The organism is Leptolyngbya sp. CCY15150 (assembly GCF_016888135.1).
Taxonomy (GTDB): Bacteria; Cyanobacteriota; Cyanobacteriia; order RECH01; family RECH01; genus RECH01.
The window spans coordinates 173,015-230,685 of the sequence record NZ_JACSWB010000207.1 but is presented as its reverse complement, the minus strand read 5'-3'; the positions used below and the strand labels follow the sequence as shown (position 1 = coordinate 230,685).

The window sequence follows — 57,671 nt, the reverse complement described above, 5'->3', positions numbered from 1 at the left end:
CGATCGCCACCTCATAATCATTACGCGTATCAATCACTAGCACATCCGGATCGGTAATCAGGTCATTCCACTGATCGGGAGACACATAGGTACCGACTTGCTGCGCTGGCGACACGGCGGGCATACCGAGGGGCACAATTTCAGGACGAATGCGAACTTTCAGGCGCTCAAAGGGTAGCTCATTCCCATAGGATTCTTTCACCTCTAGGTCTGCCCAGTAAGGCGCTTGACGCAGAATCGCCAAAAATTGGTCGATGGCGGCGCGAGATCCGGCAATGGTGCCATTGATGCCCTCTTGGGCCAGTAAAATTGTGCCCTTAATGCCAAGCTGCTGACTATGGTCACGCAACCGCTGCTGTTCCGCAGCACAGTCAGCGATCGCCGCAAATTTATAAAAGGTGGCAATTACAATCATAAGCGAGTCTAGACTCATCGTCGGCGGGTGCTCAAGAGCTTAGGAGACTATATCAACTTTCTGATCATCCGCCACCCTTTTCCAAGCAACACCTGGGTATCTATAGTGAGGTGCCGCAGTGAGGTGCCGCGATCGCTGCCCATACTAGCTCGCCTTGGTCTAGGTGGCCTGGAGAGAGACTCCAGAGGCACTAGAGGCGGGAAGCTGGGGAACTTACCTAGGGATTCAGTCTCCTAATCAGTCTCCTAAACTGGAGATAAGCCTGAGCCTATCTCGACGGTTTGCGCAGCTTGAACACTTGCGCATCACGCATCCTCAGAGGCATGGATGTCACATAAAACCTCATAGAACTCGGTTTGCGGAACACCTACAAAGAGGGGAGCCATTTTTTTCAAGATAGCTTCATGTAAGGCCGTTTGGTTGGCCTGCATGTCTTCCACGCTTTTCCAAATAATAATAGAAATGCCGCGATCGCTTCCCGGTTCTTGCAGCAGATATGCCCCCTTGAAGCCCTCTGCATAGGTAGCGATCGCTTGTTCATACAGATCTCTGGCTTCCGCAAACTTCCCAGGTTTGAACTCGCCGATGGCTACATGGGCAAAGTCCCGGGTCAAAAAATCCTGGAAATCATTCATACTTTCTTCCACGCACTCCTCCTTCTTGGGCAAACAGGATGCTGCCCATCTCATTCTATGTTCACGCTATCACCCGTTTTGACGATCTACTTGTCTTGCTAACGCTTAATTTATAAAGTCCTGATTTGGGACGATGGGCAGGTCAATATATGGGGCGATCGCCCCTGAATAGCTTGACCCAACCCTGAGTTGGATGACGTTATGGGTAGAAATCTCCATAGATGGTGCGGCTTTGCCTAGCACCCTAGAACGATGGGCAGGCCAACGTAGGAGGCGATCGCCCCCTCACAGATGCCTCCCAGCGCTTGCCTACAGTCGTGCTGAGATGGATCGAACCGGCGATTAGTCTTCAGACCAATCTTCCCGTCCTAGTAAATCAATAATGCGATCGCGTAGCAGATAGTCGTTATCTTCTAATTCACACTCGATACAGACCCATTCGCGGTTGGGAAAATAGCGGCAGAGGGTATAGATGGGCTGATGGCGATCAATGGTTTTGGCGTCGGTTAGATGACGCACTTCGTCTCGAATGGCATCAATGGAATAATGGGTGGCTTGCAGCATGTCAATCGCTCCTCGACTGTAGATGGGTGGGATGCAACTGGACGCATTAGAAAGGCGTGATCATACTGAATGAGTGCAGGGTGAACGTTTAGGACGGAGTAGACGGGCTATCTATCCGAGCGATCGCTCGGGCAGGCTGTTGGTCATCAGTCCGGTCTAGACCTAGAACAACAGCGGCATTCATGGCCTTGGGTTACGCTAAAACCCAGGAGAGCGATCGATGGGCTACCTCAATCATGCATCGATGGATCAGGTGCTGAGCAGCAGCGATGCTCAAGCTGTCCTCTCTTCTCTCACTGTACGAGAGAACGGTTTAGAGGATGCAAATCAGTCTAAATACTTAACTCAACGTGAGTGTGACGCGGCTCGCAGAGAGTAAAGTCGTTGGACTCCCGATGCAGCAAGGACTCCCGTACTTTGAGGTCGGGGATGGTTCAGGAGTATGCGCCCGGTGAGACGGCGGCTTCGTTGCCTAACGGCACACGAGAGCTTACTTTGCACCAGGGGTGAGCATGATCAGGTGCTGATCGAGGAGCGATCGCACCCCGGCCACATCCAGATCGACCTCGGCCAGCAGATCTGCCACTGTACGCTTATTTGAATTGGCGTCGCAGGCCTGCAAAAACTGTAGGTCAGCATCTTGGATCTGCACAATCTGATAGTCAGCGTTGAACATGGTCAGGCTCGGCCAACCTTCAATGCAGGGATGGCGAGCGGGAATGGCGGCCAGCAGCGCCGCATTGGATGACCAATCAGCCTTGGGCAAGGGAGGCTGGCCGAGGAAAAATTCATAGTGGGTAATCGTGGACGGATCGAGCAGCTCAATCAAACGGTAGCGCTGGCGATCGCTTAAGGTTTGGGCGCGTTCCATCAGCTCTGGTGATTGACCCAACAACCGCTCAAGCTGCCAAACTTGGGGATTGGAAAAGCCGATGAACTCTAACCCAGAAGCATTGATCAGATCAAACAGCGTATCGATGGTGTAGTCAACTTCCTGGGGATGGACATACATGTCGGCAAAACATTCATCCCGCTGATTTTCTAGAGACCAGCGCTCTTGCTCCCGCTTCACCAATCGGTTGTCAGCCGGTAGAGATGCGAAAATTTGCCGCCCCACCGCCACGCCATCCCGATAGTCTCCCCGCTGCGATCCTTGCAAGAGAGCGATCGCCTGCTGCATGAGCTGAATTTCCCAGCGTCCATGGGCAGCGTAGACGAAAATGTGCATAATGCCGCCGGGGGCGAGCTTCTGGGAGAGGGCCTGGATGCCGCGAATGGGATCGGGTAAATGATGCAGCACGCCGACGCAGTTGATCAGGTCAAAGTCACCAGGGAGCTGATCCACATCGTAGAGGCTGAGGTTGATGAAGCTAGCCCGATCGGCTCCGGAGCGTTGGCAGCGCTCTTTGGCCACGGCGATCGCTCCAGAACTCAAGTCAATCCCCACCACGGACGCCTGAGCGTTGAGATGCACGAGATATTCTGTGCCAACGCCCGTACCGCAGCCGGCATCTAAAATCCGGACAGCATTGGTGCTGGGAGCCTGTCCGGTGCAAAAACTATAGGCAGCCTGCCAATTCCAACGCCAGTTATATCCCGGCGGCGGCTCATCTAGGAGGGGCTCGGGGGGAAAGGGGTAGGTGTTGTAGAGTCGGGCTACGGCCGCGCTGACCGCTTGAGCCTCAGGATTAGAATCCGTCATGGTTTTGTTATTACAGCAAGACGATTGTATTGAACTGATTCCTTGGCATGTCCAAGGGTATTCAATGTCCTGATTCAGTTTACGGAGATTACCATAGCATCCTGCGATCGCCTCTAACACCCCTAGATGGACAGACTAGGGGGAGGCCGTAGTCGCGACGGCAAAATCCGGCGCATCCGCATAGGAACACCAATCACTCCAACTACCGGCATAGAGCTTGCCAGATCTCAGTCCAGCTATCTCCAGGGATAGAAGATTGACGCAGGCCGTGACCCCAGACCCACAGTAAACCAGATGTTGATCGTGGTGGGCGATCGCCTGCCAGCGCTGCCGTTGCTCGGAGGGCGATCGCACCTGCCCCTGGGCATCGGTCACCTCTTGCCAAGGATAGTTCACCGCACCGGGGATATGACCGGCAATCGGATCAATGGGCTCCCGTTCTCCTCGGTAGCGATCGCTCTCCCGCGAGTCTACTAGGACTGCACCAGGCTGATTGAGAGCCGCCAGAACATCATCTCGGGTCACCAGCCAGTTGGTCTGGACTTGGGGCACAAACTGGGCAGGCGTTGGCTGGGGCATTGCTGTCGATAGCTCGTATCCTGCTGCCGTCCAAGCCGACAGTCCTCCATCTAAGACTCGGACGCGATCGTGGCCCAGGTAGCGCAACAGCCACCAGAGGCGGGAGGCAAAGGCTAGCCGGGAATCATCATAGACCACCACCAGGGTCGCTTCTCCTGCCTGCCCAGACTGAATTCCCGCAGCGCCCAAGGTCTGAGCTAACGCGTCTAGGTCTGGTAGGGGATGGCGGCCGCCGTGGGTGCCTACCGGCCCAGACAGATCCCGATCTAGGTCAACATACACCGCGCCGGGAATGTGGCCGGTTTCGTAATGCTGTTGTCCCAGGCTGGGATCTCCTAGGGCAAAGCGGCAATCAGCGATCGCCACCTGGGGATCCTCAAGATGGTCGGCAAGCCAATCGGTAGAAACTAGGGGAGAGGTGTCAGGCATGGTGAATGAAGTACAGGGGCTGGAGCCGTCAGGTTACAAGTCTGCTGGATCATGACCACCAGCGACTCCGATCGGGTCTCATCTCATCTCATCTAAGAGGATGGCGGCGTGGATACGGTTTCTGCTACCCAAGCCAGATAGGCAGATGAACCCGCCACAATCGGCAAGGCAATAATTTCTGGCAGGTCGTAGGAATGCAGCGCTTGAATAGCTTGCACCAAGTCTTCCCCTTGGGCCAAGTTGGTTTTAATCACCAGTTGCCATTCGGCATCCTTGCAAAGAGCGCCTTGCCAGCGATAAATCGATTGAATGGGCATCAGGCTCACGCAGGCCGCTAGGTTCCGTTCCACCAACGAACGGGCGATCGCTTCCCCCTCGCTCTGAGAGGATACTGTTACTAAAACGACGCCTAGGCGCGGTGTTTCAAGGGGTTGGGACTCTGAATTAGGCATCAATACCATAATGGGCGATCGCTAGAGGCGGATAGGCTGCCTAGTTGAGGAGCTGAAGCGCTTCTATAGGAAGCTGGAGCATAGCTAGGGGCGATCGCGCCCCAATCGTCTTGACGAGGGGAGGGTGGATCCATCGCGGCGGCGGGCGCATCCTGTTTGCCATTCTGGGTCTCAGACGACAGCAAGCTGAAATATTTCCGGGCTGCCTCGGTCAAAATCACCGCTTGAAACCTTGCTTCATCTAGCTTAATGCCCAGTAAATGGGCATGGCTCAAATCAGCCCGATCTAAATTGGCACGGCTGAGATCGCTCCAGCTCAGTTCGGCATGGCTGAGGTGAGCACCGGACAAGTCTGCGCCCATCAGGTTGGCCTGGGTCATACTAGCGCCCTGAAGCTGAGCTTCACTGAGGTTGCTGAGGGTCAAGTTGGCCTGGCTGAGGTCAGCTCCGTTCAGCTTGGCTTGACTAAGATTGACCCCCGTGAGGTCAACACCCTTCAGATCCAAGCCGTTCAGAAAGGCTTTTTCGAGATTCACTCCGGTGAGGAAGGCTCCGGTGAGGTTGGCCCCACTCAAGCGTGCGCCGTTGAGGTTGGCCCAGCTCAGGTTGGCTCCGGAAAGATCGGCATTGCGTAAATTGGCACCCTGTAGATTAGTGCCGCAGAGGTTGGCCCGGTGCAGGCAGGCTCCCCGCAAATTTGCCCCGTTTAGATCTGCACCGCTGAGCTTGGCTTTAGAGAGATCGGATTTCACCAAAAAGGCACCCACCAAGACTGCCTTGGTCAGGTCGGCATCAACCAACCGTCCTTCGCTGAGCTTGACGTAGCTCAAATCTGCCCAGTTTAGAAATGTTTCCGATAGATCCGACTGGGTGAGAAATGCACGGCTCAAATTTGCGCCCGTAAGGTTGGTACCCACCAAGCCCAACCCTAGGAGCGTTTGTCGGGAAAGGTCGATATTGCGCAGATCTAGCCCTGTAAAATCTCGCTGACCGGCTTCGTACTGCTCAAGAAGATGACGAATGTCCATACCGCAATCACTCCATGAATCCAAGCTGGCAGTGCAGATCAAGCCGCTCGGCTGGATTAGATATCGTTAGGTTGAAAGGGAATCGCATCAGAGTTGGCATAAGGGAGCTTTTGCAACCGAGATGGGGTGGGGGCTTCAGCTTAGACCCAGTTTGACAGCATGTCTGAGGATCTATCTGAGGATCTAAATGAGCATCTAAATGGATGTCTAAATGAGCGACCAGGCTCTCAGCAAGGTTCAGGATGTAAATGGGAATCTAAATAATGTCTCAATAGTCTTAAGTTATGCCAAAATTCTGCAAAACCGATCAACGGTTAAGATTGCTTGATGTATTGGCAAAAAACTATAACTCTTCTCCACGTCTAAATGCTCCTTGGGGCTGATTGCCCTCGTTTCTGCTGGCTCTGGCAATAGCGAGATGGTGAGGGCTGGAGGTTGCACCCCATAGTAGATGGAACTCTATCGTAAAGAAGACTATTAGGAGGACGATTCCACTGTGAAAACCTGGGTAGCTTGGGGACTGTGGCTAGGCTTTATTGTCTATGCCTTTGGATTTTCTCCCCCCGACCAAGCCGATACTGTCTCGCTTATTCAAGCCTTAGCTTCGGGGCAATGGCAGGGCATTAACCCGTTGATTGTGGCGCTGTTTAACATCATGGGCCTATGGCCGATGATCTACGCTAGCGTTTTGCTGATCGATGGATCCGGGCAGCGGTTTCCAGCCTGGCCCTTTGTGCTTGGCTCCTTTGCTGTAGGGGCGTTTGCCCTATTGCCCTATCTGGGGTTGCGCCGACCCAATCCCAGCTTTTCCGGGACGAAATCTAAGCTGCTGGCCCTGCTAGACTCGCGCTGGACTGGGGCAGCGATCGCCCTCGGTGTATTCATTCTCCTCGGCTATGGCTGCTTGACGGGAGACTGGGGTGATTTTGTCCAGCAATGGCAAACCAGTCGGTTTATCCATGTGATGAGCCTAGATTTTTGTCTGCTCTGTCTGCTCTGCCTGCTGTTTCCGGCTCTGTTGGGAGATGATATGGCCCGCCGGGGGCTCACCGCCCGCTGGATTGTTTGGGCTGTAACCCTCACGCCCTTGATCGGCCCATCTCTGTATCTAGCTTTGCGGCCACCGCTCCAGGCGTCTCCTCCAGAAGCTTCCTCGCAGCCTACGGTTGCTTCATCGTCCTGAACCATTCCTGAACCATGACAGAAAAACCAGGGAGCGATCGCCCCCTGGTCAACATGTTCGACGTGAATGGTTTGACGATCTCTGAGGAGATCAGTGCAACTCTTACTTGTCGGTTTCGGTGAAATCGGCGTCGATCACATCGTCGTCATCACCGCCGCTGGGAGGCGTGGGGCCGCCTTCGCCTCCAGGCACTGGGCCCTCACCGCCCGCTTGCTGGTAGAGGTTGTTGCTGACGCTGTAGAACGCTTCTTGCAGTTCCGTGGTCAGGGTTTTCATGGCCTCGTAGTTTTCGCTGGCGATCGCTTCCCGAAGGGACTTCACCAAACCATCGATTTTCTCCTTGTCGGCTGCTGGCACCTTGTCGCCCAGTTCGCCAAGCTGCTTCTCGGTTTGGTAGGCCAAGGAATCGGCTTGGTTCTTGAGGTCAATGTTCTCCCGCCGTTCGCGATCGGTTTCTGCATTGGCTTCCGCCTCCCGCACCATCCGATCCACTTCGTTGTCTGGCAGGGTGGAGGCACCGGTAATGCTAATGGATTGCTCTTTGCCCGTGCCCTTATCCTTGGCGCGCACATTGAGGATACCGTTGGCATCAATATCGAAGGTGACTTCAATTTGAGGCACACCACGAGAGGCTGGGGGGATGCCATCCAGACGGAAGGTTCCCAAGCTCTTGTTGTCGTTGGACATTTCCCGTTCCCCTTGGAGAACGTGGATTTCCACATTGGTTTGCCCATCGGCAGCGGTGGAGAACACCTCCGACTTCTTGGTAGGAATGGTGGTGTTGCGAGGAATAATCTTGGTCATCACACCGCCCAGGGTTTCCACACCCAAGGAAAGCGGCGTCACGTCGAGGAGCAAGATATCTTTGACTTCCCCAGCTAGCACACCGGCCTGAATCGCCGCGCCCACTGCCACCACTTCATCCGGGTTCACGGTTTGGTTAGGATCTTTGTCCAAAACCCGCTTCACCAGCGCCTGCACGGCGGGAATCCGGGTGGAACCACCCACCATCACCACTTCATCAATGGCTGACTTGTCGAGCTTGGCGTCACGCATGGCGTTTTCCACCGGCACGCGACAGCGATCGATCAAGTCGGAGCACAGTTCTTCAAACTTGGCGCGGGTCAAGGTGGTATCTAGGTGCTTCGGCCCATCTTGGGTTGCGGTGATGAAGGGCAGGTTGATTTCAGCCTGGGTAACGCTCGACAGCTCAATCTTGGCCTTCTCGGCGGCTTCTGTGAGGCGCTGTAGGGCTTGCTTGTCCTTGCGGAGGTCAATGCCTTCGACTTTTTGGAATTCTCCAGCCAAGAAGTCCACAATTTTCTTATCGAAGTCATCCCCACCCAAGTGGGTGTCGCCAGAGGTGGCTAGTACTTCAAACACGCCATCACCCACTTCTAGGATGGAGACATCGAAGGTACCACCACCCAAGTCAAACACCAGTACGGTTTCATTGCTCTTGCGATCGAGACCGTAGGACAGGGAAGCGGCGGTTGGCTCGTTGATAATCCGCAGCACTTCCACGCCGGCAATCTTACCCGCGTCCTTGGTGGCTTGCCGCTGGGAATCGTTGAAGTAAGCCGGGACGGTAATCACGGCTTGGGTGACCGTTTCACCGAGATATTTGCTGGCATCATCAATCAGCTTCCGCAGAACTTGAGCAGAAATTTCTTCCGGCGCAAACTGCTTGCCCACCGATGAACAGTCAATCTTCACGTTACCGTTGACGTTCAGCACCTGGTAGGACACTTCGGTGGTTTCGTGGGTGACTTCATCAAAGCGTCGGCCAATGAACCGCTTCACGGAATAGAAGGTATTCTCTGGGTTCATCACCGCTTGACGCTTTGCGATTTGCCCTACAAGGCGATCGCCATTTTTTGCATAGGCGACGACCGAGGGAGTTGTCCGAAATCCTTCTGCGTTGGCGATGACGGTTGGTTTCCCACCTTCCATGACCGCGACGCAGGAGTTTGTTGTTCCAAGGTCAATTCCAACAACTTTTGCCATAGTTTGCGTTGCTCCGGGTTACGACTGGGGTGACTGACGACTGGGGCAAATTGGTTAGGCGACGAGGGCATACAGGGCCCCCAGAAGACGCCGGGACTGGAATTCGGGATAGCCGAACTCCCTTGAAGACGCCCACGACTGCTCATCATCTCAAAGCTTGCGGGTCGTTCTACACCATCTCTATATAGGAATACTGCCGTACCTGAACTAGACTTGAGCGATCGCTGAGCCTGCGTGAAAACCGGATGTTGGCGGGATCGATGTAGATCCTTAGCCGGGCTCCGGTGGGGAACCTTGTCTCACCGATTGAGACCCTAGCTCACCCCACATGTCAGACTAGCCATGCACTGACTATCAGACGAAATTCATATAGCCCCGTCTTTGAGATCAGGCATTTCCATGCATTGAGCAGCGTTTGTCAACCAATTTGCATCATCGACGTCCTGTTTCGATGTTTTGACTTGCTTCTATATTGCTTGTCCGACCGCCTCCCCATGAAGGCGTGGTTACCGAACCATAGTGGACGGTTCACGGCTTTTTACCCAAGAAATCTAGGTCTTGTTGAGCCTAGGTAAATCGTCTTAGGCAGATTCTGGGAACGAACGAACAGGCCCTGGAAGCTCTAGCATTCTCCTGGTTCAACCGAAACCGATGGAACCCTGCCCGCCCCATCGAGGGAAGAAGCGTGCCTGGTGGAGCCTTGCCATGTCTTCAGTGTAGAAGTGAAGGCGATCGCTGGGGTTGGGGGGAACCGTAACCCCATAGGCGGGTTTGCCGCCAGTTGCCAACAATTTGAGGGAATCGACCCAGGAGACGTCCCAAACTTCCGTCTTGCGAGTTAATACATTTGCACTATTCTGTCTTGTGAATTAATACATGTGTACTATAATAGGTGCAGGACTCTTACCCCGACTGCCATGGACTCCCTGCGATCTGAACAGCAAGCCATTTACGCCGAGCTTCGCCATCTGCAGCAGCGCGTGCAGCTTTATTTCCAAGCCACTCAAGTATCGCCAGAGGGGGAGCGATCGCCCCAGGATCCCACCTCTAGCACTTCCGGAGCAGATGACTACCAACCCTTCCCGCCGCCTCGTCGAACGGGGCGATCGCCCCGGCCCTCGCTGCACCATGCCCCTCTCCCCGATCGGCTCACCGCCATCACCTACGCCCCACCGCGCAGCAAGCCTGCACCGGCAGACACCGCAGACACCTTTTCAGATCAAGATTGGCAATCTGCCCAGCTAGAAGAGGCCTGGCAGCGGTTTGAGACCCAGATCCGTCACGTCAACCACTTAGCGGATGAGCAAGAAACCGCCCTTGTAGACCTATGGACGGTGGCTGAGGAGGTGAGTGTGCTGTGGCATCAAGGGTCGGCAGGCGATCGCCCCCCCATGGTTCCTTTGGCAGTGGATCCAACGCTCGTGGGCATTCCTCAGGTGATGGCTGGGGGGGATGGGCTCTGGCAATTAACGCCGCGATCGCTGGATGAACGTTACCGATCCGCTATGGTTCAACCCCCATCCGATCGCGATGCTCCTCGGTTTTTCCAAGACGACGGCCAGAGCGATCGAGTCGTTGCTCCTCAGGCTGGGATGCCAGAGCGATCGCTGCTCCCCGATCCACGTTCATCATGGCGATCCCGTCCGACATCCCATTCATCGTCCCGCACTGCTCAGTCCACCGATCAGTCCGCCGGACTCGCCGATCATCCTGGATGGCGGATCTGGGCAGGGTTGATCAGGGTGGGGCGATCGCTGCAAGCAGGGCTTGTGCGACTGCATCAACAGCAGCGCCGCCGCAACCGATTCCGCACCACCACGCCCCAGCTACCGGTTCTTGATCTTCAGGGAGCGGCTCTGTGGATTGTCGGAGCTGCGATCGCCCGCGTCATCTTGGCAGCGGCGCAGGTAGCTTGGCCATCCCTACAGCCTCTGTGGTTGATGCTGATGGTGCTTCCAGCGGCGATCGCTGTCTATCGAGTCACCCTTGCTCCCCAAACGGGATTTGTCACCGCCTACCGGCTTACTCTGATTTTGATCGGGCTGCTCATCGGTGGACGCATCTAGACCCGTTGATGACCTCTAGGTTGAATATCCTCACGTCAAGGAGTTAGTACGTCATGGCAAAACGGCCGATGCCTGCCCGCACGGTTCAATTCACCATCCTATGCAGCATGATCCTGGTGCTGATTGGATTAGTCACCGGTTTAAATCCCCTCAGCCTCCTGGCTAAACATGACCAGGGCGATCGCTGCCAGGGAGAAACCAATGGCGATCGCACCCTCTCGCGCCGTCAACTTTCGCAATTGCTCGACATCCCAGACGGCCAGTCACGGCAAGAACTCCAAGCCGTGTTGCAAAGCCCCTACTGCCAGCTTGCCGCCCTAGAGGGTTCCGATCTGGACACCAGAGAAGATGCCTACCCCTTAGAATTCGATCCGCAAACGTGGCTTGTGGTGCAGTATGAGAGCGATCGCTACAGAGGCTATCGTTTCTACTTCCGTCGGTAGCGCTTTGGATGGACTTTGCCTAGAGAAGAGGCGTTCGGCAAACTTAGACCGAACTCGCGTTACGGCAGCAATCGCCCCTAGGTGATTGAGTGTGTATTGGTTGGCGATCGCCGACTCGTCTAAGCTGGTGCTGGATTTCACGGTGCTCAACTCAGCCTATGCCAAGAGATTTGTCCGTCAACCAGCTCGTGACCTAGCCTCAATCTTCCTCCGCCAGGGTTTCAATCAGCAAATCCATATGCTGCTGATGCTCCGACAAAAATGCCTCGCACTGTTGCAGGTAGTGAACGGCGGTGGCAAATTGTTCAAACACATCCGCCAGCTCCAGCTCCCCCAGTTCAATTTGCTCAATAATGGTCTCAACCTCTGCCACGGTCGTTTCATAATGCCAATCGTCGGGCAAAGGCTGGTTATGATCCGGTGGAACTGTCCCATCAGGGAAATCAATCATACAACTCCAAGATTAGGACGTAGGCGGCGGAATGGGCTCAACAGCAGTGACCTGCACCTGAATGGTTCCATCGGCGAAGGTAATCCTCAGGGGCTGTCCGGCGGGCAAGCCCTGCAGCGATCGCACGATCTGCCCCTGCTCGTTGCGCACCACCGCATACCCTCGCTGGAGGACAGCGGTGGGATCAATGGAAATCAGCGCTTGTTTCAGGGCGTAGCAGCGCTGCTGTTGAGTAGTTAGTTGGCGGCGAACAGACTGAATGAGCTGTTGCTGTAACCATTGCACGACTTGGGTTTCCTGCCGCAGGCGACGATCGAGACGTACCTGTTGGAGGCGCGATCGCGATCGCTGCAGGCGGGCTTCAACCTGATCGAGGTAGCTCCTAACCGCTTGCTTTAAGGACGCTACCCGTTCGTGATGTTGATTCAAAAGCGCTTGGAGATCGGGCACTGCCAATTCTGCGGCCGCCGTGGGCGTATGGGCACAAACATCAGCGGCTAGGTCTGATAAGGATTCATCTCGCTGGTGGCCAATGCCCGCCACGATGGGAATGGGACAGGCAGCGATCGCCCGCACCACCCGCTCATCATCAAAACAAACCATATCTTCCGCTGCCCCGCCGCCCCGCGACAGAATTAGCACCTCAGCCCGGCCGTCTTGCACCACCCGCTCGATGGCCGCCACGATGCTCTCGGGCGCTTGATCGCCCTGGACGAGAGCCGGGGAAAACAGCACATGCAGACCTGGGTAGCGGGAACGCAGGGTGCGCTGAACATCGCCCCAAGCGGCAGCCTGTGGTGAGGTGACCACCGCCACGGTTTGGGGATAGGCCGGCAGCGATCGCTTTTGGTGATCATCAAACAACCCTTCTACCTGGAGGCGATCGCGCAATTGCTGATAGCGAATAGCCCGCAGACCTGCCCCAGCAGGAATAGTTTGGGTCACAATCAGTTGATACTGTCCCCGCCGAGGGTAGACCCGCACCTGCCCCAGCACAATCAACTGCGCGCCAGGATTAGGAACCGTCGTCAACCGCGATAGCTGATGATTCCACACCACGCAATGTACCGACGCTAGGGCATCCGGGTCATGGAGCGTGAAAAATAATCCACTGCGGTAGCGGTTAGCACTCGACACCTCCCCCATCACCCACACCTGCTGCAACTGTGGATCTGCTTCCACAACAGACTGGATATGAGCATTCAGCCCCGCCACAGAGAGCATCGAGTCGGGCAATAGTGCGGTAAAACTCTGCATAGACGCTGTGATTAAACCCTTATATGCCTCTGCTCATTAGCATAGGCTGTGTTTTGATATAGTGGCACTCTGGACATCAATTCTGTTTACCCTTGAGACGTTCGAGCCTGACCCATGATCAATGGTCAAGAACCACCCCAACTGTTAAAACAAAAGCTGCTGTACCAAGGCCGCAAGTTTGCCTTTGAAGTTGCTCGCCTCCGCCTCCCCAATCGCGCTGAAATCGATGGTGAATGCATCCGCCATCCAGGTGGGGCATTAGCGATTCCGGTGACCCCAGACGGGCAACTGGTGCTAACCAAACAATATCGCTTTGCCGCCTGCGGGCGATTGCTAGAGTTTCCGGCTGGGACAGTCGAACCCCATGAGGATCCGGCTACCACCATCCAGCGTGAAATTCAGGAAGAGGTGGGCTATCGCGCCCAGCGCTGGCAAACCCTAGGGACATTTCTGCTTGCGCCTGGCTATTCTGATGAGAAAATTTATGCCTTTCTAGCCCAAGATCTAGAAAAGCTGGAGGTACCCCTGGCTCAGGATCTCGATGAAGACATCGATGTGGTACATATGACGGTGGCAGAGGTGGAGCAGGCTATCTTCGAGGGTCAGTTAGTTGATGCTAAATCCATTGCTAGCTTCTTCCTAGCCCGCCCCTTGTTGTCCTAGGGAGCGATCGCCTCTGTGACCCAGCAACTCGTGGCCCTGTGCGAGCGCGAACGTTAAAGGCAAATGCCACATGCGAATGTCACATCTCTGACATGATGAATCGGTTTTTGCTAGACAAATGTCATGATAAGCAGAAGTTTGCCGACCTGGATATGAGGTCAATAACCCATACCGGCAATCGGGGCTAACAGACCAAGATGGCTAACCGCTAACGTGACTTTCTTTGATGTTGAAGTTGAATGTGTCTGCGCCAACTGAGCTACTCTGGGCCTTAATTGGGCTAATTCTAACCATTGGTGGGACGTTTCTAGAGGCGTCCATCATGAATGTGCCGTGGCTATGGGAGCACCAGGGCACGATTACCCAGTCTCTCGGTGTTAGTTATCAAATTGCAGCGGTACTGTTGGTGGGATGCTTGGGGGGAAAAAATGCAGGCCTCATGTCTCAGTTGGCCTACCTAGCGCTGGGGCTCACCTGGCTGGATATTTTCACCCAAGGCGGCGGCTTTGGCTATGTGCAATCTCCCACCTTTGGCTATCTATTGGGGTTTGTGCCAGGGGCATGGGTTTGTGGATCCTTAGCTTTTCAAATGCCGCCTCGCCTAGAGTCGTTAGCGCTCAGTTGTGTCAGCGGTTTGTTGACCATTCATGCGGTAGGCATCAGCTATTTAGCGATCGCCCGTTGGGGTGGTTGGCTAACGGCGACCTCTGGATCATTGTTGCAACAGGTTTTGCTCTATTCCCTCCATCCTTTACCAGGACAGCTCGCGATCGCCTGTGCGGTCACGGTTCTAGCCTTTGGCTTACGTCGCCTGATGTTTTACTAAAGGGTTGATCGAGCAGAACTTCTATAAATGTTGAGTGGATGCTGAGGATGGGTTAGCGATCGCTCGCCGCATCCAAGCTTGACAGGGCAGCGCGTTACGGCTGCGCCTAGCAGCACCCTACTGAGATCGTTGACTCACAGACGAGCAAGCGTAACCGTTTGACCAGGGCGATCGCCTGCTAATTCTGCCCCGAGCGATCCATTGATCCCCATTTATCTTTAGCAATTCGGCGGGAAGCCCCGCACTCTACGCAAAGCGTAAGTGTCGGGATGAAAGCCAAGGCGATGGAGTGGAACGGAGTCGCCAAACTCTGTTAGCTATTTCTAGGGAGCATTACTGCCTTCCCTAAGTTATAGTAGAAATATGCTTGTATTGACCTACTCATACCGAATTTACCCAGATCTTGAACAAGAACTCCAGATGCTGAATTGGCTGGAGACTTGCCGCAGGGTCTATAACTACGCGGTCGGAGAGCGCAAAGACTGGATCAACAGTAGAAAGTGCCCGGTCAATGCCTGCAGTCTCCAGAAGGAGTACATCATCCCAGCCGACACTCCTTATCCCGATTACTACCGCCAGAAGAAGGCGTTAACTGAAGCTAAGAAGACGAACCCTGAACTCAAAGCGGTTTATTCTCAAGTGCTTCAAGATGTGATTGGAAGAGTTGACGCCGCCTTTGCCGCATTCCACCAAAAGCGAACTGGGTTCCCTCGGTTCAAGAAATTTGGTCAGATGCGGTCGTTTCTGTTTCCGCAGATGAAGGGTGAGGCGATTGATAGCAACACCATCAAACTACCGAAAATCGGTCTAGTGCTGATCAACCTACATCGCCCCATTCCCGAAGGTTTTACCCTAAAAGCCGTTCGGGTCGTGCGGAAACATTCCGGCTGGTACGTCATGCTGACGCTGAAGGCTGAGGTGGATGTACCTGACATTCCGCCAGAGGGTCATGCCTTGGGGTTGGATGTGGGTCTGGAGTATTTCCTATCCACCTCTGATGGTAAGCAGGTTTCTCGTCCTCGTTTCTTTAATAAGCTGCACCGCAAGCTGAAATCGCTGCAACGTAGACTGAACGGGAAACAGAAGGGGTCGAAAAACTGGCTCAAGCTCATTAAGCGGATCGGTCGAGTTCACGAAAATATTGCGAGTTACCGTCTGGATTGGCAGTTCAAGTTGGCTCATCATCTCTGCGACCAAGCCGGGATGATATCCGTTGAAGACTTGGACTTCAGGACACTCGCCAAGGGCTTCCTTGGCAAACATATGATGGATGCTGGCCTGGGTCAGTTCGTCAACATCGTGCTACCGTGGGTTTGCTGGAAACGTGGGGTCTACTACGGCAAGGTCAACCCTAGAGGCACCAGTCAAGAATGTCCTGACTGCGGTGCTGAAGTCCGCAAAGACCTGAAAGACCGCATCCACCGTTGCAGTGAATGCGGTTCTATCAAACCCAGAGATGTTGCCAGCGCTCAAGTCATTCGCAATCGTGGTCTCTCGGTCGTGGGTCTCACGGCTGATGAAATCGCCTGTGGACGGGTTCTGTCGGGGGCTTTGCCTAGACAAGACCGAACGAAGCAGGTAGTCGCTGGAGCGATCCAGTGAAGCCCGCGCTGTACCCGTAGGGTCAGCGTCGGGAGAACGTCACTATGAGCAAGGGTGATCGGGAACGATGAGTCTCCCATGGAGCGATCGCTCGTGATCCTCCCCACCCAAACCTAGCCCACAGACATGCATTGCCAGACCAACCCATGACGTTCAAAAATCATCTATTTTGGATTATCGCCTTCATTGGTTTGGTGGCGGATCAAATCACCAAGTACTGGACAGTGCAGGCCCTAGAGTTGGGGGAAACGATTCCCATCTGGGAGGGCGTCTTTCACTTCACCTTTGTCACCAACACTGGGGCAGCGTTTAGCCTATTTAGCGATAACGGTACCTGGCTGCGCTGGCTGTCGTTGCTGGTCAGCCTCGGGCTGATGGTGTTTGCCTGGCTCGGCCCCCGACTCAACCGCTTGGAGCAGGTGGGCTATGGATTTATTCTAGGGGGCGCGCTGGGGAATGGCATCGATCGCTTTGCCACCGGCGAGGTGGTTGATTTCCTCGACTTCCGGCTGATCCGCTTCCCTGTTTTCAACGTGGCGGACATCTGCATTAACATCGGTATTCTTTGCATCTTGATCGCTGCCTTTACCTTGCCCCCCGATCACCCTGGCGATCGCCGTCCATCTTGACATGGTCTTTGGACGGTGAATTGAGGAACGTGAACGATCACCGTAGTCCTACGGAAGATACTTGCTCTGATTCAGGTAAAACTTTATATCTTAGGGGGCGATCGCAAAGTTTTCGCTGGCTAGGCACAATTAGCCGGATTTTTCGATCGCGGTGAGATAGGTGGAGTAGCAACCACAACCTGGATCCGATCGACCCTAGAGGTGAGTCATGACGTCTCTCGTTCCCCAACCACCAGTCTGCAATCTCCCCCCTATCTCTATGCATCAGGGTAGCGATCGCTGTGGCATCCTGCGACGAACTGAGTACACAACCTGTCACGTCACCATTCCTGAGCAGGTTCGACCAGTGGCGGCGATCGCCGTGGCGGATCAGTTTTATAGCTTATTCAAAGCCCAACAGTCGCTGCAAGATGCCCAAGCGATCGCTCAACGATTGCAGGAGCAAGGCGATCCATCCCTGATCACGCTGTTGCCGACCGGCTATGCCATTTGGGTGTGGGAGCCAGATGCTCAAGTCTTGGTGCGTCGCAGACCATCCTTACCCCCGCGCCCGCCGCTGCAGGAGCGCTACCATCCCTGTCATATTCGTGTGCCCCACCATGGCGATCGCCTGGCGGCAATTCGCGTAGGCGATCACTACTACAGCCTGTTTCGTATTGTGAACCAGGCCCATCATGCTCAGCGGGCCTCGGCTAAGTTGAGCGATCGCGGCCATGGTGTGGTGATCACTCAAACCGTTCGTGGCTATGCGCTCTGGCTTCTAGAACCCGATGCTCAGCCCGATACCCCTACCCCGGAGACGAATCTTGACTAGCCACCACCTGATTGCGTCCCTGGGATTTGGCAGAGAGCAGATTGCGGTCAGCTCGGTTTAGCAGGCTCAGACCCCGATCGTCATCACTGGGCAGCAATGAGGCACTGCCAATACTAATGGTAATGGTGACATCTAGGGTATCGCTGAGGGCAAAAGGGCGTTCTGCCATGCGCCGCCGCAGGCGATGCCCCACGCGCAGCGCCTCTGCCCCATCCGTATCGCTGAGAATCACAATAAATTCTTCCCCACCGTAGCGAAAGGGGGTGTCACAAAACCGTAGATTGTGGCGCAGGCGGGCAGAAATCAGTTGTAGGGCGCGATCGCCCACTAAATGCCCGTAGTTGTCGTTGATGGACTTAAAGTAGTCAACATCCAGCACCAGGAGGCTAATCGGGGCTTTACGGGTGCGCGCATTTTGGATTTGCCGAGGCAGTTCCCATTCAAACGCTCGCCGGTTGTTTAATTCAGTGAGGGGATCCGAAAGGGCGATCGCTGAAAGCAGGTCATTGGTGCGCATCAGCTCCCGATGATTTTGTACCCGCCGCAAGCCTGATTTGATCTTGGCTCCTAGACTACGCAGCAGGAGCTGGCTGAAATGGTTGGCGTCGAAGGGGAGGGGCGGATCCGGCAAGGCTTCTGGTTGACAGGATGCATCACAGGTATCCTGAGGTATGGAGCCACCTAGCACCTTGATCGGTTGACTATTGATGTCATGGGCACACCAGGCAAAGGCGTCAGCGCCAGCTTCAACAGCCTCCTCCTCTTGGGCAATGTGTTGGGAGGTGGCGATCGCGCTAAACCAATCGACCCATTGAAGCTGCCCCACCAGAATGATATAAATCCACGACAGCCGCCCTTGGTCTTTGAAGGTGCGGCAGAGATCTAGGGCACCGGGATAGTCAGCCTGCAGCAACAGCACATCGGGCTGCTGAGCTTGCACAAGGGATATGGCCTCTGCGACGTCAGAGACGGATTCAATGGAGTGGAGTCCAAGATGTTCGATAAGGTCAGAGAACCTAGACATAAACTGAGGTTCTCCAACAAGGAGAATTGAGCCGTCCATTGTGCTGGGAGCTAACGATTAGGTGGCCAGTGCAGCAGAGAGGTGCTGAGCGCGCATCGGGGACTGAGCCGGCACAATGCAGGCTGAGTGACAAAGGCAACGATCGCTCAGGATGGCAGGTTGTGGAAAAGCTAAACGCGAATCAAGTCCATGAACAGAGATCACCATGATTATCGGATGTTGGGGGCATTCCACCAAGATCATGCAATAAATGCATGATGAACCTCACGCTGGCTCCATGCTGAAATAGCCACCTTTCCCAGGTTAATCGATGGATGGTGCTAGATTCACGCAACAGGACTTTATCGGAAAGCCTGCATTCAAACTAAGAATCCGTCAATTTATGGTAGCAAACGCTACAGTTTTTGATGTTGGCAATGATGAGTGTTCTGTCTAGCTAATTATCTGAAAATGGCTAGATCAATCGAGTGTTCTAAAGCTCTTTGATGGAAAAAGCGATCGCTTCTGAACGGTCTCCCCAAAACTAGAGTTGTGAACCATGACGGCATGAAGCGTAAACGAAGGGATTTAGACGCATGGGGGATTTGCGCTGATTGGAGGCGAGATATGTCTATCATCTGAGGGCATCTGCTATGAATCTACAAGACCCCTACCTATGGATTACGGTCTATCGTTATGAGTTCATCAACTCTTTACAGAAAACCTGCGGATGCTGGGACAAATGCTGGGACAAAGGGCAGAGCAGGACAGGCTGTGGGGTGGGATGCATTTTGTCTTGAGGAACTATCTGGGGCGATCGCGCTAAATTTTGTCGAATCTGTCCCCATGATTGACAATAGAATGCGAAGAGTTAAGCACATAGCTTGTATTGCGGAAGTCCCATGGTCACCTTTCTTAGCGGCGCTCAAATTCGACAAACGTTCCTAGAGTTCTATCAAGCCCGCGGGCATCGCATTTTGCCCAGCGCGTCGCTGGTACCGGAGGATCCGACGGTGCTGCTGACGATCGCGGGGATGTTGCCCTTCAAGCCGATTTTCCTAGGCCAGCGTCAGCCGGACTGTTTGCGCGCCACCAGTTCTCAAAAATGTATTCGCACCAACGATATTGAAAATGTGGGACGTACGGCACGCCACCACACCTTTTTTGAGATGCTGGGCAACTTCAGCTTCGGCGATTACTTCAAATCCGACGCGATCGCTTGGGCCTGGGAATTATCGACGCAGGTGTTTGGGCTGTCTCCCGAGCGATTGGTGGTGAGCGTCTTTCGTGACGATGATGAAGCCTTTGCCATCTGGCGCGACCAGATTGGCATTCCCGCCCACCGCATCCAGCGCATGGATGAAGCGGATAATTTCTGGGTGTCTGGCCCCACGGGCCCCTGCGGCCCTTGCTCTGAGATTTACTACGACTTCCACCCCGAGTTGGGCGATGCCACCCTCGACCTAGAAGACGACAGCCGGTTCATCGAGTTCTACAACTTGGTGTTCATGCAATACAACCGGGATGCGGAGGGGCAGCTCACGCCGCTGCAAAAGCAAAATATTGACACCGGGCTGGGTCTGGAGCGCATGGCGCAAATTTTGCAGCAGGTGCCCAATAACTATGAAACCGATCTGATTTTCCCCATCATCAAAACCGCAGCAGCGATCGCCAACATGGACTATGCCAAGGCGGATGAGTCTACCCAAGTTTCCCTGAAGGTTGTAGGTGATCACGTGCGATCGGTGGTGCATATGATTGCCGATGGCATTACGGCTTCTAACCTGGGGCGGGGCTATGTGCTGCGGCGCTTAATCCGGCGCGTGGTGCGCCATGGTCGCCTGTTAGGGATCGATCGCCCCTTTATCACCGAGGTAGCCGAAACGGCGATCGCTCTCTGTGAAGATGTTTATCCCCAAGTGCGGGAACGGGCGGCGCTGATTCAAGCCGAACTGCAGCTAGAGGAAGCTCGCTTTTTGGAAACCCTAGAGCGGGGCGAGAAATTGCTCAGCGAGATTTTATCGAAGGTGCCGGCGGGGGGGCAGATTACCGGCCGGGATGCCTTCGTGCTCTACGACACCTACGGTTTTCCGCTAGAACTCACCCAGGAAATTGCTGAAGAACAGGGGTTGACGGTCAATGTGGCCGAGTTTGAGACGGCCATGGAGCAGCAGCGCCAGCGCTCCCAAGCCGCCCATGAAACCATCGATCTGACGGTGCAAGGCGCGTTGGATCAACTGGCGGAACATATCCACGAAACCGAATTTTTGGGCTACACCGATGTGGCCGGCAGCGCCACGGTGCAAGTGTTGCTCGTAGATGGTCATCCGGTGGATCAGGCCCCGGCAGGGACAGCGGTGCGCCTAGTGCTCGACCAAACGCCCTTCTATGCCGAGTCGGGCGGTCAAATTGGCGATCGCGGCTACCTATCGGCGGACAGCACCCTGGTGCGCATTGAGGATGTGCAAAAAGAAGGATCGATCTTTATCCACATCGGCACCGTGGAGCGGGGCAGTCTCAGCGTTGGCGATCGGGTCACGGCCCAGATTGACCTGGCCTGTCGCCGTCGGGCCCAGGCTAACCACACGGCTACACACCTGCTGCAAGCGGCGCTCAAAACCTTGGTGAGTGACACCATTTCCCAAGCCGGTTCCTTGGTGTCCTTCGATCGCCTCCGGTTTGACTTCAACTATGCCAAACCCTTGACCCCTGAACAGATCCAGCAGATTGAGGCCCAGGTGAATACCTGGATTGCGGAAGCCCATGGAGCCACGATTACGGTCATGTCCCTGGCAGATGCGAAAGCGAAAGGGGCGATCGCCATGTTTGGGGAGAAATATGCCGATGATGTGCGGGTGATTGATTTTCCCGGCGTCTCCATGGAACTCTGCGGCGGCACCCATGTGAGCAATACGGCAGAAATTGGCCTGTTTAAGATTGTGTCTGAAACGGGCGTAGCGGCAGGCATTCGGCGCATTGAGGCGATCGCTGGCCCGGCGGTGCTGGAATATCTCAATCTCCGGGAGCAGGTGGTGCGGGAGTTGAGCGATCGCTTTAAGGTGAAACCGGAGGAGGTGGTCGAGCGGGTCACAACTCTCCAGGATGATCTGAAGCTGGCCCAAAAGCAGTTGACCGCCCTCAAGTCTGACCTAGCGATCGCCCAGAGTGACGGTCTCCTGAGCCAAGCGGAAACAGTGGGCGCGGTGCAAATTCTCGTGGCCCAACTGGGAGAAAGTGACCCCGAGTCGTTGAAAACCGCCGCGGAACGGTTGCTGCAAAAGCTGGGGGATGGAGCTGTGGTGCTGGGATCGGTGCCGGAAGCGGGTAAGGTCAGTTTGGTGGCAGCCTTCAGTCCGGCGGTGAATCAAGCGGGTCTCCAGGCTGGAAAATTCATCGGAGCGATCGCTAAACTCTGTGGCGGTGGCGGTGGTGGGCGACCCAACTTGGCCCAGGCGGGCGGGCGAGATCCTGAGCAACTGGATGCGGCCCTAGAACAGGCTCGTCAGACGCTGCAATCTACCCTGAAGGCTAGCTAGCAACCGGATTTTTCCAGGACGTGCCCTTGCCAGCGATCGCCTCCAGAACCTTGGGGATCGCGAGGTAACGTTGAGGGTCGCTAAACATTGCTTAGGGATCGCTAGAAATCCTATGGGGATCGCTAGGCAAGGGGATCCTCAGCGTTGCGGTATGCCGGATCGAAGCATGTCTATGGTTACCCTAAGCGATCGCTGATCCCGTTGACCTGGGGGCAATATCTTTGGGGATCAAGCTGATCCCCGAGGGAATTGGGCCCACTCAGGGGTTACGAAACCAAACAATCGCTTTAGAATATCTTTAGATTGAAGCGACGGAAGCGCATCGGTTGACTGCGGGTATCCGTGGATCAATGACCTGATTAAGGGCGATCGCTGTCTGCATATTCAGCCCACTGCCTAAACTAACTGCCATTCCAACGAAATGCTTGAAAAACATCGCATGGAGGCACTGAACAACTCGCAGGAGACTCTGCCGCAGACCGCTGCCGTATCGCTGCAACTCCTGTTATTTGTGGACAAGCGTCCCTACTCTGCCGAGAAAATTCGTCAAATTCGCAGCAAGCTGAAGGAATTGCCGACCCCACACCCTGTTGATCTTCATGTGGTGGATGTCAGCGAACAGCCCCACCTGGCTGAACATTTCAAACTGGTGGCAACACCAACGCTGATCAAGCTATTTCCCGAGCCGCGTCAGATGCTGGCCGGCACAAACCTGGTGGCTCAAATTGGCAACTGGTGGGAGCGCTGGCAGCGATCGCTGGATGATATAGCCGCTCAGACCGTACCGGAAGAGTCCAAGCCTTCCAACCCTGCCCATCCTACAGAGGCGATCGAGGCATCCCCCACATCGGCCACCCTGGCATCCGTCGCCCACTCGGCAGAGCTGATTCAGCTATCGGACGAAATCTTTCAACTGCGTCAGGAAAAAGAGGATCTTCAGGAACAGGTGCTGTTTAAAGATCGCCTGATTTCCATGCTGGCCCATGATTTACGTAATCCCATTACGGCGGTGTCGATTGCGTTGGAAACCTTAGAAATGGGGTTCAATACGGAAGCTAGTGAACTCCCCTCTCGGTTTACACCGGAATTGATGGCTCAATTGCTCAAACATGCCCGCACCCAGACCAAGGCCGTCGATCGCATGATTGCCGATGTGCTGCAAGTGGCCCGTGGCCAGGGGGCTGGCTTCCAGATTCAACCTCAGCGCCTTGACCTAGGCGATCTCTGCTACGACGTTCTCAGTCGCTTAAATGCTCAAGTGCAGCGCAAGTCTCAGCAGATCGAGGCCGATATTCCCAGCGATCTGCCTCGGGTCTATGCCGATCCGGAGCGGGTGGAACAGGTGCTCATGAATCTGCTCGACAATGCCATTAAGTACACACCGGTGTCTGGCAGTATTCGTCTGACTATTTTGCATCGCACCACCCAAAAGGTGCAGGTGAGTATCTGTGATGATGGCCCTGGCATTCCTGAAGAAAATTGCGATCGCATCTTCGAGGATCGATTTCGCCTAGAACGGGATGAAAGCAAAGATGGTTATGGTATCGGTCTCTCCCTTTGCCAGCGGGTCATTCGGGCCCACTATGGGCAGATCTGGGTCGATTCTGTTCCCAGCCAGGGCAGTTGCTTTCACTTCACCCTGCCGGTCTACCGTTCCTAGGCATGGAGCAAGCCATGTCTACGAGTCTAGATAAGCCATCCCTCCGTCGATCGCTCCTGGCCCATCGTCAAGCCATGACGGTGCACGACTGGCAGCAGGCCAGCGATCGCCTCTGTGCCCATCTCCAAGCCAGTGACCAACTGCATCAGGCCAAGACGGTACTCGCCTACTTCAGCATTCGCCAAGAGCCCGACCTACGTCCGTTGTTCACCGCCTGTTCCTGGATCCGTTGGGGGATGCCGCGCTGTCAGGGGCGATCGCTAATCTGGCACCAGATCGATCCCGGTGATCCCAGCCATTGGCAAGCGGGAGCCTACGGTATTCCAGAACCGCGATCCCAGCGACCGATCCTTGATCCCCAGGGGGTTGATCTGATGCTGATCCCCGCCGTGGCCTGCGATCGCCGAGGCTATCGACTGGGCTATGGTGGCGGCTTTTACGATCGCCTGCTCAGCCAACCGGATTGGCAAGCGATCCCCACCCTGGGCATTGTGTTCCACCACGGCTACCTACCCCAGCTTCCTGCCGATCCCTGGGATCGACCGCTACAGGCGGTTTGTACGGATCAGGCTCTCTACTCCATCAGCTCCATCGACTAACGCTGCCCCATCTGGATCCGCCATAGACCAGCATAGACCTGGTTCTTGCCTAGCAGGTCGTCGTGCAGCCCCTGCTCGATCAATCGCCCCTGTTCCATCACATAAATACAGTCCGCGTTGCGAATGGTAGACAGGCGGTGGGCGATGGCGATGGTGGTACGGTTTTGGGTAATCCGATCTAGGGATCGCTGGATCGCCGCTTCGGTTTCGTTGTCCACGGCTGACGTGGCTTCATCCAAGATTAAAATCGGTGGATTTTTCAACACGGCGCGGGCGATCGCCAACCGTTGCCGCTGCCCGCCCGATAGTTTTTGCCCCCGTTCCCCAACTATCGTGGCGTATCCCTGGGGGAGCTGTTGAATAAACTCGTGGGCCTCGGCGATCGCGGCCGCAGCAATCACATCGGCATCCGTCGTGTCGGGACTGCCATAGCGAATATTGTCCGCCACGCTGCCGTGGAACAGGAAGACGTCCTGGCTGACCAAGCCAATCGCCCGCCGCAGATCCTGGAGCTGGATATCTCGCAGCTCCGTTCCATCCAGGGTGATGCTGCCCGAGTCAATATCGTAGAACCGCAGCAGTAGTTTCACGAGGGTACTTTTGCCAGACCCCGTAGAGCCAACAATGGCAATGGTCTTACCCGCTGGGATATGCAGGGAGAGCTGGTTCAAGATCGGCGGGCGATCGGGATAGGCGAAGCTCACTTGGTCAAATATCACCTCCCCTTGAATGGCGGGAAGGGGACGCGCTAGGGTGCCCGACGGGATCGCCATGGGGGTATCCAGCAAGTTCATCACCCGCGTGGTGGAGGCCATGGCCCGCTGATACTGATCCAACGTTTCTCCCAAGCGGGTGAGCGGCCAAAGCAGACGCTGGGTGAGAAAGACGAGGACGCTGTAGGTACCCACGGATAGGCTGCCTGCCGCTGCCGCCAAGCCACCGTAGAGCAAGGTGGCAGTAAACCCCACCAAGATGATCAGGCGGATCAATGGGACAAACGCCGCACTGAAGGCGATCGCCCGCCGATTACTCTGCCGATAGGCCTCACTTTCTAGGGTAACCCGCTCAATTTCGTAGGCTTCGGTGGTAAAGCTCTTAATGGTTGTGATGCCGCTGAGATTGTTCGATAGACGGCTGTTGAGCACACTCACCTTTTCACGCACCTCGCTGTAGAGGGGCGCTAGGCGTTTTTGGAAGACAATCGATCCCCACAAAATGAACGGCATGGGCAGCATCGCCATCCAAGCCACGCCCGGTGCCAAGATGAAAAATGCCGCTCCAATGACGATGACCGTGGTGGCTACCTGGAGGAGATCATTGGCTCCCCGATCGAGAAATCGCTCAAGCTGGTTGACGTCATCATTCAAGATGGCCATGAGTTCGCCGGTGTTGCGGTTCTCGAAGTAGGCCAGCTCTAGATCCTGGAGGTGGCGGTAGGCATCAATGCGCAGATCATGCTGAATGGTTTGGGCTAGGTTGCGCCAGAGGCGATCGTAGGCATATTCAAAGGCAGACTCTAAGCCCCAAATCACCAGGGTTAAGCCTGACAACACCAGCAATTGCCCAAGAATGCTGCGCACCCCAAAGGAAGCGATGAGAGACTGCTCCTGCTCCACCACCACATCCACGGCGATCCCAATCAACGCGGGGGGGGCAAGGTCAAACAGCTTGTTGAGCACTGAGCAGGTTACCGACCACCACACCTGCCGCCGATAGGCTTTACCGTAGGTGAGCAGTCGTTTCAGGGGATGGGCTGGTTGAGCAGCTAAGGTGGATGACCGAGAGGGTAGACGATATTTTTGGGAAAGAGATGGCTGCTTCATGGTGAGTAGGCTAGGATAGGTGCGCGATCGCCTGGGTTTTGGCCACGCTTCGAGCCTTGCCATTGTATCGCGATCGCCCCAGACCATCGGCGGCATCTCTCCTGCCCTCGCCACGGTGGGATATTTGAGGTTCTGAGCCCCCTCGATCACCCTGCCTTTCTGTCTTGGGCACTAAGATCTAACTCATAAGAAATTCTAATCACGAGTAAATACGTAGCTTTTCTCCCATGCCGTCACAGGGGGTAAGACCCATCATGCGGGAGTTTCAGGGATTTTGTACGTAGGTTTGCGTAGCCACTCTGCCGCTTCACGAGATGGATTCCGTAATTTTTTTGAGAAAAAGATGATTTTGGTGATTACACCGAGAGTAAATTCACTTATAATGGGGTTAATGATGATGGTAGATGTTCACACGACCCGGTGGTTCGCCACTGGGTTTTTTTTTGTCTGAATTGGCGATCGCTCTCGGGACACTTCTCTCCGCAATTTCCCGGAGTCACGATCTAGAACTCCCGCATCAACGAAATAGACAACCGTAGAAGCATGAATCTTGGATCTTGCTCAGGAGGTGGCTCCATTCAATGAAGCTAACTTGCCGGCTTGAGCGGAGTCTAAACCCTTTGCTCATCAGGGTTTGAGAGAAATTTAAGATCGTTATGGCTTCCTACTTAGGACAAACAAGGGGATAGTCCTGGGCAGCTCCCGCACTCCATTCCCACATCGACCCCGCATAGTTTTGAGCGACATACCCCAACTGCACTAGTACGGTGGTCATCCAAGCCGAGCGAATGCCGCCGGTGCAGTACGTAATAATACGGTGCTGACGCGTAATTCCATGCTGGGCCAGGCGATTGCCTATCTCTGCAGCAGATCGTAGGTAGCCTTGCGGAGTTAAGCAATCCCGACTATCAAGGTGTAGGGCTCCCGGCAGATGGCCACCTCGGCATTCTCCATGGAGCAGGGCACCCTGGTACTCGGCAAGCGTACGAACGTCAAGCACTACCCAAGGGCGATCGCCTCCTGGCTGAGTGATCAGATGGCGCAGAGTTTCTCGATCGATCGTCCAAGTGGGAACCCGCTCGATCGACAACGTTGGCCTGCAGGACGGTGGTGTTTGGGGAATTGGTTGTGATGGCAGCGCGGCCCAGCCCCCATCCACCCAGCAAGCGGCAGGATGGCCAAGCGATCGCAGCATCCAAACAATCCGTCCCTCTTGCCCCCAGCCATGGTGGGCATCACCTACAACAAGGACTGGCGCATCGGTAATCCCTAAGCGGTGGATGAGGTTGCTTAGCTGAACATCTTGGTTGAGTAAGCAACCCCGCTGAGTGGGTTCATGGGGAGTAAACCACTGCCACTGAATGCGTCGAACTTTGGAAAAACGGGGTGTCCAGGTTTTGCCCCTGGCGTCTAGCAACGTTGCGCCCTGATGCAGATAGGCGTAGGCCATCTCCCAGGTCACAATCCAGGGATAGGTTTCCTCGGATAGCGCTTGGCGTTGATCACGTCTAGCCATAAAAAAGAACGGTAGAGCTATCCATACTCTACCGTTCTTAAACTATGATCCCCGTTGGGATTCTAAGCTGGCAGTCTGAGCCGGTTATCCGACCTTAACTACACAAGCTAGGTTTTAATCAGCCGATTGAGGCAATAGCTCACGCTGCTGTTCTGAAGATGAGACGCGCACCTGCCCATCGTCATCCACATCCACAACCGCCGTGTCGCCTTCCTTGACTCGACCCGACAGAATTTCTTCCGCCAAGCTGTCTTCTAGAAGCCGCATGATAGCCCGACGCAAGGGGCGAGCACCATAGCTGGGGTTGTAGCCTTCATCAATCAACCGATCCTTGAAGCGTTCGGTCACTTCTAGGCGGATGCCTTTTTCCTGAAGACGGACAAAGACTTCCTTGAGAAGAATCGTCGCAATGTCCTTCACCTCATCCTTGGTGAGCTGACGGAAGACGATAATTTCGTCCAAACGGTTGAGGAACTCAGGCTTGAAGGAGCTTTTCAGCTCTTCTTGAACTAGGTTGCGAATTCGAGCGTATTGAGCTTCTTCAGCACTTTCTTCGGAGAACTCAAAGCCCAGACCGCCGCCACCTTTCTCAATGACCCGCGACCCAATGTTCGAGGTCATGATGATCAGGGTGTTCTTGAAGTCTACGGTGCGTCCCTTGGCATCGGTCAGGCGACCATCTTCCAAGATTTGCAACAGCATATTGAAGACATCAGGGTGAGCCTTCTCAATTTCATCGAAGAGCACCACCGTATAAGGACGACGACGCACAGCTTCGGTGAGCTGACCGCCTTCGTTGTAGCCGACATAGCCCGGAGGAGAACCAATCAGCTTCGAGACGGTGTGCCGCTCCATGAATTCCGACATGTCTAGGCGAATCATGGCTTCTTCAGATCCGAAGAAGTAGGCTGCCAAGGACTTGGTCAACTCCGTCTTCCCAACCCCGGTGGGCCCAGAGAAGATAAAGCTAGCAATCGGCCGGTTGGGGTTTTTCAGACCCACGCGAGACCGGCGAATGGCGCGCGATACGGCTTTCACCGCTTCGTCTTGACCAATCAATCGGGTGTGGAGGGTATCTTCCATGTGCAGGAGTTTTTCCGACTCCGACTCGGTGAGTTTGTTCACCGGCACTCCCGTCCACGAGGCCACGATGTGAGCAATATCTTCTTCCGTCACTACGGGAGAGGCATCGCTATTGTCGTTGGCAGATTCTGTCTTTTTGTTCTGAGCGATCGCTCGGATCTCAGCTTTGATTTCCATTTCGCGATCGCGCAATTCACCAGCGCGGTCAAAGTCTTGGGAACGCACTGCGTCGTCCTTCTCGCGAAGCACTTGGCGGAGTTCTTTGTCCAGTTCTTTGGCGGCGGGCGGTAGCTGCGAATTAATCAAACGCACCCGTGACCCTGCTTCATCGACCAAGTCAATCGCCTTATCCGGCAGGAAGCGATCGGAAATGTATCGATCAGAGAGTTTGGCGGCAGCCTCTAGGGCTTCATCGGAAATGCGCAGCTTATGGTGCTGCTCGTAGCGATCGCGAAGACCATGCAAGATTTCGATGGTTTCATCGACCGAGGGTTCACCCACCATTACCGGTTGGAACCGGCGTTCTAGAGCCGCATCGCGTTCGATGTGTTTGCGATACTCATCTAGGGTGGTAGCACCGATGCACTGAAGTTCACCCCGAGCCAAGGCTGGCTTGAGAATATTGGCGGCATCAATGGCACCTTCAGCAGCGCCCGCGCCAATCAGGGTGTGGACTTCATCAATCACGAGGATGACGTTACCCGCTTGGCGGATTTCGTCCATGATTTTCTTCAGCCGTTCTTCAAATTCACCGCGATACTTGGTACCGGCAACTAAGAGTCCGATATCCAGGGTCACTACGCGCTTTTCTTCCAGAATGTCTGGAATGTCGTTATTGGAAATGCGCTGGGCTAGACCCTCGGCGATCGCTGTTTTACCAACCCCAGGCTCACCGATGAGCACAGGATTGTTCTTGGTACGGCGTCCCAGGATTTGAATGACCCGCTCAATTTCTTTCTGCCGACCCACGACCGGGTCGAGCTTCCCTTCGCCAGCCATCTGAGTCAGGTTGGAGCCAAATTCATCCAGGGTTGGAGTTTTGGTGCGACCTTGACCCCCTCCAGCGGAGACCTCAGCCGTTTCGCCCAGCATCCGGATCACCTGGGTGCGCACCTTCGATAGGTCAACGCCCAGATTTTCTAGGACTCTAGCGGCGACACCTTCGCCTTCACGAATCAAGCCCAGAAGCAGATGCTCTGTGCCGATGTAGTTGTGGCCTAACTGACGAGCTTCTTCGAGAGATAACTCCAGCACTCGCTTGGCTCGAGGGGTAAATGGAATCTCAACAGCGACGAAGCCGGAGCCTCGACCGATGATTTTCTCGACCTCAATCCGAGCGTCTTTGAGGTTGACCCCCATTGACTTGAGGACTTTGGCGGCGACGCCAGTTCCTTCTCCAATTAAGCCGAGGAGAATTTGCTCTGTCCCCACGAAGTTGTGACCCAGGCGACGAGCTTCTTCCTGAGCCAACATGATCACTTTAATAGCTTTTTCTGTGAAGCGTTCAAACATGGCGTTTTTCCATCACCTGCTGCGTGCCGGTACGCTGATTTTAGCACAGCAAATCCATCCGCCTGTTACCCAACAACGACGGAGGAGGGGTAGGGATTTCCGAAGACCGAGCCGACATTAAGCCTGTTGCGAGTCCCTAAACGGGAAAAAATGCCGAAGATGTATATTTTCTGCCCCAAGGGAAATCTATTAGCAGAAATCAAAGGACGCGTCAAGGACGATGAATAGGGCTGGGCGGCGGTGGCGAAGCCCCCTGCGCTCTGAATGTCGCTCTAGGCAAGGGCTAGGTTGGGGATCACAGTCCTGAGATTAGGGGGTGAATTATTGCGTTTTGTGAAGATTTGCGATGAACGGTAAAGGATATCGGTCACGGTGCTCCGTTCTCAGGCTGTAAAAAAGGGGCGATCGCCCCCACAGAACTCGTCAACTGCCAGCCGTGCTGCTGCAGGCGTTGGTGAACCTGCTGCCAGTCGTGCTGGAGGCGATCGCCAAAGTCATCCGTTTGCAAACCCTTGCACCATAAAATCAGCGCATCCTCTCCAGTGTCGGCATAGTAGCGTCGCCGCCGTCCCACTTCATGGAAGCCGTAGTGAGCATAGAGGGAGCGCGCTGCTTGGTTGGAATCACGAACTTCTAGGGTGGCCCACTGCAGGCCGCGATGGCGCGCTAGGGAGAGAAGCGTCAGCAAAGCCGCCTGTCCTAAGCCCTGCCGTTGATAGCGGGGATGGATGCCCAATAGAGTGATGTGAGCTTCGTCGAGGATGGCCCAGCAGCAGGCAACGCCAATCAGGGTAGGGTCAGATGGGTCATCGTCTGAGGTGTCAGAGGGCGATCGCTGCAGCATCAGTAAATCGCTATTGGGGCTGATGACCTCTCGTTGATAGCCCTCCTGCGTCCATAATCCGCCAAAACAAAGGTGATCCAGGCGGACAACATCTGCTAAGTGCTGGGTTGTCAGGGGATGAAGTTCTACGCAGGGCATGAGGGTTAGGCAGACAGAAGGATTGGATCAGATAACAGCAGGGCGTTGCTGAACCGCGGTATGACTTGCGTTGGCACGTAAGTGAGACGCTCACACTCGCAGGTCACCATCAAGGTTGTGGGAACATCTTGCTCCCGTTCCGGTTTCAGAGCTTGATTCAGCCATGCCAACAGCAGGAGGATAGGATCTTGGATTAGATAGCTTGGATCAGGATCAGTAGCCGTTGGCGATCGCTGCCCTAGGAGGCGACAGAGGGGATGGAGCGAAGGGCATAGGTATGGATTGGGGAACCCGTAGAATTGATCGGCAGGATGCCAGCTTGTAATTGTACACTAGGTAATTAGACGGATTCATCTGCCAGGCTAACTGTCCATGGATCTGTTCTCCAGAGCCGCACGTTGCAAGGATAGTTCTTTTCATGGTCTCGACCCCTGCCGCTAGTCTTCAAAATAGTTGCCAATTTTTGCCTGAATGGACGGTTGAAGATCCATCGCCCAATCAATTTTTGATGCCGCTGACGGCGGCGGTCAACAGCCAAGATCACCTCACCATCGGTGGCTGTGACGTTGTGGATCTGGTTCAACAGTTTGGTTCACCGCTCTACATTTTGGATGAACAGACCCTGCGTACGGCCTGCCGTCAATACCGGGATGGGTTTCGGCACTATTATCCTGGCGAGTCGCTGGTCATTTATGCCTCCAAAGCCTGGAACTGTCTGGCGGTTTGTGCGATCGCTGCCAGTGAAGGTCTAGGCATCGACATCGTTTCCGGCGGAGAACTCTACACGGCCCTCCAAGCCGGTGTCCCTAGCGATCGCCTCTATTTCCACGGCAACAATAAGAGCCGCGATGAACTGCAGCAGGCTGTGGTTGCTAACTGCACCATCGTGGTGGATAACTGGTTTGAGCTAGAGACCCTGGTGGCGATCGCCGCTAACACCGAAGCTCCCGTGCGGATCATGCTGCGCCTGACGCCGGGCATCGAGTGCCACACCCACGACTACATTCGCACCGGGCACATCGACAGCAAATTTGGTTTTGATCCCGATCAGTTGGATGAAGTATTTACTTTTGTGGCCCAGCAGCCTGGCCTAGACTGTGCCGGGCTGCATGCCCACATTGGCTCTCAGATTTTTGAACTCAATCCCCACCAAGATTTAACCGATGTGATGGCTGGCTGGCTAGACAAGGCGGCCCAAGCTGGTCTGCCGGTGCGGGAACTGGACATTGGCGGTGGTCTGGGCATTCGCTACACCGAGTCCGACGATCCGCCGAGCATCCATGACTGGATCCAGGTGATCTGCGAAGGCGTGGTACGGGCCTGTGAAACCAGGCAACTGCCTCTGCCCAAGCTGATTGCAGAACCAGGGCGATCGCTAATTGGTTCTGCCTGCGTCACCGCCTACACCGTCGGCAGCCAGAAAGTGGTTCCCAATCTTCGCACCTATGTGACCGTGGATGGCGGCATGTCCGATAACCCTCGCCCGATCACCTATCAATCCCTCTACCGAGCGGTCGCCGCCAGCCAGATGTCGGCCCCTCTCACCGAAACCGTCGCGATCGCTGGCAAGCACTGCGAATCCGGTGACATCATTATCCAAGAAACCACCCTACCTACAACCCAACCGGGTGATACCCTCGTCATCCTAGGCACAGGGGCCTACAATTACAGCATGGCATCCAACTACAACCGGGTCCCCCGGCCATCGGCGGTGCTCGTACAGGATGGCGAGGCAAGTATCATCCTGCAACGCGAAACTTACCTAGATTTGATCCGTCAGGATCGACTACCCAATCGACTGGCGATCGCAAGCGAATGAGCTGAGACGTCATCCGTCGGTTTCCCTAGACCCAACTTCGATCATGATCGGTTGTGAGGCGTGGCGCAACCTAACCCATTGAGCAGATCGGAAACGTGTTTTGTAGAGGGCAAATGAATCGTCCCCTGCTATCCTTGTAAGCTGAGTCCTTAGGACACAGATTATCCGTTGTCAGACGTGGATGCAGGATACGCTCGTCAACACCTGCCGAACCACGCCTGAACCGGTGCAAGGTCACACTCCAGATCAATTCAGATGGGATCTCTGCTGACGCAATGGCTACCAAAACTAGGCTGGACCTCGTCTTTGCTGGTGACCATCATTGACATTAGTTTAGTTCTGGTCCTCACCTATATTGTTCTGATTTTCATCAAAGAACGTCGCACGTTGTGGATGGTTCGAGGTCTGGTTGTACTCATGCTGTCGGCAGCCTTGAGTCAGTCGCTTGGGCTGCGTCTACTCCACTTTGTGTTAGAAAAGTTGGTGATCGGATCCGCCGTAGCCATGGCATTTATCATGCAGGCTGAGTTTCGTCGCTTCCTAGAACAATTGGGACGGGGAGAACTAGACCAGCTATTTCGCTCATCAGACGAGGCTGTTCCTAAACCAGACAGCGTTATTGATGAAATTGTTGATGCGGTCAAAGAGTTATCGCAAAACCGTACAGGGGCACTCTTAATCTTAGAAACTAGCCGCCCAATTGATGAACGAGATTTTTCCGTGCCTGGCGTTCGTTTGAATGCTGAAGTATCGAAAGAACTGCTGCAAACTATTTTTCAAACCACAACCCCTCTTCATGATGGAGCAGTCCTCATTCGGGGATCACGGGTGACAGCGGCAGGGATCATCCTGCCCATTTCTGAACGGACGGCTTCTCGCCAATTGGGTACCCGCCATCGGGCAGCCATGGGCATTACCGAACGTGTGGAAAATTGTCTCTGTGTCGTTGTATCAGAAGAAACAGGGTCGATTTCGCTGGCGGAACGCGGTACGCTCAATCGCCCACTCACAAGCAGCAAATTGCGAGAGCTCTTGCGCACTCAGTTTACGCAGTCAGTGGAGCGGGAGTCGGTTGCGCCGCAGTTGCGAAGTCTTGGACGCCAGTTGGTTCATCAGGGTATGGTGCTGGTGTCTCGCTTACTTCGGTTGTCATCATCAGCTTCTCGGGAGAAAAAATGACGGCAGAGTCTACTGCATTATCAGAGTTACCTGCAGATCTCAACCCCGATCGCCTGCCTCAGCATATTGCGGTCATTATGGACGGGAATGGTCGCTGGGCGAAACATCGAGGTCTGCCCCGGATTATGGGCCATCGCCGAGGGGTTGATACGCTTAAGGAGATGCTGCGGTGCTGTAAGGACTGGGGGGTCAAGGCACTCACCGCCTACGCCTTTTCTACAGAAAACTGGGGGCGGCCCTTAGAGGAAGTCGAGTTTTTGATGAATTTGTTTGAGCGCGTGCTGCGGCGGGAGCTGCGGGAGATGCTGCAGGAGGATGTGCAAATCCACTTTGTCGGCAATCTAGGCGCGCTGCCCCAGTCGCTGCAAGAAGAAATTCAGCGATCGATGGAGGAAACCAAGAACAATCAAGCCATTCAATTTACCGTGGCCACCAACTATGGGGGACGCCAGGAAATTGTCCAGGCCTGTCGGGCGATCGCCACTCAGGTTCAAGCCGGCACCTTAAATCCCGACGAGATTGACGAAACGGTTTTCGAAAAGCATCTCTATACGGTGAAGACGGGCAACCCAGACCTGCTGATCCGCACCAGTGGCGAAATGCGTCTGAGTAATTTCCTGCTTTGGCAAATGGCCTACACCGAGATTTATGTCACCGATACGCTCTGGCCCGACTTTGATCGGGCCGAGCTGCATCGGGCGCTCTGTGCCTATCAAGCCCGCGATCGGCGCTTTGGCTGCGTGTAGGGTGAAAAGTTGCGGAGTCGTAGGGCATTGGTGACTACCAACACCGAGCTAAAGGCCATGGCGGCTCCGGCAATAATTGGGTTGAGCAACCAACCGGTGAAGGGATAGAGCACCCCAGCGGCGATGGGAATCCCAGCAACGTTGTAGATAAACGCAAAGAATAGATTCTGGCGAATATTGCGCAGGGTGGCGCGGCTGAGGCGAATGGCGGTGACAATGCCGTCGAGGTTGCCTGACATCAGGGTAATGTCGCTGGCGGCGATCGCCACGTCGGTGCCGGTGCCAATGGCAATCCCTACATCAGCCTGGGCCAGGGCTGGCGCATCGTTAATGCCATCACCCACCATGGCCACAATCCGTTTGCCGGTTTGCAGTTCTGCCACTTTGGCCGCTTTTTGATCGGGACGCACCTGGGCAAAGACCTGGGTGATGCCGGCTTGATGGGCGATCGCCTCTGCGGTTTTCTGGTTGTCGCCCGTGAGCATGACCACCTCGATCCCCATGCGCTGTAGCGATCCCACGACCTCTGCTGAGGACGGCTTCAGGGCATCGGCAATGCTGACGAGCCCCTGCACGGCACCATCGACGGCGATCCAAACCACCGTTTGTCCGAGGGCTTCCCAATCCTGAGCATGGCCACGAAAGGCCGTATCTTGGCAGGTACGCCCTTGGGTATCGATGCCCAGATCCTCTAGCCAGCGCTGGGTGCCAATGTGAACTAGAGGGCGATCGCTGCCGTTGTCCACCCGTCCCTGCACGCCACAGCCAGCGATCGCATCAAACTGTTCTACCTTCGGCAAGTCACCGTCCTCAGCGATCGCTCCCTGCCGTTGGGCATATTGAACAATGGCCTCCGCTAGGGGATGTTCTGAACGCTGCTCTAGGCTAGCCATCCACTGCAATAGCGTTAGCTCATATTGATCCGCCGAGCCACGGGCCGTGACAAACTGGGTCACCGTGGGCTGCCCCTCGGTCAACGTTCCGGTTTTGTCTAAAATAATCGTGCGAATGCCGTGGGCTAGCTGCAGGCTATCGGCTCCCTTAATCAAAATGCCATGCTCTGCCCCCTTACCCGTGCCCACCATAATCGACGTGGGCGTTGCCAAACCCAGGGCACAGGGGCAGGCAATAATCAGCACACTCACCGTGGCTACCACCGCCATCGCCAAGTTGCCCGTCACCGCGATCCACACGGCAAAGGTGAGCAGCGCGATCGCCAAGACCGCCGGCACAAACCAAGCCGTGACCTGGTCAGCCACCTGCTGAATGGGAGCCTTCACCGCCTGGGCCTGTTGCACAAGCTGGACAATTTGAGCCAGCACTGTGTCCCGCCCCACCCGCGTGGCCCGAAACTGGAAACTGCCGGTTTTATTCAACGTTGCGCCAATCACCTCATCCCCGGCCCGCTTCTGCACCGGCACGCTTTCACCCGTGACCATGGATTCATCCAGGGTAGATTCTCCTTCGATGATCACGCCATCCACCGGAATCTTTTCCCCCGGACGCACCAAAATCTGTTCATCCACCTGCACCGTGGCGATCGCCACATCCACCCACTGCCCTTGGCGCTGCACCCGTGCTGTTTTGGGCTGGAGACCCACTAGTTGACGAATCGCCTCCGAGGTTTTGCCCCGGGCCCGATGCTCAAAGAAGTTGCCCAGCAGAATCATGGTGATGATCACCGCGGCTACTTCAAAATAGACATCGCGGGCAATGCCTTGGGCCTGAAACCAGCCGGGAAACAGCATGGGAAATAGGGAGTAGAAATAGGCCGCACTCGTCCCCAAGACCACCAAGGTGTCCATATTGGAGCGTCCATGCTTCAATGACGTCCAGGCACCCCGATAAAACGATCGCCCACACCAAAACTGCACCGGCGTCGCCAGCACCCACTGCACCCAGGCATTATGCAGCCACATGGGAAACCCTGGAATATGGATGCCCAGCATGACCGGCATGGAACCGAAGACTAAAATGGCGCTGGCAACACCGCCCACCCACAGCTTGCGCCGCAACTCACGAGTCTCGCGTCGATCGGCAGCCTCCGCTTCATCGAGGGCGATCGCTTCCCCGAGATCTGCCGGCATCGATGCCCCGTAGCCAATTTCTTCTACAGCCTGCTGAATGGTCTCTGCCTGTACTTGAGCTGGATCGAGATGAACCGTAGCCTGTTCCATCCCAAAATTCACCTGGCAGTCTTGCACACCGGGCAGCGCCTTGATGGTGCGTTCAATGGCAGACGCGCAGGACGCGCAGCTCATACCGCGCAAGTTGAGGGTTACAGTATCCATAAACAATCCCTGGGAGCAATAGGTCAGGCTCTTGTCAAGCCCTGTCTTTTGCATCCTATAGTCTCTACTTCACTGGAGAGTCAAGGCCCAGGATGGTGTTTGATCGCTAGCCCAGGTGGAATCACCCATCGAAGCGCTTCAGCCCAGCGATCGCTGAGTCTCAAGTCCCAGGCAGTTCACCGCGATCGCTACCCATGGCGAACCTGGTGCCACTGCCAAGCATGGGCAATACTATCGCGCAGATCAGGATAGCGAGGCTGCCAGTTCAAAATCTGCCGGGCCTTCTCACTGCTGCCGACTAAGATGGGTGGGTCTCCGGGGCGGCGATCGCGCTCCAGCACCGTAAACTTGCGGCCGGTAATCTGCTTGGCCTGTTCAATCACCTTGCGTACCGAAAAGCCATTGCCATTCCCCAGGTTAAACACATCGCTGGTTCCCCCCCGCAGCAAATAGTCCACACCGCGCACATGGGCATCGGCTAAGTCGCACACATGGATGTAGTCGCGAATGCAGGTGCCATCTGGGGTGGGGTAATCTGTGCCAAAGATGGCGATCGCCGGTCGCTTGCCCATGGCCGTCAGCAAGACTAGAGGAATTAGATGGGTTTCGGGATCATGGTCTTCGCCTAGGCGACCGTTGGGATGGGCACCTGAGGCATTAAAGTAGCGAAAACAGACGGACTTCAGACCATGGGCCACGTCAAAATCTGCCAGCATCCGTTCTACCATGCCCTTGCTCGCCGCATAGGGACTCATGGGCTGGTGGGGCTGATCTTCACGAATCGGAAAGGTTTCCGGCACGCCGTAGAGCGCACAGGTTGAGGAAAACACCAGGGTTTTCACAGAGGCCGCCACCATCGCCTCTAGCAGCGTTAGGGTGCCTAGGACGTTATTGCGGTAATACTTACCCGGATTCTGCACCGATTCTCCAACCGCTAGATAGGCGGCAAAATGCATGACTGCCGCAATGGAACGACTGGCGAAAAGATCATCCAATAGGGCGCGATCGCTTGTATCGCCCACCACCAGCTCCACCTTCAGCACCGTTTCTACCAGATCGCGGTGTCCATAGACCAAATTATCTAAAACAATCACCTCGTAACCGGCCTGCCGAAGCGCCAACACTGCATGGGAGCCAATATAGCCGGCCCCGCCGGTGACTAAAATCGTAGGCGTCTCAGAAGCCATGCTAGGGGTTCTCCTTGAACATGATGGTGATCGTGCCGGGGTAGGGTATATCCAACTTGCCCCGCCGCCAATTAAATCTTAATAAAGCGTTAATAAAGAACTCGCAAACCTTTGCGGGATAGAACCTCACAATAGGGGAGTCTCGTTAAGCTAGAGGCACGCTGAACTGCCGCCATCTTAGCCCACGTGCCTTAAAAGGAAAGGGCATCGTTGCTCAAATCCCTGCTTTCCTTGCCTTTCTTCACCTTTGGTCATCACCTGTGCGCGTCTTCCGGTCTTCTGACTGAAAGGCAGGATGGTCTAGAGCAAGTTGGATCAAATGCATCTAGATATCCAGAGAAGCATGAAAAGAAGTACCAGAGGCGATCGCTCTGGTTGATGAACCCAAATGAATGAATGGCCGATCGTCTAACTGTCGTGCAATCCACAGGCCTGCATATGGAAGATGTTCTTAGAGAGGCGCTCCGTGCGCTCAGTAGTCACAGTCGCTGGATTCTTTGGAATCTGTTTTTGGCGTTCATTCCCCTCGCCCTCAGCTTTTGGCTATTTCGCTGGCGACAGGCGCGCACCTGGTTTTGGTGGATCGGACTCGTGGTGTTCATTGCCTTTTTGCCCAATGCTCCCTACCTGCTCACGGATGTGGTGCATCTGATTCGGGCAACTCAGGCCGGCTATTCAACCTGGGTGATTGCTGTCTTTATGATTCCGGTGCATATCACGGCCATTTTGCTTGGGACTGAAGCCTATGTTATGGCGGTGATTAACCAAAGTTATTACCTTGTACAACATCGCGCCCAGCGCTTTGTGTTGCCCGCTGAGTTGCTCACCCACGCCCTCTGTGCCGTTGGCGTATACCTCGGACGCTTTGTGCGATTTAATAGCTGGGATTTGGTTACCCGTCCTGATGAGGTCTTAATCATCACCCTGGATCAGCTCACCTCCGAGCGACCGCTGGTGGTCATGTTCGGCACCTTCGTCATTTTGACGGTGGTGTATTGGGTGTTAAAGCAAATCACCATTGGGCTACTTTTGCGGGTGCGCTATGCCCGTCAAGGACGCAATGTATTTAAAGAAGCACTAGATTAAGTTTCTTCGAGATGGGAGTGGCAGCATGTCCGTCAAGGATAGATACATCAACGGCTCCGTGGGATCGCGGACGCTTGTCTTTGAGCCATGAATCTTGGGATGGCCATTCGGGAGGGTCGCCGTCGTCTGATAGACTTTTAGATCGAGACGCCGTACGCAGCATAACAATCCGTTGGGAGGGTAAATAGGTGGAGAGTACACTCGGTCTAGAGATTATTGAAGTCGTTGAACAGGCGGCGATCGCATCGGCCCGTTGGATGGGAAAAGGCGAAAAAAACACCGCTGACCAAGTGGCGGTGGAAGCCATGCGGGAGCGGATGAACAAGATTCACATGCGCGGTCGCATTGTGATTGGGGAAGGCGAGCGGGACGATGCGCCCATGCTTTACATTGGCGAAGAAGTGGGTATTTGCACCCAGCCCAATGCTGCAGATGTTTGCAACCCAGAAGAACTCGTTGAAATTGACATCGCAGTGGATCCTTGCGAAGGCACCAACTTGGTTGCCTACGGTCAGCCCGGTTCCATGGCCGTGCTAGCCATTGCTGAAAAAGGTGGCCTGTTTGCCGCTCCTGACTTTTACATGAAGAAGTTAGCCGCTCCAGCATCTGCACGGGGCCATGTGGATATCAACAAATCGGCTACCGAAAACCTGAAAATTTTGTCGGAATGCCTTGACCGTTCCATCGAAGAACTGGTGGTGGTGGTCATGAAGCGCGATCGCCACAATGACTTGATCAAAGAAATTCGTGAAGCTGGCGCACGCGTACGCTTGATCAGCGATGGAGACGTATCAGCAGCGATTTCCTGCGCCTTCTCGGGTACCAACATCCACGCCCTCATGGGTATTGGTGCGGCTCCGGAAGGGGTGATTTCTGCAGCGGCAATGGAATGCCTCGGCGGCCACTTCCAAGGTCAGTTGATCTACGATCCGGCTGTGGTGAAGACCGGTCTGATTGGCGAAAGTAAGGAAAGTAACCTTGAGCGCCTCCAGAGCATGAACATTACCGACCCCGATCGCGTTTACAACGGTGACGAGCTGGCCTCCGGCAAGACTCTGCTGTTCGCAGCCTGCGGTATCACCTCCGGCACCCTGATGGAAGGTGTGCGCTTCTTTGGCGGCGGTGCTCGTACCCAGAGCTTGGTCATTTCCAACCAATCGCGGACGGCGCGCTTCGTCGATACGATTCACCTTTCTGGTGAACCCAAGTCCCTGCAACTGCGCTAGGACATGGGTTGAGCTATCTTCATAGCGATTACGAGCTGGGATGTACGCTGTATGTCCCAGCTTTTTGCTACGAACTATCACAGCTTGGGGGATTGACGACTCACGGTTGAGCCGCTGGAAGGCGATCGCCCCTCGGGTCACGATTTACAAAAATTTATGCGAAAACACCTGAAAACTAAGGCGTTTCCTGGCTTTAGAAGACTTTAAGTTGATACACTTTCTTGTGATTGCAAATGTCTGCGTTGCATTTGTTTTCAATTAGGAGAACTTAAATTAATTTTCGTGATGGGATGTCTAGGTTGGTGCAGCTTCCACCGTGAACGAGGAAAAAAACCGCCTGGAGTCTTGATAAATCCAGCATTTTGATGGCTACTCAGGGATCAAACCTGATTTAGCGATCAACCCTGTAAGGTAAACAAATTTCTTGGGAGGAACGATGAATATTGCCGTTGTGGGCCTTAGCCACAAAACCGCGCCGGTTGAGGTGCGTGAAAAGCTCAGCATTCCAACCCCCGAAGCAGAACGGGCGATCGCTCAACTCCTCAGCTATCCTCACATTGAAGAAGTTGCTATCCTGAGCACCTGTAATCGACTCGAAATTTATCTGGTGACCAAGGCCGCCGAGCCCGGCATCCGCGAAGTGGGGCAGTTTCTGGCAGACTACGGCAAGATCTCCCTACCCGAACTGCGCGAACATCTCTTTGTGTTGCTCCACCACGATGCCATTATGCATTTGATGCGGGTGTCGGCGGGGCTCGATAGCTTGGTGCTGGGCGAGGGACAGATTCTGTCTCAGGTGAAGCATATGCACAAGCTGGGCCAGCAGCACAATAGCGTGGGGCAGCTCTTGAACAAGCTGCTGAAGCAGGCGATTACCGCTGGCAAACGGGTGCGGACTGAAACCAGTATTGGTACCGGCGCTGTGTCCATTAGCTCAGCGGCGGTGGAGCTAGCCCAGATGAAGGTGGATGACCTCACCCCCCAAAAGGTGGCAGTGATTGGAGCTGGCAAAATGTCGCGGCTGGTGGTGAAGCATCTCTTGGCTAAGGGAGCCACCGATATTGCCGTGGTGAACCGCTCTCTGAAAGGGGCGGAGGAGTTGGCTAAGGAATTCAAATCCGCCGACCTCAAGCTCCATACCCTCGGTGATCTGATGCCGGTGGTGGCTCAGTCTGATCTGGTGTTTACCGCCACTGCCTCCAACGATCCCTTAATTCATGCGGCCCAGCTTGAACCGATGTTGCCCGCAGGGCGATCGCTCATGCTGTTTGACATTTCCGTGCCCCGGAACGTCCATAGCGATGTGAATGACCTGCCTCAGGTGCATGCCTTCAACGTGGATGACCTGAAAGCCGTGGTGGCTCAAAACCAGGAAAGCCGCCGACAAATTGCCATGGAAGCGGAAGAGCTGCTAGAGGAAGAGGTAGAATCCTTCGAAGCTTGGTGGCGATCGCTGGAAACCGTGTCTACCATTAGCTGCCTGCGCGATAAGGTAGAAACCATTCGGGAGCAAGAGCTGGAAAAAGCTCTCTCTCGCCTAGGGTCTGAGTTTGCCGAGAAGCACCAGGAAATTATCGAAGCCCTTACCCGAGGCATCGTCAACAAAATTCTCCATGATCCTATGGTGCAATTGCGGGCCCAGCAAGACATTGAAGCTCGCCGTCATGCCATGCAAACCCTGCATACGCTGTTCAACCTAGAGCCTGCTTCCGAGAAATATAGCTAACGCTAGACCCAAATCCTTGGGCGGGCCAGTCCCGCCCGATGGCCATTCCTGCACCTGAAGACCCCAGAGGAGATCGAGGGCTGCTTTCCCCATGCCTTAAGCTTGACGTTCATCACCTTGACCGTCTCCAACCGTGCAGCCAGCGATAGACTAGGGGTAGCGTTCCGCTGCTCGTTGTAGGCAAGTGTCAGTATGTCGATGCCCCCATCTCTTTCATGGCGTCAACTCCCCAAGCGCCCTTTCAAGGTCAACCTATTGAAGTGGGGGGCGATCGCTCTGTTCGTGGTACTAGGGTTAGACATCGTGACATTTCTCCTTGCGGAACAGCTCTGGTTCCAAGAGGTTGAGTACGGCCAGGTGTTTAGAACCCGAGTCATGATTCAAGGAACGTTGGGCATCGTGTCCTTCATCCTCAGTTTCTGGATCTTAATTTCTAACCTCAAAACAGCGCGACGATATTCCCATCCAGATCCAGAGTCTAATGAACCCAGTGCATCGGCCTATCCGGGACAGCTTTCTCTAGGCTGGCTGTTGCCACTTGTGCTTGTCCTCGGGGTGGTGATTGGCGCGGCGTTGCTCTACCACGGGCAACTGGCCATCGATTATTGGAATCCCAATCTCAACATTACGGCTCAGTCCACGGCCATCCCCCTCAACTTTCGTCCTAGCACCATCTGGCAGGTGGAGCAAATGCTGGCGGGCATGTCACCCTGGCTGCTGGCATTGCCCCTGGTTTTAACGATTGCGCTGCTGATCTATCCCTACCTGTTGCTGAACGCGATCGCTGTTTTGATGAGCCTCAGTTTTGGGCTGATTTTGTCCGAACATTGGATGAAGGTGCTGCCGGCCTTTGCCATCACGCCGTTTGAGCAGACCGATCCGCGATTTCAGCGAGACCTCAGCTTTTATATCTTTCGGCTGCCGGTCTGGGAGTTGATCGACTTCTGGTTCATGGGTTTGCTGTCCCTAACGGTGATCTCCGTTTTTCTGCTCTACCTGCTGTCTGGCGATAGTCTCAGTCGCGGTCAATTTTGTGGATTCTCGCCCCGGCAACAGCGCCATCTATGGCGATTGATGGGCACTTGGCTGCTGGCGATCGCCCTCAGCTATTGGTTAGAACGCTACAAACTGCTCTATTCCGCCCAGGGTGTAGTTTATGGGGCTAGTTTTACCGACATCAACGTTCAACTGCCGCTCTACACCATCCTCAGTTTATTTGCCGGATTTATGGGACTGAGCTGCCTGCTCTACTGGGCGATGTATCGTCCCCGATCGCCCCAGGCACCAATCCCAAAATCGCGTCCCATACGATCCATGCGATCCAAGGCTCAACGAGCTGAAGATTCCAGTGGATTTGTGGTCTTCCGGCTGCTCATGGTTGGTCTGGTGCTCTATGGCATCGGCGCGATCGCCATCGGCAGCATCATGCCCCTAGCTGTGCAGCGGTTGGTGGTGCAGCCCAATGAGCTGGCCCTAGAACGACCCTACATTGAAGATGCGATCGCCGCGAATCGAGAAGCCTTCCGCCTAAATAGCATTGAAGTGGAGGAGTTCAACCCCCAAGGCAGCCTCACCCTAGAAGACCTAGAAAACAACGCCCTCACCGTTGACAACATTCGTCTTTGGGACACGCGCCCTTTATTGCAAACCAACCGCCAACTGCAGCAATTTCGGCTGTACTACCGCTTCTATGATGCCGATATTGATCGCTATACCCTGAGAACGCCTGACGGTGGCACTGCCCAGCAGCAGGTGCTAATCGCCGCCCGTGAATTGGACTATAGCGCTGTTCCAGCCGATGCCCAAACCTGGATTAACGAGCATTTGTTTTACACCCACGGCTACGGGTTCACCATCAGTCCCGTGAATCGGGTGGTGTCGCCTGGCTTGCCCGATTACCTGATCAAAGACATTGGTCAGGTGGCAAGTGATGCCTCCGTAGCCGCTAGTATTCCGACAGAACACCCTCGGATCTACTACGGTGAACTGACCAATACCTACGTGATGGTCAAAACTCAGCAGCAGGAGCTGGACTATCCCAGCGGCAGTGATAACGTCTACAACACCTATGACGGCTCGGGAGGCGTTAGCATTGGTCAATTTTGGCAGCGGATCATTTTTGCCAAACACCTGCGAGATTGGCGCATGTTGCTGACCGAAGACTTTACCCCCGAAACCAAGCTGCTCTTCCGCCGGGAAATTACCGCCCGCGTCAAAGCGATCGCTCCGTTTCTGCGCTATGACCAAGATCCCTACTTAGTGGTTGCCGATGCCACCCAATCACCGGTCGGTACGCTGCGTCAGCAGGAAGCAGCAACGCCTAACTATCTCTACTGGGTGATGGATGCCTACACCACCAGCGATCGCTTCCCCTACTCCGATCCCTACACCTATGACTTTAACTACATTCGTAACTCGGTCAAGGTGGTGGTGGATGCCTACAACGGAGCGGTCACCTTCTTTGTGGCCGATGAAGGGGATCCGATCATTCGAACCTGGAGCCGCATCTTTCCAGATATGTTCCATCCCCTGGGAGAGATGCCAGCCACCCTCAAATCCCACGTGCGCTATCCCCAGGATCTCTTTCAGGTGCAGGCTAATCAACTGATGGCCTACCACATGACCGATCCTCAGGTGTTTTACAATCGAGAAGACCAGTGGCGGGCTCCCAGCGAAATTTATCGCGATGAATCCCAGGTGATCGAGCCCTATTACCTGCTGATGAAACTGCCCTCAGAAGAGGCAGAGGAGTTTGTTCTGCTCCAGCCCTTTACCCCCGCCCAGCGTAATAATCTGATTGCTTGGCTAGCCGCACGCTCTGATGGCCTCATTACCCCCAATACGTCTGATGTATCCTATGGTTCCATGCTGCTCTACCGCTTCCCTAAACAGGAATTGGTTTATGGGCCGGAGCAGATTGAAGCGCGGATTAACCAAGATCCCGTCATTTCCGAGCAGATCTCCCTGTGGAATCGTCAGGGATCCCGGGCCATTCAGGGCAATCTCTTGGTGATTCCCATTGAGCAATCGTTGCTGTATGTGGAACCTCTATACCTGGAAGCGGAGCAAAATGCATTGCCCACCCTCGTGCGGGTGATTGTGGCCTACGAGAACCGAATTGTCATGGCAGAAACCCTAGACCAAGCGCTGCAAGGGATGTTTGAAGATGAACCTAGGGGAGATTCGATTATTCGCTCCGTTGAAGATTTGCCGCTGCCGCTCCTCAATCCTGATAGCACCAATGCTGATGATGCTCAGGGAGGGTAAGGTCGATGGACTCCTTACCATTTAAGAATCCCTACGCCTTGAGGTTGGGGCGTGGTAAGAAGGGAGACTCCATTCAATGACCCTAGGCTGCTGGGTTTCGACTTCGCTCAACCCTCTGCTCATCAGGAATCATGATGTCCTCCCACTGAATAGAGCCTGACCACTTTATCTCGCTAGGAACAGCGCAGATTGAGCGCTTTTGTTTATGATACGGCTGGGCGTTTTATGTGAGAAGGTGGGGGGTATCATGCCCTGCCTCTCCTCCCTGCACGCACTTGTTCTCCCTATCCACCTCCTACGTCTTCATGCAGCCGAACGTAACCCTTGACCCGACGCTTCCCGTCGATCGCCCCCTGCTATCCGTGGGCGATCGCCAGCATCCCCAACACCGCACCGTCCGGCCCATCAGCGTCTATGCTCTGCATGGGCTTGCCTCCCTAGGCGATCGCCTCTTGTCTTTGGATTCAGTGCGGGGCAGTGTGGTGGCAGTGGATTGCCAAACCGATAACACCACGGTAATGAATGCCAAAACGGTGGATGACTTTGTTGATGCCACGGGGCTAGCCATTTGGGAGAACACCGTCTGGTTTGTGCAGGGCCATGACGTGTACCGCTGCTCCATGGATGACTGGGTGCCGGAACGCTTCATGACCTTGCCCTACCGCTTGGACGGCATTGCGGTGTGGCAATCGACCCTCTACCTGGCATCCCAGAGCGCCGGGGACATTATGATCTACGACTGCACCCAGAAGCGGCGGATCACCAGCTTTCCAGCCCCAGGGATTGGCGTTGAAAATCTGACGGTGCATGGGGAAGAGCTATGGGTGTGCGATCGCGATGAGCAGACGGCGTACTGCATGGATCGGGCCACCGGCGAGCTGCAGTTCAGTGTGCTCACTCCCTACAGTTCTCCGACAGCGATCGCCTTCCATCCGTCCACCAACGGTGAGTCGATCTGCTACGTGGCCTATGCCAGCGAAGAACCCTATATCCGCGACGATCCCAACTCTCCCGATCCCCATCAACTGGCCTTCCGCGATCGCACCTTTATCCATCCCCTGCACTTTTACTACAACCCCGATCAACGCTACGCCTTGTCCAATGGCTACTTGATCGAAATGTTCTACGTCGAAGAAATTAGCGCCCTAGAAGCGGTGGCGCTGCCCAACCTAGAATGGCGCATTGCCCTACCCGCCGAAACCCAGCGCCAGCGGGTGCGCCATGTGGAATCTGTGGGGCTGCCCTTTACAGAAGAGGTGCAGAACGGTCAGCGGGTGGCGGTGTTTCGGTTTCCAGACTTCGAGTCTCAAACGGTGCATATTTTTGGCTGGAAAGCCTTGATTGAGGTGCGCGGCATCAAGTATCGCCTGACGCCTAGGGATGTGGAATCGGCTCCTCCCCTGCCCAGCGACTTCCAAACCCAATACTTGGTGGATGATGATGACCTGGCCATGGAAACGCCCATCATCCAAGCCGCTGCCCGAGAAGCGATCGGTCGGGAAACCAATATCTTGCGCCAGGCCCTACGCATTCGCGACTATGTCTACGATCGCCTCTCCTACGGCATCAAGCCCCACATTGATACCCCCGACATTGCCCTCGATCGCGGCGTTGGCTCCTGTGGAGAATATGTGGGCGTGCTGCTGGCCCTCTTTCGTCTGAATGGCATTGCCTGCCGCACCGTGGGCCGCTACAAATGTCCCCAGCCCTGCGATCGCCAACAGGTGCCCCTCCAGCCCGACTTCAACCATGTGTGGCTAGAGTTCTTCATCCCTGACTGTGGCTGGGTACCCATGGAATCCAACGTCGATGATACGATCGAGGGCGGCCCCTACCCCACGCGGTTCTTCATGGGCCTGCCCTGGTACCACGCCGAAATTAGCAAAGGCATTTCCTTTGAAAAGCTTCGCGCGCCAGACATGCCCGAGGAGTTATCCATCGGCCAGCTGGCCATCAACCACGTGCGGTTTACGATTTTGGGCGAACTGCCGCCGCCCGGCGCCTAGGTTCTACCCGATAGAGTCCCGATCTAATAGAGTCCCGACCCGATCGCCCCAACCCGATCGCCTCGACCCGGCATGGCAAACATCTACGATCACGGTCTCGGTTCACACCGTAGGGAAGCAGCTATCTAGCCTCTCTTGTCCTGGAACCTAGGGCGACGGTAGAGCTTGCCTGGTCTAGAGGTTGGGGGCTATTCTATCGCTGGCACGCTGTACCCTACCTCTGACAAGCTGTTCACCATGAACTATTGGCTCATGAAGTCCGAACCGGATGTCTACGGCATCGATCGCCTGGCCGCAGACACCAGCACCCTCTGGGACGGGGTGCGCAATTACCAAGCCCGCAACTTCCTGCGCGAGATGCAGGTGGGTGATTTAGTGTTTTTCTACCATTCCAACACCAAGCCGCCGGGGATTGTGGGGCTGATGGAGGTGACGGAGTCGGGTGTCGTCGATCCCACCCAGTTTGATCCCCAAAGCCATTACTACGATGCCAAATCAACCCCGGCGGCACCGCGCTGGCAAACCGTGCGGGTGGCGTTTGTCCGTAAGTTCACGGATATAATCACCCTAGATCACCTGCGCGAGACCTTTAGCCCTGACGATTTATGGGTCGTGCGTCGGGGGAATCGCCTATCAGTTATTCCGGTACCAGGGGCGATCGCCGAGAAGATTCTAGAGATGGCTCAATCGACGTAAGGCAATGATCTATCCTCCATTGCCTGGGATCTCCTGAAGTCATCCCAGGAACCAAGGTGGTTAGGTTATGCTAGGGCTACTCTCCTATGGCCTTGGAATGAGCTAGCCAGTATAAATTCTGCTCATCGTGAACCTTGGAAAAAGATCCGAGTTTATACGGACTGTTGGCTAGGCTGGTTGAGCATCTACAGCGAATAGGTTCAAGTCGGCACTAGGTCGCGTGGCTGAGACGTGCTTGCGACAGACATAGGAGACCGCCGGGGGTGCCTGATCCAACGATGAGGCGGCCATGGCGTTTGTGCCGATACATCTGTTTGGTGTTTGACGCCCACTAGAGAATAGGTTGCGATCGCCCTTATGTCTAGTCTTGCTCGTTCTGGTCTTGGCTCTGCTGTCATCAACAAGCTATCGCTGCGCACCTTACTGATCACGGCGTTTGTGGTGCAAATTTCCACGGCGGTTGGCCTGATCGGCTGGCTGGTGATTCGCAATGGCCAGCGTTCGGTGGATACGCTCACCATGCAGTTGAGCACCGAGATTACAGCACGCATTGATCAGCATGTGCAGGCTTACCTTGAGGTACCCCAGCAGTTTAACCACATTAACCAGGCTGCGGTTGAAGCGGGCTATTTACCCACCGAGGATCTTGAGCAGCTCTATCGCTATTTTTGGCAACAGGTTCAGATCAATCGCCACCTTAGCAGCATCTACCTGGGCACGGCGGAGGGTGAGTTTGTGGGGGTGCAGCATCGAGAAACGGGAGAAATGCTGCTGTGGCTGAAGCAGGGCGGGGGCGATCGCCAAAACCTAGCCCTCGATCCGTTTGGCAACGTGACCGGATTGCTGTCTACCCTGGAGTATGATCCGCGATCGCGCCCTTGGTATGAAGCCGTGGAGCAGGCTCGCGGCCCGGCCTGGAGTCCCATTTACCGGTTTGCCTCCACAGACTATGCCCACCTAGGGATCACGGCCGCCATGCCCCTCTACGATGCCGGGAATCAGCTCACCGGCGTCCTGGCCATTGACATCACGCTGTCTCAGATCAGCGATTTTCTGCACACGCTCAATATCAGCCCCACGGGCGAAGCGTTCATTATTGAGCGATCGGGTGCGATCGTAGCCAGCTCTATTGAAGAATCTCCCTTTGTGGAAACCGCCAACGGCTATGATCGGCTGAACGCCGTGGATAGCAAGTCGCCAGTGATTCAAGCCACCGCCAAGCATTTAATCGATCGCTTTGGCAGTCTTGACCAAATCAGCGATCGCCAACAGTTAGCCTTTTTCCTAGATGGGCAGCGGCAGCGGGTGGAAGTTGCTCCGTTGACCGATAGCTACGGCTTGAACTGGCTAACGGTGGTGGTGATTCCCGAAGCCGATTTTATGGCTCGCATCGACGCCAGCACCCGCGCCACCCTGATCCTCTGCGGGGGATTGCTGCTGATATCCGTGGGGATCGGCGTTGCTGTAGCTCGCTGGTTGGCAAGTCCCATCCAGCAACTCAGCCAAACCGCTCAGCGGCTGGCCGAAGGCGACTGGGAGCGGCCCCTGCCCCAAAGCAACTATGGATCCGTGCGCGAAACGGCAGACCTGGCCGCCGCCTTTAACCAAATGGCGATTCAACTGCGTCAATCATTCCAAGACTTGGAAGCCAAAAACCGTGACCTGCAGGAACTGGATCGCTTAAAGGATGAATTTCTCGCCAATACCTCCCACGAATTGCGCACGCCGTTGAATGGCATTATTGGCCTTTCAGAATCCCTCATCGATGGGGTGACCGGGCCCCTGCCCCCGTCCACGATCGCCAACTTAGAGATGATTGCCAGCAGTGGGCGTCGCCTTTCAACCTTGGTGAACGATCTCTTAGATTTCTCCCAGGTGCAAGACCAGCGCTTTCAGCTCCAAGGGCAATCCCTTTCCCTGCGTACGGTCGTCGAACCGGTGGTGCGGCTATGTGAGGCGATGATTGGCGATCGCAATCTGCAGCTTCGGGTGGTGATCGCCCCGGATTTGCCCCCCATCTTTGCCGATGAATATCGCCTGCAGCAAATTTTGTATAACCTGATTGGCAATGCTCTGAAGTTTACCGAGCAGGGATGGGTGGAGGTTTCGGCTCGGGTGGAGGCGTCGCCAGAGTCGTCTCAGCCATGGATGACGGTGTCTGTTACCGATACGGGCATTGGTATCCCCAGCGATCGCCAAACGCAGATTTTCCAACCCTTTACCCAGGCGGATGGATCCACCTCTCGCCACTATGGCGGTACGGGGCTGGGTCTAGCCGTCACCCAGGCGTTAGTGGAACTGCATGGCGGGCGCATAACGGTGATCTCGGAGGTTGGTAAGGGATCGCAATTCACGTTTACGATGCCGCTGGCATCCGAGATCAGCAATGCAGCCCTTGCCGATAGCCATACTAGTAACCCAACCCAACCCCTCTTTGAGAGCAAACCCCTCAGATCCTCGCTGCCTGGGTTGAGTACGATGTCCGGCGACCTTGCCACCTGCCCTCTTCCCCACCCTAGCCATTCCAAAATCTTGTTAGTCGATGACGAACCTGTGAACCTGCAAGTGTTGGCCAACTACCTCAGTCTGGAAGCCTATGACGTGATGCAGTCATCGAGCGGGGTGGAAGCGCTCACCTGGATCGAGCAGGGCCTCAAGCCTGATCTCATCGTGCTGGATGTGATGATGCCCCAGATGTCTGGCTATGAATTTTGCCAACGGTTGCGCGATCGCTACTCGGCGGGTGAGCTGCCGGTGTTGATGCTAACCGCCCGCCATCAAGTCGATGATCTCGTGGAGGGATTAACGGCAGGAGCTAATGATTATCTGCGTAAGCCCGTTGCCAAGCGTGAGTTCTTAGCGCGGATAAAAACTCACTTAGAACTCACTAAAACCAATAGTGCCTACGCTCGTTTTGTACCCCATGAATTTCTACAGCTTCTGGGGCATGAAACCATTGTAAATGTTGGCTTAGGCGATCAGGTGCAGGCCGCGATGACCATCATGTTTGCCGATATTCGCTCGTTTACCCAACTGTCAGAAGCGATGACCCCCGAGGAAAGTTTTAACTTCCTGAATACTTATCTAAGTCGAGTTGGCCCTGTTGTTCGTCAGCACCACGGCTTTATCGATAAGTATATCGGTGATGCGGTGATGGCCCTATTTCCCAACCAAGCAGATGACGCTATTCAGGCAGCGATCGCCATGCAGCATCAGGTGCAGGCCTATAACCAAGAACGAGCCCAGCAAGGCATTGCCCCGATCGCCATTGGTATTGGTATGCACACCGGCGACTTAATTTTGGGCACCATTGGTGAACAGGAACGGATGGAAAGTACGGTGATTGCTGATGCTGTCAACTTAGCATCGCGGCTAGAGCGATTAACGAAACTCTATGGGGCCAGCATCCTTGTGAGTGCTGCCACCTTAAAGGGAATTGCTGAAACAACGGCCTACCAGTATCGCTTCCTGGATCGGGTACAGGTGCGAGGTAAGCAAGAACATGTTTCTGTGTGGGAGTTTTTTGGGGGCGACCTGCCCAAAATTGCAGATCTCAAAGCCAAGACTCAGACGCAGTTTGAGCAAGCCGTTTGCCTATACCATGACCAATCCTTTGAAGCCGCTCAAGCAGAGTTTGAAGCGATCGCTGCCATTAATGCCATGGATATCGCTGCCCATCTGTATATCAAACGCTGTCAACGCTATCAGCGCCATGGAGTGCCTGAGCTGTGGGATCAGTTTAGCCCGTAGCCCAGTCGTGCAAACCACTCAAGAATCTGTTAGGGTGTAACTTCAACCCATGGGAGAGCGATCGCTTTTTAGTCTACATCAGGAGATACCCTAGTACCGCAAGACAGAAAAACGAAGACAGAAAAACGAAAAGGAATTCCAGGACACACAAGGGTTTCTGCCTTAGCAACTAGGCGGGTTACTTCTGTCTCAGAGTACTAGTTTAGATAAGCAAGCTAGGTTAGCGTGCCGTCAACCCATCTCCATAGCAGTTCCATAGCAGTATCCATATCAGTTATAGAGGTCGTCATGAAGCGTCGTTGGTTTACATCTCGATTACTGGGCATCAGCTTAGGAGCAGCCAGCCTTGTGGCAACGGCTTGTTCTTCAACGCCTGCTTCCACGACTCAAACAAGTTCTGCTCCCACGACCCAAACGAGTCCTACTCCAGCACAACAACGTTTGGCAGAACCTGAACTTATCGTTTTCCGCAGTCCAACCTGTAGCTGCTGTGGGCAGTGGATTGAGCATATGGAAGCCGCTGGTTTTCGCGTGGAAGACCATGTGACAGACGACATGACGGCCATCAAGCAGCAGCATGGTGTTCCCGACCATCTGTCTTCCTGCCACACAGCGCTGGTGAATGGCTACGTGATTGAAGGTCATGTTCCAGCGTCCGATGTCCAACGGTTGCTCAGGGAGCAGCCGGATGTTGTTGGTATTGCGGTTCCAGGGATGCCCATCGGTTCGCCTGGCATGGAGATGGGTGATGAGGTCGAACCTTATACGGTTATAGCCTTTACCCAGACGGGAGAGACGCTGACCTTTGCTGAGCATCTGTGATGCTGACGTTCACATGCTAGCCGAGGGGCGATCGCTCCCTGATAGAAACAAAGAGCGATCGCCAACCTGTCGGAACTTAGATCTTAATCCGTAAATACATCCGGGCCATCGTCCTCGGAATGCACCGTTCCAGAGCTTTCAATCAACTCCCGAGCTTTCTCAGGGTTGGCATAGCAGAGATCTAGCACCTCCCACTTGCTCATGCCCCAACGATGCCCGTAATACTCACACTGAGACAAAATACGCTCATGGCTTTGCCGGAGATACATCGCTAGCGCCGCACTCGCTTGGCTAGAAACTTTCCGGCCCAAAAAAGCAGACAACGCCGTCAGCAACTTCATTTCATACTCGGGAGGCGTATTGATGTGGATTCGCTTGCGTTCATTCGGTGCGGGCATAGATTCCCCATCCTTGATTATAGGTGCTCTTTCATTCTCCACTGCTGAAGGTGTTTTTGACGTCTAAACATCAACTTGGCAGCCAATATGCCGGAATAAACCGTTCATTGGCTGCCAAGGTTTTTATCAATCTTAATCAACGATCTATCCTATCGCCAGTAGATTCCAGGATAGGCAAAAGGCTTGTCCTGTAAGCATCACAGCTCTAGAAGCGGCTGAACGGTGGAAGCACCATCGGCAGAATAATGCCTAATAGAATGGCTCCAATACCAACAATCAACGACCAAAAACGATGGTAGCTATCGATGACCTTGCCGCCGCTGCTAAAGCGAATTAAGTCCATCCAGGGCGCAACGCCTCGGCGAAACCATCCTAAGGTGCTGCCGCTGCTGCCTATGAGCTTCTCCACTTGGCTAGCGCCAAAGAGGAAATTACCAATAGGGCCAAACCGCGATGAGTAGCGCAGGAAGAGCATTCCTGTACTGTCTTGCAGCTTGAGATCCGACCCGAAGGTATACCCCGCTTGCCCACGGCCAATGAGCTTGCCGTCTAGTTTCACCGGCTGTCCCCGCAGTGGACTGGCATAGGGATCGGACATCAGAGTTAAGATATCACTTTGGGGTGCTTGGTTGAAGTTGGGAAACATCACCGATCGCTTCACTAAGATACCGGCACCCAAGCCTATCAGTGCTCCCATCAAGAAGCCCCAGTCCATGGGGATGAAGATAAGCCCTAAACCTAGTCCGAGGGTGAGCCCCAGGATTTCGGCTGCATAGAGAGCCACGTCTAAGGCAAAATTACCGTAGAGCTTCTGTTTGCTCAAGCGTTTGCCTTCCTGCACCACCCGACCCATATCAAACTCAATGGTGAGCCCCAGTTGTTCGGCATAGGTGCTCAGGGCTCGTACGCGCTTACCTGTGAGCGGATGGGTAGAATTAAGCTCCATCCACCAACCCCAAGGGTTAAACAAATCCCAGAGAAAGACTCGTCCTACCCGTTCGGGACTGGCGGCCACTCGGTAGGCTGTGCCGGTAGAATTGGCAGACTTGGCGTCATAGATACCCAGGGCGCGGGTACCCTCCATCAAACGGCTGGGTTCCTTATCTCGTTGCCCCTCTTCCACAATGCCATAGGCAATTTTCACCAAGGCGCGGGAGAGGGCATTGGGATTACCCGTAACTTCAGCCGCAAAGTGGTCGGCAAAATATTCTCTGGTTCTAGATAGATAGAGGATTAGGTAGGTGCCCACGATGTAAAATACATAGGCAGCTAAGGCAAGACTCTGGGCTGCATCTTTAGCTTTGTTGTCACCACCCCCTCGTCCCATGCGCTGTCCAAAGACGTAGATCAAATACATGATTTGGATGAGGGTAGCAGCCAGGGTCATCAGGGCAAAGTCCCAGTGGACAATGTGTCCTAGCTCATGGGCATAGACCGTGGCGACTTCTTCATCGTCGAGATAGGTAAATAACCCTTGACTGACCACTAACCGAGCCGTATTAGGCAAGGAACCATAGGTAAATGCGGTGGGATTTTGGTCATCAATGATGCCCAATCGCGGCTGCTTGAGCTGATGTTTTTGGCAAACTTGCTCAACGATCTGAGCTGCCTCAGGACTCTGGCGACGGAGGTCATCCAGCGATATCCAGCGGGTGCCGTAGAGCCAGCGCTGGGTAAGATCCATCAGGAACGGCGATAGAAAAAAGACGCCGACATTAAAGACCACAGTTAACCCTAGGGCGATCGCTAACCCCAGTCCAGGATTCTCAGACTCCATAATGAAGACGAGTCCTAGCAGCAGCACAAAAACCATACCAAAAAGTAGACTCATGGTGATCAGGGATGCCGTGGCCAGGCTTCCCCCAATCCCCTTCATGGCGATCGCAACCCCTCCCACGTCGGCACGCCCTGCTTTGGGCATGGGAGGCATTTTCTCGTCAGAGGGAACAGACATATTCATCTCTCCTGCTGTTTGTCGGTGTGTGTTATGGGTGATGCATGTGCCAGTGTTGAGATAGGCACAAAACTAGGCCCTGGTTATACACACAACCCTAATCCACCGATTTCGTAAATGTCCTCGGTTTGCCCATGAAACTTAATGTCTGATGTAAGGGTTAAATGTCTTATTTTTAAGGGATAGCGCTTGCAGGATCATGGGGGGTAAGATCCCCAACTTTTTATAAAAAGTCGGGGATCTGGGGAGACAACGGGGGAGCGATCGCATCGGACTGAGGCTTGATGGAATACCACCATTCTTTGAGCGGCTTGGGTAGCTTCACCCAGTAGCAGGTGAGGATAATCGGCTCCTGGGATGCTTCTTTTCCCAAAATTTCAACGCTATAGGAAGGACAGTTTTTGGCTCCAATATCCGGCACAAATCGCCGTCCCACGCGCCGCCAACTGGGTTCCTTGCTGCGCCACTGCAGGCGGCAGCAGGGCCAGGGTAGCTCTTCACGATCAAACAGGCGACAGCAGGGCCCAATCACCCGATAGGTGAAATGTCCCCCGACGCTTTGAAAAATTTGCCCAGACTCTAACGGATGCTGCATCCTTTTCGTATTATGGCGATCGCGATCAGTCGTCCAACTAGCATACGAAGTCTATTAGATTTTCGGCAACATGGGTTGAAGTTCTCTAAAATCTTGCTTCCAGAGAGCTTTGAGCCTTCAGGTACTCGGTATTCACCCCAGACTCGCGAGGGAGAGACACCTTACCCGTGCGGGCAATTTCCCGAATGCCAAACCGGTTCAGCATTTGAGCGATCGCTACCATCTTGCCTGGATCACCCACCACCTCAAGGGTGAGCGTGTCATCCGCCACATCCACCACCCGCGCCCGGAAAATTTGCGCCAGTTCAATAATTTCGGAACGCGTTGCACTGGTTGCGTTCACCTTCAGCAACATCAACTCTCGCTCCACACAGGGCACTTCGGTAATGTCCTGCACCTTGAGCACGTTGATTTGCTTATAAAGCTGCTTGGTGAGCTGTTCAATAATGCTGTCATCGCCCGGCACCACCATGGTGATCCGCGACATGCCCGGTTTTTCCGCCGGCCCCACCGCAAGACTTTCAATGTTGAACCCGCGACGGGCAAACAGCCCCGCAATGCGGGTGAGCACTCCGGCTTCGTCTTCAACTAAAACAGAAATGGTGTGTTTCATAGCGGCTGTGGCGTTTTAAGGTGGAGTTCACTAGTTTACCGCGAGTCGTTGGAGGTCTGACCAGTGGATAGCACAATCCATGACCAGCCGATCCACTGGAGGTCGATGCCGTAATCATGAGAAGACCCCATGGATGGATCGCATGTGCTGCGGTTTCGCCAACGCATCAAAGTCTTGTGAGACGGTGCGTTACGGCTTCGCTTAAGAGCACCCTATGGAGCGATCGAAGATACGCCTGAGCCCAGCGGGTACGCCTGGTTCTGAGGCATCTCTCCCATCCCCAAAATTGAACGCGATAGAATACAGAGGTGTTTGGCCGAAGCGGCCGTGTTTTGAGGTTCATGAGGGTTGACGGAATCTATGGCTGATCAAAAAGTTTTTCTCCACGGGCTCAAGTCTGAGCACTTTCGCCATCCTCTAGACTTACAGGCGACCCGATCGCTCCAGCAAATTCCCGCCCTCGACCTCGTGGTACGCAACCTCTTGGGCAGCGTTGCTGAACAATTTTTCTATCTCGAAAATATTGCCTCCGGCATCTTGGTGAGCGATCGCCAACTGCCCGACATCCACAAGCTCTTGGTTGAAGCCTGCCAGGTGCTTGATCTCGAACAACCCCAGCTCTATATCCGCCAAAATCCCGCCCCCAATGCTTACACCCTGGCCATGCGCGGTAAGCAGCCCTTCATTGTGGTGCATACGTCCTTGGTGGATCTGCTCACCCCAGAAGAACTGCAGGCCGTGATTGCCCATGAACTTGGACACCTGAAATGTGAGCATGGTGTGTACCTAACCTTGGCGAACCTGGTGGTGCTGGCGGCGGGACAGTTTGCGCCCTGGGGCACCCTGCTAGC

44 protein-coding genes (2 of these 44 running past the window's edge) are annotated in these 57,671 nt (G+C 54.7%); 23 read left to right on the top strand and 21 right to left on the bottom strand.

Annotated features, from left to right (window positions below):
• The 7 genes from JUJ53_RS15030 to JUJ53_RS15000 all read right to left on the bottom strand — a co-directional run.
• Window positions 1-415 carry the beginning of a rhodanese-related sulfurtransferase gene (locus JUJ53_RS15030; RefSeq protein WP_239125079.1) on the bottom strand. The gene continues 461 nt to the left of window position 1, outside the view, so only the first 415 of its 876 coding nucleotides appear in the window; it begins with the start codon at window positions 413-415; the stop codon falls past the left edge of the window.
• Between the two features lie 305 nt (window positions 416-720).
• The gene (locus JUJ53_RS15025) at window positions 721-1,050 is read right to left on the bottom strand and encodes an antibiotic biosynthesis monooxygenase (protein WP_204152830.1); all 330 of its coding nucleotides are present in this window, start codon (window positions 1,048-1,050) and stop codon (window positions 721-723) included.
• 342 nt (window positions 1,051-1,392) lie between these two features.
• Window positions 1,393-1,614 (bottom strand): DUF4327 family protein, encoded by a 222-nt coding sequence (locus tag JUJ53_RS15020; protein WP_204152829.1) that lies wholly within the window; start codon window positions 1,612-1,614, stop codon window positions 1,393-1,395.
• Window positions 1,615-2,104: 490 nt separating this feature from the next.
• Window positions 2,105-3,316 (bottom strand): class I SAM-dependent methyltransferase, encoded by a 1,212-nt coding sequence (locus JUJ53_RS15015; RefSeq protein WP_204152828.1) that lies wholly within the window; start codon window positions 3,314-3,316, stop codon window positions 2,105-2,107.
• A 135-nt stretch (window positions 3,317-3,451) separates the two neighbouring features.
• Window positions 3,452-4,324, bottom strand: coding sequence for a sulfurtransferase (locus JUJ53_RS15010; protein ID WP_204152827.1), 873 nt, complete (start codon window positions 4,322-4,324; stop codon window positions 3,452-3,454).
• A 92-nt stretch (window positions 4,325-4,416) separates the two neighbouring features.
• The gene (gene cutA, locus JUJ53_RS15005) at window positions 4,417-4,776 is read right to left on the bottom strand and encodes a divalent-cation tolerance protein CutA (protein WP_204152826.1); all 360 of its coding nucleotides are present in this window, start codon (window positions 4,774-4,776) and stop codon (window positions 4,417-4,419) included.
• A complete protein-coding gene (locus JUJ53_RS15000; RefSeq protein ID WP_204152825.1) occupies window positions 4,776-5,804 on the bottom strand; it encodes a pentapeptide repeat-containing protein in 1,029 nt (342 codons plus the stop codon). The genes cutA and JUJ53_RS15000 overlap by 1 nt, the downstream gene beginning before the upstream one ends.
• 496 nt (window positions 5,805-6,300) lie before the next feature.
• On the opposite strand from JUJ53_RS15000, the gene JUJ53_RS14995 reads away from it, so the two are divergent.
• Window positions 6,301-6,987 (top strand): DUF2834 domain-containing protein, encoded by a 687-nt coding sequence (locus tag JUJ53_RS14995; RefSeq protein WP_204152824.1) that lies wholly within the window; start codon window positions 6,301-6,303, stop codon window positions 6,985-6,987.
• 102 nt (window positions 6,988-7,089) lie between these two features.
• Here JUJ53_RS14995 and dnaK read toward each other — a convergent pair whose 3' ends face one another.
• Window positions 7,090-8,994: a molecular chaperone DnaK gene (gene dnaK / locus JUJ53_RS14990; RefSeq protein WP_204152823.1), complete on the bottom strand. Its 1,905-nt coding sequence runs from the start codon at window positions 8,992-8,994 to the stop codon at window positions 7,090-7,092.
• A gap of 917 nt (window positions 8,995-9,911) precedes the next feature.
• Between dnaK and JUJ53_RS14985 the strand changes: the two genes are divergently transcribed.
• Both JUJ53_RS14985 and JUJ53_RS14980 read left to right on the top strand, forming a co-directional pair.
• Complete coding sequence (locus tag JUJ53_RS14985; protein ID WP_204152822.1) at window positions 9,912-11,060, top strand: hypothetical protein; 1,149 nt, start codon at window positions 9,912-9,914, stop codon at window positions 11,058-11,060.
• 53 nt (window positions 11,061-11,113) lie between these two features.
• Window positions 11,114-11,503, top strand: a complete 390-nt coding sequence (locus JUJ53_RS14980; RefSeq protein ID WP_204152821.1) for a hypothetical protein — start codon at window positions 11,114-11,116, stop codon at window positions 11,501-11,503.
• Between the two features lie 199 nt (window positions 11,504-11,702).
• On the opposite strand, the gene xseB is transcribed toward JUJ53_RS14980, so the two are convergent.
• Together xseB and xseA are read right to left on the bottom strand one after the other, a co-directional pair.
• On the bottom strand, window positions 11,703-11,954 hold the full coding sequence (xseB, locus tag JUJ53_RS14975) for an exodeoxyribonuclease VII small subunit (protein ID WP_204152820.1): 252 nt from the start codon (window positions 11,952-11,954) through the stop codon (window positions 11,703-11,705).
• Between the two features lie 12 nt (window positions 11,955-11,966).
• Window positions 11,967-13,211, bottom strand: coding sequence for an exodeoxyribonuclease VII large subunit (xseA, locus tag JUJ53_RS14970; RefSeq protein ID WP_204152819.1), 1,245 nt, complete (start codon window positions 13,209-13,211; stop codon window positions 11,967-11,969).
• A gap of 114 nt (window positions 13,212-13,325) precedes the next feature.
• Here xseA and JUJ53_RS14965 point away from each other — a divergent pair, with 114 nt between their 5' ends.
• The 5 genes from JUJ53_RS14965 to JUJ53_RS14945 all read left to right on the top strand — a co-directional run bounded on the left by JUJ53_RS14965 (window position 13,326) and on the right by JUJ53_RS14945 (window position 17,745).
• Window positions 13,326-13,874, top strand: a complete 549-nt coding sequence (locus JUJ53_RS14965; RefSeq protein ID WP_204152818.1) for an NUDIX hydrolase — start codon at window positions 13,326-13,328, stop codon at window positions 13,872-13,874.
• A 241-nt stretch (window positions 13,875-14,115) separates the two neighbouring features.
• Window positions 14,116-14,700: a biotin transporter BioY gene (locus JUJ53_RS14960; RefSeq protein WP_343327961.1), complete on the top strand. Its 585-nt coding sequence runs from the start codon at window positions 14,116-14,118 to the stop codon at window positions 14,698-14,700.
• Between the two features lie 363 nt (window positions 14,701-15,063).
• Window positions 15,064-16,302, top strand: a complete 1,239-nt coding sequence (locus JUJ53_RS14955; protein WP_204152816.1) for an RNA-guided endonuclease TnpB family protein — start codon at window positions 15,064-15,066, stop codon at window positions 16,300-16,302.
• 146 nt (window positions 16,303-16,448) lie between these two features.
• Complete coding sequence (lspA, locus tag JUJ53_RS14950; RefSeq protein ID WP_204152815.1) at window positions 16,449-16,931, top strand: signal peptidase II; 483 nt, start codon at window positions 16,449-16,451, stop codon at window positions 16,929-16,931.
• A 259-nt stretch (window positions 16,932-17,190) separates the two neighbouring features.
• Window positions 17,191-17,745: a hypothetical protein gene (locus tag JUJ53_RS14945; protein WP_204152814.1), complete on the top strand. Its 555-nt coding sequence runs from the start codon at window positions 17,191-17,193 to the stop codon at window positions 17,743-17,745.
• Here the strand turns inward: JUJ53_RS14945 and JUJ53_RS14940 are convergent.
• Window positions 17,720-18,769, bottom strand: a complete 1,050-nt coding sequence (locus tag JUJ53_RS14940; protein ID WP_204152813.1) for a diguanylate cyclase — start codon at window positions 18,767-18,769, stop codon at window positions 17,720-17,722. The two genes, JUJ53_RS14945 and JUJ53_RS14940, sit on opposite strands and share 26 nt — an antisense overlap.
• An 881-nt stretch (window positions 18,770-19,650) precedes the next feature.
• Between JUJ53_RS14940 and alaS the strand changes: the two genes are divergently transcribed.
• The 3 genes from alaS to JUJ53_RS14925 all read left to right on the top strand — a co-directional run bounded on the left by alaS (window position 19,651) and on the right by JUJ53_RS14925 (window position 24,543).
• A complete protein-coding gene (gene alaS / locus JUJ53_RS14935) occupies window positions 19,651-22,284 on the top strand; it encodes an alanine--tRNA ligase (protein ID WP_204152812.1) in 2,634 nt (877 codons plus the stop codon).
• A 439-nt stretch (window positions 22,285-22,723) separates the two neighbouring features.
• Window positions 22,724-23,944, top strand: coding sequence for a histidine kinase (locus JUJ53_RS14930; RefSeq protein WP_204152811.1), 1,221 nt, complete (start codon window positions 22,724-22,726; stop codon window positions 23,942-23,944).
• A 14-nt stretch (window positions 23,945-23,958) separates the two neighbouring features.
• Window positions 23,959-24,543, top strand: coding sequence for a 5-formyltetrahydrofolate cyclo-ligase (locus JUJ53_RS14925; RefSeq protein ID WP_239125077.1), 585 nt, complete (start codon window positions 23,959-23,961; stop codon window positions 24,541-24,543).
• On the opposite strand, the gene JUJ53_RS14920 is transcribed toward JUJ53_RS14925, so the two are convergent.
• The 4 genes from JUJ53_RS14920 to rimI form a co-directional block, all read right to left on the bottom strand.
• On the bottom strand, window positions 24,540-26,366 hold the full coding sequence (locus JUJ53_RS14920; protein ID WP_204152987.1) for an ABC transporter ATP-binding protein: 1,827 nt from the start codon (window positions 26,364-26,366) through the stop codon (window positions 24,540-24,542). The genes JUJ53_RS14925 and JUJ53_RS14920 overlap by 4 nt on opposite strands.
• Window positions 26,367-27,030: 664 nt before the next feature.
• Window positions 27,031-27,882, bottom strand: a complete 852-nt coding sequence (locus JUJ53_RS14915) for a rhodanese-like domain-containing protein (protein ID WP_204152810.1) — start codon at window positions 27,880-27,882, stop codon at window positions 27,031-27,033.
• 114 nt (window positions 27,883-27,996) lie between these two features.
• Window positions 27,997-30,477, bottom strand: coding sequence for an ATP-dependent Clp protease ATP-binding subunit (locus JUJ53_RS14910; RefSeq protein ID WP_204152809.1), 2,481 nt, complete (start codon window positions 30,475-30,477; stop codon window positions 27,997-27,999).
• Between the two features lie 367 nt (window positions 30,478-30,844).
• The gene (rimI, locus tag JUJ53_RS14905) at window positions 30,845-31,459 is read right to left on the bottom strand and encodes a ribosomal protein S18-alanine N-acetyltransferase (protein ID WP_204152808.1); all 615 of its coding nucleotides are present in this window, start codon (window positions 31,457-31,459) and stop codon (window positions 30,845-30,847) included.
• A gap of 418 nt (window positions 31,460-31,877) precedes the next feature.
• On the opposite strand from rimI, the gene lysA reads away from it, so the two are divergent.
• The 3 genes from lysA (at window position 31,878) to JUJ53_RS14890 (ending at window position 35,203) form a co-directional block, all read left to right on the top strand.
• The gene (gene lysA / locus JUJ53_RS14900; RefSeq protein ID WP_204152807.1) at window positions 31,878-33,278 is read left to right on the top strand and encodes a diaminopimelate decarboxylase; all 1,401 of its coding nucleotides are present in this window, start codon (window positions 31,878-31,880) and stop codon (window positions 33,276-33,278) included.
• Between the two features lie 255 nt (window positions 33,279-33,533).
• Window positions 33,534-34,457: a diadenylate cyclase CdaA gene (gene cdaA, locus JUJ53_RS14895; RefSeq protein WP_204152806.1), complete on the top strand. Its 924-nt coding sequence runs from the start codon at window positions 33,534-33,536 to the stop codon at window positions 34,455-34,457.
• Window positions 34,454-35,203: an isoprenyl transferase gene (locus JUJ53_RS14890; RefSeq protein ID WP_204152805.1), complete on the top strand. Its 750-nt coding sequence runs from the start codon at window positions 34,454-34,456 to the stop codon at window positions 35,201-35,203. Before cdaA ends, JUJ53_RS14890 begins: the two co-directional genes overlap by 4 nt.
• Here JUJ53_RS14890 and JUJ53_RS14885 read toward each other — a convergent pair.
• Window positions 35,170-37,494 (bottom strand): heavy metal translocating P-type ATPase, encoded by a 2,325-nt coding sequence (locus JUJ53_RS14885; RefSeq protein ID WP_204152804.1) that lies wholly within the window; start codon window positions 37,492-37,494, stop codon window positions 35,170-35,172. The two genes, JUJ53_RS14890 and JUJ53_RS14885, sit on opposite strands and share 34 nt — an antisense overlap.
• A gap of 188 nt (window positions 37,495-37,682) precedes the next feature.
• Window positions 37,683-38,681, bottom strand: a complete 999-nt coding sequence (galE, locus tag JUJ53_RS14880) for a UDP-glucose 4-epimerase GalE (protein WP_204152803.1) — start codon at window positions 38,679-38,681, stop codon at window positions 37,683-37,685.
• Window positions 38,682-39,119: 438 nt separating this feature from the next.
• On the opposite strand from galE, the gene JUJ53_RS14875 reads away from it, so the two are divergent.
• From JUJ53_RS14875 to JUJ53_RS14840, 8 genes are all read left to right on the top strand, one after another.
• The gene (locus JUJ53_RS14875) at window positions 39,120-39,767 is read left to right on the top strand and encodes a DUF1361 domain-containing protein (protein ID WP_204152986.1); all 648 of its coding nucleotides are present in this window, start codon (window positions 39,120-39,122) and stop codon (window positions 39,765-39,767) included.
• Window positions 39,768-39,955: 188 nt separating this feature from the next.
• Window positions 39,956-40,993 carry a class II fructose-bisphosphatase gene (glpX, locus tag JUJ53_RS14870; RefSeq protein WP_204152802.1) on the top strand — a complete coding sequence of 346 codons (1,038 nt, stop codon included), beginning with the start codon at window positions 39,956-39,958 and terminating at the stop codon, window positions 40,991-40,993.
• A gap of 436 nt (window positions 40,994-41,429) precedes the next feature.
• Window positions 41,430-42,719: a glutamyl-tRNA reductase gene (locus JUJ53_RS14865; RefSeq protein ID WP_204152801.1), complete on the top strand. Its 1,290-nt coding sequence runs from the start codon at window positions 41,430-41,432 to the stop codon at window positions 42,717-42,719.
• Between the two features lie 198 nt (window positions 42,720-42,917).
• Window positions 42,918-45,986 carry a UPF0182 family protein gene (locus JUJ53_RS14860; protein WP_204152800.1) on the top strand — a complete coding sequence of 1,023 codons (3,069 nt, stop codon included), beginning with the start codon at window positions 42,918-42,920 and terminating at the stop codon, window positions 45,984-45,986.
• A gap of 305 nt (window positions 45,987-46,291) precedes the next feature.
• Window positions 46,292-47,992: a transglutaminase family protein gene (locus JUJ53_RS14855; protein WP_204152799.1), complete on the top strand. Its 1,701-nt coding sequence runs from the start codon at window positions 46,292-46,294 to the stop codon at window positions 47,990-47,992.
• Window positions 47,993-48,229: 237 nt separating this feature from the next.
• On the top strand, window positions 48,230-48,688 hold the full coding sequence (locus JUJ53_RS14850) for an EVE domain-containing protein (RefSeq protein WP_204152798.1): 459 nt from the start codon (window positions 48,230-48,232) through the stop codon (window positions 48,686-48,688).
• Between the two features lie 357 nt (window positions 48,689-49,045).
• On the top strand, window positions 49,046-52,438 hold the full coding sequence (locus JUJ53_RS14845; protein WP_204152797.1) for an ATP-binding protein: 3,393 nt from the start codon (window positions 49,046-49,048) through the stop codon (window positions 52,436-52,438).
• Between the two features lie 288 nt (window positions 52,439-52,726).
• A complete protein-coding gene (locus JUJ53_RS14840) occupies window positions 52,727-53,260 on the top strand; it encodes a DUF411 domain-containing protein (protein WP_204152796.1) in 534 nt (177 codons plus the stop codon).
• Window positions 53,261-53,343: 83 nt separating this feature from the next.
• On the opposite strand, the gene JUJ53_RS14835 is transcribed toward JUJ53_RS14840, so the two are convergent.
• The 4 genes from JUJ53_RS14835 to ilvN all read right to left on the bottom strand — a co-directional run bounded on the left by JUJ53_RS14835 (window position 53,344) and on the right by ilvN (window position 56,820).
• Window positions 53,344-53,658: a hypothetical protein gene (locus JUJ53_RS14835; protein WP_204152795.1), complete on the bottom strand. Its 315-nt coding sequence runs from the start codon at window positions 53,656-53,658 to the stop codon at window positions 53,344-53,346.
• Window positions 53,659-53,863: 205 nt separating this feature from the next.
• The gene (locus tag JUJ53_RS14830) at window positions 53,864-55,612 is read right to left on the bottom strand and encodes a zinc metalloprotease HtpX (protein ID WP_204152794.1); all 1,749 of its coding nucleotides are present in this window, start codon (window positions 55,610-55,612) and stop codon (window positions 53,864-53,866) included.
• Window positions 55,613-55,835: 223 nt separating this feature from the next.
• The gene (locus JUJ53_RS14825) at window positions 55,836-56,207 is read right to left on the bottom strand and encodes a hypothetical protein (RefSeq protein ID WP_204152793.1); all 372 of its coding nucleotides are present in this window, start codon (window positions 56,205-56,207) and stop codon (window positions 55,836-55,838) included.
• Window positions 56,208-56,292: 85 nt separating this feature from the next.
• Window positions 56,293-56,820, bottom strand: a complete 528-nt coding sequence (gene ilvN, locus JUJ53_RS14820; protein ID WP_204152792.1) for an acetolactate synthase small subunit — start codon at window positions 56,818-56,820, stop codon at window positions 56,293-56,295.
• Window positions 56,821-57,180: 360 nt separating this feature from the next.
• Between ilvN and JUJ53_RS14815 the strand changes: the two genes are divergently transcribed.
• On the top strand, window positions 57,181-57,671 hold the 5' portion of the coding sequence (locus JUJ53_RS14815; protein ID WP_204152791.1) for a M48 family metallopeptidase. It continues 382 nt past the right edge of the window; the window shows 491 of its 873 coding nt (coding positions 1-491); the start codon lies at window positions 57,181-57,183; its stop codon lies off the right edge, out of view.

Bases quoted from the DNA above. Each gene is read 5' to 3' on its own strand.
- JUJ53_RS14835 (WP_204152795.1), bottom strand. From the start codon at position 53,658: ATGCCCGCACCGAATGAACGCAAGCGAATCCACATCAATACGCCTCCC.
- JUJ53_RS14940 (WP_204152813.1), bottom strand. From the start codon at position 18,769: ATGTCTAGGTTCTCTGACCTTATCGAACATCTTGGACTCCACTCCATT.
- JUJ53_RS14825 (WP_204152793.1), bottom strand. From the start codon at position 56,207: ATGCAGCATCCGTTAGAGTCTGGGCAAATTTTTCAAAGCGTCGGGGGA.
- JUJ53_RS14915 (WP_204152810.1), bottom strand. From the start codon at position 27,882: ATGGCTAGACGTGATCAACGCCAAGCGCTATCCGAGGAAACCTATCCC.
- ilvN (WP_204152792.1), bottom strand. From the start codon at position 56,820: ATGAAACACACCATTTCTGTTTTAGTTGAAGACGAAGCCGGAGTGCTC.
- JUJ53_RS14920 (WP_204152987.1), bottom strand. From the start codon at position 26,366: ATGAAGCAGCCATCTCTTTCCCAAAAATATCGTCTACCCTCTCGGTCA.
- cutA (WP_204152826.1), bottom strand. From the start codon at position 4,776: ATGCCTAATTCAGAGTCCCAACCCCTTGAAACACCGCGCCTAGGCGTC.
- JUJ53_RS14955 (WP_204152816.1), top strand. From the start codon at position 15,064: ATGCTTGTATTGACCTACTCATACCGAATTTACCCAGATCTTGAACAA.
- JUJ53_RS14965 (WP_204152818.1), top strand. From the start codon at position 13,326: ATGATCAATGGTCAAGAACCACCCCAACTGTTAAAACAAAAGCTGCTG.
- cdaA (WP_204152806.1), top strand. From the start codon at position 33,534: ATGGGATCTCTGCTGACGCAATGGCTACCAAAACTAGGCTGGACCTCG.
- JUJ53_RS15020 (WP_204152829.1), bottom strand. From the start codon at position 1,614: ATGCTGCAAGCCACCCATTATTCCATTGATGCCATTCGAGACGAAGTG.
- JUJ53_RS15015 (WP_204152828.1), bottom strand. From the start codon at position 3,316: ATGACGGATTCTAATCCTGAGGCTCAAGCGGTCAGCGCGGCCGTAGCC.
- JUJ53_RS14985 (WP_204152822.1), top strand. From the start codon at position 9,912: ATGGACTCCCTGCGATCTGAACAGCAAGCCATTTACGCCGAGCTTCGC.
- galE (WP_204152803.1), bottom strand. From the start codon at position 38,681: ATGGCTTCTGAGACGCCTACGATTTTAGTCACCGGCGGGGCCGGCTAT.
- JUJ53_RS15025 (WP_204152830.1), bottom strand. From the start codon at position 1,050: ATGAATGATTTCCAGGATTTTTTGACCCGGGACTTTGCCCATGTAGCC.
- JUJ53_RS14860 (WP_204152800.1), top strand. From the start codon at position 42,918: ATGCCCCCATCTCTTTCATGGCGTCAACTCCCCAAGCGCCCTTTCAAG.
- JUJ53_RS14865 (WP_204152801.1), top strand. From the start codon at position 41,430: ATGAATATTGCCGTTGTGGGCCTTAGCCACAAAACCGCGCCGGTTGAG.
- JUJ53_RS15000 (WP_204152825.1), bottom strand. From the start codon at position 5,804: ATGGACATTCGTCATCTTCTTGAGCAGTACGAAGCCGGTCAGCGAGAT.
- JUJ53_RS14945 (WP_204152814.1), top strand. From the start codon at position 17,191: ATGCATCAGGGTAGCGATCGCTGTGGCATCCTGCGACGAACTGAGTAC.
- JUJ53_RS14930 (WP_204152811.1), top strand. From the start codon at position 22,724: ATGGAGGCACTGAACAACTCGCAGGAGACTCTGCCGCAGACCGCTGCC.
- JUJ53_RS14830 (WP_204152794.1), bottom strand. From the start codon at position 55,612: ATGTCTGTTCCCTCTGACGAGAAAATGCCTCCCATGCCCAAAGCAGGG.
- xseB (WP_204152820.1), bottom strand. From the start codon at position 11,954: ATGATTGATTTCCCTGATGGGACAGTTCCACCGGATCATAACCAGCCT.
- JUJ53_RS14840 (WP_204152796.1), top strand. From the start codon at position 52,727: ATGAAGCGTCGTTGGTTTACATCTCGATTACTGGGCATCAGCTTAGGA.
- JUJ53_RS14885 (WP_204152804.1), bottom strand. From the start codon at position 37,494: ATGGATACTGTAACCCTCAACTTGCGCGGTATGAGCTGCGCGTCCTGC.
- xseA (WP_204152819.1), bottom strand. From the start codon at position 13,211: ATGCAGAGTTTTACCGCACTATTGCCCGACTCGATGCTCTCTGTGGCG.
- rimI (WP_204152808.1), bottom strand. From the start codon at position 31,459: ATGCCCTGCGTAGAACTTCATCCCCTGACAACCCAGCACTTAGCAGAT.
- JUJ53_RS14910 (WP_204152809.1), bottom strand. From the start codon at position 30,477: ATGTTTGAACGCTTCACAGAAAAAGCTATTAAAGTGATCATGTTGGCT.
- JUJ53_RS14855 (WP_204152799.1), top strand. From the start codon at position 46,292: ATGCAGCCGAACGTAACCCTTGACCCGACGCTTCCCGTCGATCGCCCC.
- dnaK (WP_204152823.1), bottom strand. From the start codon at position 8,994: ATGGCAAAAGTTGTTGGAATTGACCTTGGAACAACAAACTCCTGCGTC.
- JUJ53_RS14845 (WP_204152797.1), top strand. From the start codon at position 49,046: ATGTCTAGTCTTGCTCGTTCTGGTCTTGGCTCTGCTGTCATCAACAAG.
- alaS (WP_204152812.1), top strand. From the start codon at position 19,651: ATGGTCACCTTTCTTAGCGGCGCTCAAATTCGACAAACGTTCCTAGAG.
- JUJ53_RS14890 (WP_204152805.1), top strand. From the start codon at position 34,454: ATGACGGCAGAGTCTACTGCATTATCAGAGTTACCTGCAGATCTCAAC.
- JUJ53_RS14875 (WP_204152986.1), top strand. From the start codon at position 39,120: ATGGAAGATGTTCTTAGAGAGGCGCTCCGTGCGCTCAGTAGTCACAGT.
- JUJ53_RS15010 (WP_204152827.1), bottom strand. From the start codon at position 4,324: ATGCCTGACACCTCTCCCCTAGTTTCTACCGATTGGCTTGCCGACCAT.
- lysA (WP_204152807.1), top strand. From the start codon at position 31,878: ATGGTCTCGACCCCTGCCGCTAGTCTTCAAAATAGTTGCCAATTTTTG.
- JUJ53_RS14850 (WP_204152798.1), top strand. From the start codon at position 48,230: ATGAACTATTGGCTCATGAAGTCCGAACCGGATGTCTACGGCATCGAT.
- JUJ53_RS14925 (WP_239125077.1), top strand. From the start codon at position 23,959: ATGTCTACGAGTCTAGATAAGCCATCCCTCCGTCGATCGCTCCTGGCC.
- JUJ53_RS14980 (WP_204152821.1), top strand. From the start codon at position 11,114: ATGGCAAAACGGCCGATGCCTGCCCGCACGGTTCAATTCACCATCCTA.
- lspA (WP_204152815.1), top strand. From the start codon at position 16,449: ATGACGTTCAAAAATCATCTATTTTGGATTATCGCCTTCATTGGTTTG.